Source organism: Marisediminitalea sp., assembly GCF_984433645.1.
Window position 1 is genome coordinate 1 of record NZ_CFIDRX010000011.1, and the last position, 47277, is coordinate 47277.

Sequence of the window (47277 nt, forward strand, 5' to 3'; positions counted from 1 at the left end):
TTATCCGGATTGTATGATGATCTGCATAAAACCAAAGTGTGGGCAGACGTTTATTACCTGAAAGCTGAAGACGTACCTGACCTGGGTTCAACAGCAGTAGACGGCGTAATATTTGAAGATATTCCGGTGTATGCGCAAAAAGGCGACTTTCTGACTTCTGAGGCACTGTCGGGCACAGTGCGCGTTGAATACGAAATCAACGACGACTGGAAAATCTACAACATTACCCGATACGGTAAAACCGACAACGGTTATCTGGCTACCAGTGCTGGCGGGACAACCGGCTATGCCACTGAGGACGATGCCACCAACGGAACCAATGGTTACACCACTTTCACGTTTGGCACACATTCTAACTGGCAGGACGTCGAACACTTTGCCACCCAGTTAAACCTGTTCGGTAATGTCACCACTGGTGATATTGAGCACAAGCTGTTATTCAGCGCCGAATACGCCGATTACTCTGTACTGAACGGCCGCTATGCCGATACTGGTTCAGCGTCGGTCGCAAACTGTTGGGCTTCTGGCCGCGGCGGTGTTAGTAATACGTTCTGTGGCCTTGATGCCAGCGGTAATGCGGTGGCTGGTCTGAATACTGTTATCGACCGCTCAGCAGCCTACGAAGGCGACTTTACCGCAGACTACAGCTACGAAGTCAGTGCTGTGTCAGTCATGGATACCATCCAGTTAACCGAAGCGTTAATGGTGTTCGCTGGTATTCGTATCGACTCCTATGACTACAGCAACAACACGAATGGCCGCAACGGCGAAGCGCTATATGCCTTCGACGACACTCTGGTTAACGGCCACTTAGGTGTTGTGTATGAAGTCGTCGATGACATCAACCTTTACGCATCATACGGTACCGCGTCGAACATCAATGGCGGTGAGTCAGATGTGGGCGGTAACTGTGGTTACGGTGGTGTATGTACCGATTCAGACGGCAACGCAGCTGCGGATCCTGAAAATGTACAAAACATCGAAATCGGTACAAAGATGTCACTGATCGATGAGTCGTTGTTCGTTCAGATTGCGGCATTCAAGCTGACTAAAGATGACGTTATGGAAGGTTCAGGCCGCGGCTACGACGTAACCGGTGCACTGAACACAGGTAAGAACGAAGTGACCGGTGTTGAGGTAGCGGTAAATGGTCAGGTAACAGAAAACCTGAGCATCCAGATCAACGGTGCTGTAATGGATTCTGAAATTTTAGAATCTGCGTCCAGTCCGGACAGCGTAGGTTTGCCGCTGGCCTTGTTCGCCAACAAGAGCTTCTACGCTCAGGCCCGTTATCAGTTGACTGAAGACTTCGCCTTCGGTGGTGACTTCACTTACAAAGACAAAATGACCGGCGGCCAGCCTGACACAGGTTCAAACGGCCCGGAAGTCCCGTCTTACAGCCTGGTTAACCTGTTTGCGCTGTACAACATGACAGAAGACCTGACGGTTCGTGTAAACCTTGGCAACGTATTCGACAAAGAATACTATACCTCCACTTACCGAGCGCCGAAGTTTATGTACATCGGTGACCGTCAGTCACTGCGCGCCAACGTTACTTACCAATTCTAAGGATTACCACATGGTCTTGATCGAGAAACTGCTAACCAAAGATGAAGTTAACGCTTTTCGTCAGCATCTCGATCAAGTACCGTGGCTGGACGGTAAGGGCACGGCCATGGGTATGTCTGCCAGTGTTAAGGACAACGCCCAGGCCGATGCCAACGACGACACAGTGAAACAACTAGCCAATGCGTTATTGGCCAAATACGGCGAGACACCCAAGCTGGTGTCTGCGGTATTACCGCAAAAAATCTTTCCCCCCTGTTTTAACCGCTACACCAACGGCGAAACCTATGGGTTTCACGTAGACGGTGCCATTATGCGTATCCCCAATTCCCCGGAAGTATTGCGTTCAGACATGTCGATGACATTGTTCTTGTCAGAACCCAATGAATACGAAGGTGGCGAACTGGTTATTCAAACTGAGTTTGGCGAGCAGCGCGTAAAGCCTCAGGCTGGCGATGCGGTAACCTATCCGTCGAGTAGCTTACATAAAGTTACACCGGTCACCAGCGGTGTTCGTATTGCGGCAATTACCTGGATGCAAAGTCTGGTGTCAGACACCCATATCCGGGAAATCCTGTACGAGCTGGACCAGAACATTCAGCAATTGGCAAACAACGACAGCGTAGCAAGGGCACAGTTGGACAGTTTGCATCACGTCTACCACAACCTGATCCGCAAGCACGCACAGCTGTAAAGTCCCAGCCAGGCCTATTCACCTTTAGTCATGTTGTGCACCGCTATTCTGGTATCGCAGCATAATATTGATTATGCTTGGTAAATTACCCATTTACTTCAGCTTTTCAGTATCTGACTTTGCCCATGGAAGCGTTGATCCCGTCGTTATCTACCTTAATTGAAATTGCCGTTGCCCCGGTGTTTTTACTGGCGGGTATAGCCGGTTTTCTGAATGTGATGTCAGGGCGTCTGGGACGCATTACTGACCGGGTGCGTTCGGCAGAAAAAGAAATTGTCACAATATCCTCGGAACAGGAAAGCGGACGACTCAAGTCTGAAATCATTTTGCTGTGGAAGCGGGTGAAGTTAATCAACTGGGCAATTGGCTTTTGTACCGCCTCTGCATTTATGGTGTGTAGCGTGATCGTGAGCCTGTTTGCCGGTGAGTTATGGCAGGTAAAGCTCAATGTGTTGGTCATCACCTTATTTATTCTGGCAATGTTGCTACTTATCTTTGCACTGCTACTCTTCTTACTGGAAGTAAAATTAGCCACAGCCACTATTCGCGTGATCCGAACCGTGCGGTAGAAACAACATGAGGGAATGCCGGGTGCCCACCAACAGACTTATTGCCTTTTTCATTGCGGTGTTCACCCTGACGTGCAGTATGTCACTGCAAGCGCAACAAGACTGCCCTGATTCCTCAGTATTCACTCCAAACACATTCTACACTGCGGTTTACACCCACGAGCTGCAGCAACTTCAGCAAGCGCTACCGGCTACCGAATGTGTGACCAGAATGGTCCCGGAAGAAATGCAGCACTACGATGCCTTGCGTATTTACCTGTATTTGCAGGACGTTACCCTTTCCGCCCCCGCCGAATCTGCACAGCGGCTGCTAACCCAGCTATCGGTAAATGACAATATTGCGCAACTGGCCCTATACACCCAGTTGTTAGCCAAGTACGCCCTGCGCACCGACGATGTTAAGCAAGCGCTGGCACTCACACACCTGCTGACCAGTGAACTCCTTCCTCAGTTATCGGGTAAACCGCTGGCCGACGCCCAACTCGCGGTCGCCGACATTCATTTTAGAATAGGCTTCTTTCAGTCGGTGCGCGACCTGCTCACTCCGTTACTGATTCACGATGACAACAACCTGGCGCTTCAAGCCGCGGTCCACTTATGGCATACCCCTCGAGATGAAGCACAGCTGAGCGAAGTGCTGGCGCTGTTACGCAGCCCAAAAAGGCAATCGGTGAGCCATTCCGTTCAGGCCCGGGCCACCTTTGTGTTGGCGAAACAGGCCACCGAAGAAAACCAGATTCAGGTTGCTACAGACTATGCAGAGCAAGCCGTCGCCCATGCCGAACAGGCTGGCAATAATGCGCTTATACTCTCACTGCAACTCTATCTCGCTCAGCACGGCACGAATGCACAACGTGAATCAGCAATGACATGGTTAAGCACGTTACCAATCAACGCGATGGCCAGCGCCGATCAGCTAACGCTGACCACGTTAAACGCCAATCGCGCAAATGAAAATGGCGACTGGCAGGCAGCGTCAGCGTTTTACGAACAGGCGCAGGCCCTGAATCAAACGGTGTCACGTAACAAAGCGCTGGCACGGGAATATGCCAGCTTCCAATTAATTGAACAGGCCAAAGCACTTGAGTCGGCAAGACAACAAACGGCACTGCAAAACCTCAAGGTTGAAAAACAGTCGCAGCAGCAGCTTATTTATTTGCTGGCACTGGTATGTTCGTTACTCTGTCTGGCCATTCTGGTCCTGCTGTTTGTGCGTAAACACAAAGACGCAAAGCGCTTCGAACACCTGGCAAACACCGACGGCCTCACCCAGGTGTTGAACCGCCGTGCCGTTCAGGATTACGCCGAGCAGGTACGTAACGAATTTGCTCAAACCAATAAGCCCTTTGTACTGGCACTGGCCGATATTGACCATTTCAAATCGGTGAATGACACCTACGGCCATGATGCCGGTGATATTGTGCTTACCACCTTTGCTGAGCGCGCTAAATTACTGATACGTCAGCACGACGCAGTAGGCCGGTGGGGCGGTGAAGAGTGGCTGTTCGTGTTGCCCTCAACCGAACTCTCCGCCACCAACGGCTTGTTCGAACGACTGCGAAAGGCCGTCGCTGAAATCGACATTGGCACTCAAACCCTCAACGTCACGTTTAGTATGGGTGCGGTGCAGGCAGACGGGCAAACCGACGTGGCCAGCCTGATAAATCAAGCCGATGAACTGCTTTACAAAGCCAAGCGCAACGGCCGCGATCAGTTATGCACTAACGCCAGTTAACGCGTTCTTTTTCATGTTCTGTTAATGTTACTTAAAAGCTTTTTTCACAGTGCGTGACATAAGATGATCCCGAACGTTGAGATTGGAGACATCATTATGAAACGCATGGCTTGTTCACTTTCATTCGTAACACTGGCACTAACAGCGGCCAACGCTAGCGCAAATCAAATAACAGAAGACATGATCACTGACGCGCAGTCGCGCTGGGCTCAGGGCATTGTGTCCATTGGTGAGGCAAAACTGTCTAATCAAGACTACGCGGCCTACGCTAAGAAAATGATCAGCGAATTGTACGACTACGAAAAGTACGGCGTACTGTTTAAGCCAACCAAAGCAAAATCAGACCAGTTTCATGAAACTTTTGAGGAAGCCCATTCGTATTTCGTTACAGGCGTAGTAAATGAAGATAATGGCTTTGCCATTAATCCCTGGACCAATGTGCGTTTTGATAACCACGATATTCTGGTAATGGATGACATTGCTCTGGCTATGGGTAACTACTTTTTTACTACAATCAATAATGAAGAAGTGAAGGTTGAGTACACCTTTGGGTACCGACTGGACGAATCGGGCGATGTGAAGATAGTGCTGCATCACTCATCACTCCCTTTTAACGGGTAGCATTCAAACTGGCAGGCGCGGCGGCTTTTCAATGCCGTCGCCAGAATACCAAGTATGTATAAGAAAAAGCTTACGATATTCGCCATGGTCATGGCAACGCTGTTAGTTGCCACTTCAGCGCTGGTAGCCATATCGTCGTACACTACCCGCGCAAATCTGACACAAAATGCCATTGCGCAGTCTCTGCTTCAGGAGCACTTGTTGCTGTCCAGCGTGTCCTACCGTTTGTTTAAGCAACTCACCGATGAGCTTATTTTTGGCAAAGGCGCTAATCAGGCGGAAGTCCGCAATAAACGGAAAATCATCGAGTCCTCGCTACTGAAAATAAAAACGCTGGAAGCGCAACAACGCCAGGCGCTGGGTGAGCAGGTAACCAAAGGTTCGGTGGAAGATACCGAAGCCCTGGAGCAATTGCTCGACAGCATCATCAGCGATTTTCGTGTCATTATTGCCCAGTACAGCCAGGGCGACCTGAGCAAAGAGAGCCGAATTCAGTATTTACTCGAAGTCACCATAGACAACCAGTTTCGCGAGGCAATCAATGCAGCGGTGAATCGTCAGTCAAAGGTCGTCACCTATCTGGAGGCCAGGATTGATGCGACAAACCAATCTATTCTGGGTTACTCCATTCTGTTAGCTACGTTGTCTGTGCCCGTGGTCATTTACGGCTGTTACTGGCTGCTCGGTATTTTATACCAACCTCTGCAATCGATTCGGCTGGGGGCAGAAGCTGTGGCGAAGGGCAACTACGATTATCGCATTCCCCGCGGCTTCGACCAGGAGTTTGACGATATCGCCAGTGCGTTTAACACCATGGCCGACGCCTTAAATAACCAACAGCAACAAGAAAAGCAGTATCAGCAACAGTTGGAGTATGAAGTGGGGCAGCGCACCACGGCGTTAACCGAGGCGAACAATCAGCTTCGTCAAAACGAGTCTGCACGACGGGAGTTTCTGGCCGATATCAGCCATGAATTACGTACTCCCATTACCATTATTCGCGGAGAATCGCAGGTCACATTGCGGCAGAAGGCCGACAATGACACACTGCGGGAAACGCTGAGCATAGTGCTGGAGCAGTCGTTGGCGCTCAGTAAGCTGGTAGACGACTTACTGTTTATTGCGCGCACCGAAGCCGGTAAGTTGCGTATTGCGCCTGCCGCGCAAGACTTATCAACGTTTGTCTCCGATGTTGAGAAACGTGCCAGCAGCATGGTGACGGGGAAACCTGTCTATCTGACTGTAAGTGCAGAATTACAAGCGGAAACCGCGGTGTTTGACGATGAGCGAATTCGTCAGGTCCTGCTCATTTTACTCGACAATGCCATTGGACATTCACCAGACAAAGGTGAAATCGTCTTGTCAGTTTACGCAAACCCAGCAGCAATTCGTTTTACGGTGACTGATCAGGGCACCGGCATGGACGAGCAACACATCAAGCGCGTGTTTGAGCGATATTTCAGTGCGTCGGATTCACGTTCCGGCCAGGGTAACGGATTAGGATTAGCAATCGCCAAGGCGATTACCGATGCCCATCAGGGAACAATCAGCGCTCACAATGTCGAGCCTTCTGGCTGTTGTTTTACCGTCGAATTACCCAATACGAGGTCGTAAATGGCTACGCTGTTAATATTGGAAGATGAGCCTCAACTGGCCAGTTTTTTAACCCGTGGTTTAAATGCTGAGGGGCACCAGTGCCACCATGCCGCCACCCTAACTGAGATGGCCGACAAATTAAAATCGGTGTCACCGGATCTAGCTATCATCGACCGCATGATAGGCGCCGATGACAGCTTGTACAGCTTACCAACGTGGCGTAAACGCCACCCTGACTTGCTATTTCTGATGTTAACGGCGTTGGGCGATACCGAAGAGCGAATTGAAGGTCTGCGACACGGGGCCGATGACTATCTTGCCAAGCCGTTTGACTTCGACGAGCTGCTTGCCCGCATTGATGCGTTATTGAGAAGACGGCCTTCCAGTCAGTCCCAGACCGACAAAGTGCAATATCACCAGCTAACACTTGAGCCCGCAAAACAACGGGTGTGGTTACAAGCACAAGAACTTCAGCTCACCACACTGGAATTCCTGTTGCTTAAATTTTTTATAGAGCGCCCGGAAACCGTTTTGTCGCGAGAGCGGATCCTGAGTCAGGTATGGAGCACACAAAACGACCCGTTAACCAATGTTGTGGATGTCTATATCAATCGATTGCGCAAGAAGCTTGCTGAAAACGCCTCTCCCTCATCGCCCACAAAAACACCAGTCATTGAGACTATCCGCGGCAGGGGCTACCGTCTTATCCAACCCGCTGAATAGCGGCGGTCTACTTCGGCCGCCCCATAAAAAAGCCATTTTCGGCGCTAATTGAAAAGTAGTCACCCGGCCCGCCGGCACGCATGATCGGTTGTGCTTCTACCAGTTGAAACGCGCCGTCTTTTAGATGTGAATGGGCGATATGCACCGCAACCACTTGCCCGAATACAACCCAGGTATCCAACGACTGTTGTGCGGTATCGGTAAGCTGCACAATTTGTGTTAACTTGCATTCCATCGACACCGGACTGGCCTCCACGAAGGGCACGTTAACCTGGTGAGGTGCACCCTGATCAAGTCCTGCTAACTCAAACTCGCTGACATCTTCTGCTACCGGCTTACTGGTATTATTCATGGCTTCTGCCAGCGGCTGTGTCGCCATACTCCAGCAAAATTCGCCGGTTTCCTCGATGTTCTTCACGCTGTCTTTATAGCCCACGCTGGCGAAGCCGATGATAGGCGGTGCGTTGTTGAATGCATTGAAAAAACTGTAGGGCGCCAGGTTTGCTACACCGTTTAGGCTCTTAGAGGCTATCCAACCAATTGGGCGCGGCGCAATAATGGCTTTAAACGGGTCGTGAGGAAGTCCGTGCCCATTCGCCACCTGATAAGAATAAAACCGGTCTGACATCGTGTTTTCCTTAAGGGATTAGTGAACCCAGCCGTCGATGCAGTTGGTAGGCTCACCCAATTCGTTAATCTCGATAATGAAGTCGTCAATGAATTCAGCTTGCTCAGGGTTGGTGTCTTTGGCTTGTTGAAGCCAGAACAGGGCATCGGGTTTATTACCCTGACACCCTAAATAGTTACCATACCAGCGCTGGGCTTCAAATAACCCTTCTTCGGCCGCTTGCTTAAACAACGGCACACTCGCATCGCGATCCACTCTGGCTTTACCCTGTGCCAGCGCGAAGAGATTCTCAGCACTGGCTTCCTGTTGGTAAGCGAACTCATACAGCGTAACCGCCTTTTGATGATCTACCTGAATGTTGGGTAGATACACCATTTTCGCGTAATGGTAGCCGCCGGTACTTAAACCACGAGCCAGACCAACAATCTCAGCGACACTCAGGGTTTTGTAAGCTAACACCTGAGACCGAAAGAATGCCACGGCCTCCTGCTCGCTCACTGAACGGGCGCGCAAACCAAAAACCAAAGGCAGTGAAGTGAGTTCATCGACTGAAGGACCGACCAGATTTTGCTGCATGCCCGCAAACCACTGCTGTAAACCTTCCGGGTTACATTCACCGATATCGCGAAGCGTGTCATTCATCACCTGCTCAACCATGGCGTTTGACTGTTCAGCATCACCGAATTGCGCCTGCCATTGGTTAAACGTCATGCCGGTATGAATTCTTAGGTGGTAGTCGATAGCGGAATATTGTTGCGTGGTGTACGCAAAATCCACATCACAGCGCAGAGACATTTCACTGAACAACGACTCAGTAAGCGCAAGACGCCCCACCAGCGCAGCGTATTTCCGGGCAACGGCATGTTGTTCCGATTCCGCTATCGCCCGTATTGGCACTAACAACGCAGCAATCAGTATTAAGGCAACGACGCCGTTGCATATGCTGCACGTTAACCGACTCTCACTGTTATTCATTAATTGGCCTTGGCTAATTCATCCATCACTGCAAAGAGTACGTTTGCACCGACGCGAGAGACTTCTTTGTCATAAATATGTTCAACATTCACGCCTTCCTGACCACCGGCCAGATCGCTGATTGCGCGAATGATCACCCAGTCGACATCGTTGACGGTACACACCTGGCCAATTGCTGCTGACTCCATTTCAGTGACCTCAGCGTTGAATACCTCGCGGGTCCATTTGCGATATTCACGGTTATCTAAAAAGACTGAACCGGTTACGCCGTTGCCGCCTACATGTAATTTGGCTTGGCGCTGTTCAAGAATCATCTGTGCAGGCATGGCATTCATTGCTTTTTCCGCCGCGTCCAGCAGTCTGGCGCTGGCAGAGAAATACGCTGTATCCTGCGGTTTATCCATCCCGTCTTTTATGATCAACACTTCGTCAGGGTGAATAAAGGCAAACGGCTTGTAGTTCGGGTAATGTGGGTCTGCGGCCTTGCGTGCAGGCTGTTCCTGCATGAACTTCGCGTAGTATTCTGGTAATACTGACTGACCGGGATTAGCCGGGTCCGGATTGGCATACACACTTTCATCGTGATAGTACCAACGTGCCGGTACAATCACATCACCCGGTTGCCAGGCTGGATTAACTGCACCCGCAATGCCCATATACACCACTTGTTTCACCGGGAAATAATCCAGCGCCATCTGCATAGTCATCGACGCATTGGCAATGCTCATCCCGGTGGCAAACACTAAAATTGGCTGCTCATGATATTGCCCTAAGCGGTATTTAACGCCTTTGTAAGTCACCGTTGAGGTAATACTGGCATTCGGGTCTGCCTCAATGCGGCCTAATATACCTTCCATTTCTGGTGCATAGGCCACAACAACTGCTGTAAAGCCGTTTTCAGTATCTGTCACGTCAGCAAACTGCGGGCCATAAACAGGCGCGGTTGTTGACTGACACGCCGATATAACGAATACCATCACGCCCAGCCAAAGCACGCGTAAAGAACGGGAAGTTACTGCAACCATAAATGTCTCTTTCTAATTTAATTTTTGAGGAATGTGAAAAAGCGAACGGTTCTTTCTTTGCCACCTTAGAACCGTTATTGAGCCTAGCTTAACAGGTATACACAGAGCCTGTGAATTAGCATTACTCGTGACTCAATGTGCACTGGTCGAAAAAAATTTTCACTTTTTTACTTGAAAAGCCGTTGGCCGGTCACATATAGGAATTATCGGTGCTTAACAGTAAGGCCGATACAACCGCCGCCGAATTCGGGGCATAACTTTTTACATATTGCTTTATACAAGGATATGACTATGCGTACTATCGATCTATCTCCTCTTTACCGTTCATTCATTGGTTCTGACCACCTTGCATCATTAGTTGATGCTGCCAGCCGCGCGGAAAAACAAAGTTCTTATCCGCCCTACAACATTGAGTTGCTGGCTGAAGACAAATACCGAATTACTATGGCTATCGCCGGTTTTAGCAAAGATGACATCAACATTGTGGTGGAAGACAACACCCTGGTCATCAACAGCAACAAAACCGTCGATGCGAAAGACGCTCAGGAGCGTAAATTCCTGCACAAAGGCATCTCTGAGCGCAACTTTGAACGCAAATTCCAGTTGGGCGACCATGTAAAAGTACTTACTGCCGACCTGAAAAACGGCTTACTTCACGTCGACCTGGAAAGAGTGATCCCAGAAGCGAAGAAGCCTCGTAAAATAGAAATAGGCAGTCGATTATTCGATAACGAATAATCTACGACTCCCTGGTTTTCATGTGTTTCTCTCTTTAACGGCGCTTTACGCGCCGTTTTTTTTTGTGCCTGTCTTAAGGCTTGATTTGAGACGCTGGCGCTCCAGCGTCTCAGCTCGCTTTATTTAGCCATTAACTTTTCAGTCAGGTAGGTAAATTCCAGCGCAACCCGGCGTGCCGTTTCCTGCTGGTTTGCGGCCGCGGAGTGTCCGCCATCAATGTTTTCGTAGTACAGGAAAGGCTTCCCTGACGCTTCAAACAGTTTAGCCATTTTACGCGCATGGCCAGGGTGCACCCTGTCATCTTTAGTTGAAGTCACAAAGAAGGGCTCCGGGTACGCGGTTCCGGCATCGAAATTGTGGTATGGCGACATTGCTTCCAGCCATTCACGCTCTTCAGGCACATCAGGAGAGCCGTACTCGCCTACCCAGCTTGCGCCCGCTAGCAATAAATGGAAGCGCAGCATGTCCAGCAGGGGTACCTGTACAATTACCGCATTCCAGAGATCAGGACGCTGCGTCAGCATTACACCCATCAACAAGCCGCCGTTTGATCCGCCTTGTATGCCCAGATGCTCAGGCGACGTAAGTTTGTGGTCAATCAGCCATTCGCCCACAGCAATAAAGTCATCGTAGATAACCTGGCGTTTTGTTTTCAGGCCTGCCTGGTGCCACTTGGGTCCGAATTCACCGCCACCGCGAATATTGGCAAGCACAAATGCACCGCCTCGCTCCAGCCAGAGTTTGCCACGTAAACCGCTGTAGTTAGGACGCATAGAAATTTGGAAACCGCCGTAGCCGTACAATAAAGTCGGCGTTTTACCGTCGTGTTTGATGCCTTTCTTATGAATCACAAAGAAAGGGATCATAGTGCCGTCTTTGGATTCCACCTGCTTTTGCTCAACAACCAGATCATCGGCATCAAACCAGCTGGGCAGGCTTTTAAGCGTAGTCACCTTGCCGGTCGAGGCTGAGTAGCTCATTAGCGAGTCGGGCGTTAAAAACCCTTCATAATTAACGAACACGGTATCTTCATCGGGGTCGGCAAAAGACACCGACAGAGTGCCGTTTGCGGGCAGGTCCAGCTGCTTCGAGACCCAACCGCTTTGCCCTTTGGTAATGGCAAAGATTTTACCCACCACATTATCACTAAGGGTCATGAGAATTTGGCCCTTGGTCATAGAAACACCTTCAATGGCCTGGCGCGCATTCGGCTCAAACACCACTTCCGGTAACGTAGCCTGAGTAATCTCGCTGCTCACAACAAAAGGCATGGCTAACAGACTGCCGGTATTGTAGGTGGTGTCCACCCCATCTACCGTTACGGTCCAATCCTGTTTTACGGTAAAGAATAGCTGTTCTTCATACAAACCGACCAAATCAGACTGCGCTGGCAAAGGCAGCTGAACAACATCTGCGCCGGAAAAAATATAGTATTCACGAGTAAAGAAAGTGGGTGCGACTACCACCCCCTCGACCTTTGTGCCATCGTCCCTGTCCAGAGTAAAAGGAAAAGCGCCGACATCGGTTTTATTCGCAGAGAACAGAGTTTCAGCCTCTTCCAGTGGCGTACCGCGGGTCCAACGCTTTACTACCGACGGGTAACGGGATTCAGTGAGCGTGGAGCCGTCACCGCCCCAATCGGTTGTAACCAGCAACGTATTATAATCTATCCACTCCGCGCCGGATTTAGCTTCCGGCAGCATGAAGCCGTCATCCAGAAACTGCTTGGAGGACAGGTCAAACTCTCGCACGGTCACGGCATCTTTACCGCCATCAGACAAACTAACTAAACACTTGTAGTTCGCAATGTCTTTTGCGGTGTAACAATCTGCACCTTTGTACACCCAGTTTTTACCTTCCGCTTTAGCAAAGGCATCAAAATCGACAATAGTTTCCCACTCGGGTTGATCAGTGCCGTAACTTTCGAGTGTGGTTCTTCGCCACAAACCACGCACATTCGTCGCGTCCTGCCAGAAATTGTACACCTTGCCATTTCGAATACTGCCGTAGGGAATACGCTCTGATGCATTCACAATATCAAGCGCTTTTGCCTCCAAATCAGCGTAAACAGGATCAGCCTGCAGTTGTGCCAAAGTGCGGCTGTTTTGCCCTTTCACCCACGCCAGTGCCTGTTCGCCCTCAACCTCTTCCAACCAAAGGTAAGGGTCATCGGCTACTGCCTGACGCACCTCAGCAACGGGCTGTGTGGCTGGCGCTGTGTTAACGCTGGCATCTTGTGACGTGCAACCCAGTAAAGTCAGCAACACTATCGATGTTATCGACGACTTCCTTTTAAATTCCATTGTGTATTTCCTCATCCAGTGCGTTTAACCGCATCCTGTTATTCTTAACAAGCCGGTAGGCAGCCTGTTTATCTGTCGTATTTACCCCAACAAAAGCATACTACGTAATATTCGGTATGTACCTGTTTTACTAAAATAAGCCTGTGGGGTTGTAAAGTTCGCTGTGCATAAATAGAACGGAAGATTAGTCGCACCAGCCAGTCACTCAACACCGTAAACTGGTGCCTCTTCACAAAGGCTCTTATACTGCCCGATTTGCGACTTCACTGTTAAGGTTTGTTTCATGCCCGCATTCTTTCGAATCCTGCTTGGCACAATGTGCCTGCTCATTGTTTGCCTGGTATCGTCCACCACCAATGCCAGCACACCAGCTTATGCCCAGCCAGAAAAAGAACTCATGGTGCCGGTTGAAGGCGGGAAGGTCTATGTCAGACTCAATGGCTTGCAACACAAAGACGCCGTGCCTGTGATCTTCGTTCACGGCGGACCGGGCGGCACACACAATGGCTTTGCCGGTATGACTGAACTGGCTGATGACCGCATGGTCATCATGTACGACCAACTCGACAGTGGTAAGTCTGAACAACCCAATGACCCGGCAAACTGGCGGGTTGAACGGTTTGTGGAATCACTGGAAACCATTCGGCAGCACCTGAACATTGGCAAATGGCATGTTGTTGGACACAGTTGGGGCTCCGCACTGGCGCTGGAATACACTGCGAAATACCCGCAGCATACGGTGTCGACTGTGTTGGGCGGTACTTTTATCTCCACACCCCATTGGATTATGGACGCCAACCTGCTGGTAAAAGCAGCGCCCCAATCGGTTCAGGACACCCTTAGATTGTGCGAGTCTTCTGAGCCGCCAGAAGGCGACGTCTGCAGCGCGGCATACACCAAGCTCTATTCCGCTTATTACACCCGGGGCACACCGAGCAAAGCCAGGCTCGACTACTTCGAAAACGTGGGCGGCAATGGCTTTAATCCGGTTATTTACAATGCCATGTGGGGCCCGAGTGAATTTTCCTCCACCGGTGTATTAAAAGCCTATGATGCGACCCACTTACTGGCCGGGATCAACCCGCTAACAACGCTGTTTATGGTAGGTCAGTACGATTCAGCCCGCATCGATACCGTACAGGATTATCTGGCTTTAGCGCCTGGCGCAGAACTGGCGGTGGTGCCCGGCGGAGCCCATGGATTCTATGGCGATCGCCCGTTAATTACACTGGCTATTTTACGCAGTTGGCTAACCAGGAAAGACCCAACTACAGATTAACCTTTGAGCTGGTTTACTTTTCTGCGGGCAAAAAAAAGCAGGCTAGTGGATGAGAGCCTGCTGAAAGAGTCCTAGTAGAGTTAAGAGACTTCTATTAAGAACTACGTACAGGCTCAATGTACCCCAACCTCAAACCATTTGCAAATAATAATTATTATCATTTGCAAATAAATGAAGCATTTCTACTGTAATGCCTCGACCAATGCATCGATAACCAATCGAACTTTGGGCGAAAGGTGCCGAGTAGACGGATAAATCGCCCAGATGCCTTCATCGGCAATCTGGTAGCCCGGCATGACCTCAACCAATTCGCCAGAGTCCAGGTAAGGATTAACGTAATAGTCTGGCAGTTGCGCAATACCCAGGCCCTTTAACGCCGCATCAATAACAGCCACCCCACTGTTACAGCGCATTCTCGCCTTAACACGTACCAGTTCTGGTTTGCCCTGACGGGAAAACTTCCAGCTGTCCGACGTACCTAAAATACACTGATGCTTCGCTAGCTCAGAGATACTGTGTGGCGTACCAAATCTGGCTAAATAGTCCGGCGACGCCGCCATGTGCCAGGCCCGGCTGCTCAGTCGCCTTGCTATATAGGAAGAATCTTCCAACGTCCCCAGGCGAATGGCCAGGTCATAGCCATCGTGAATTAAATCCACCAGCTGATTGGTAAGGTGCAGATGAATTTCCAGTTCGGGATGCGCCTTGGCGATGTCGTTGATCACTGGTGCGATTATCCGTTCCCCGTAGGTAACCGGCGCCGTCATCATGAGTTTACCCGTGGGCTTTGCCTGTAAATCAGTGATCACGCGCTCGGCGGCGTTGAGCTCTTCCAGAATAGGCTGACAATGCCGGTAAAACGTCTCACCAGTGTCCGTTAACGCCACAACTCGCGTAGTGCGGTTTAGTAGCTTACTCCCCAGCCGGTTTTCCAGCTTCACTACCTGCCGGGAGACCTGTGCGGTCGACAAACCCAGGCGTTTTGCCGCCGCCGAAAAGCTCTGCAATTCAGCCACAGCAACAAATTCGTTGATACCTTCCCAATTCGCCATGCCAGCATTATTACCATGTAGTAAAAGTGATTTACTAAATATACCTATTGTTACTCAAAATAACACAACTACACTATTAGGTGTTATTTGTTAAACCACTTTTACCAAGGAATAAATTTGCATGTCTGACGTGATCACTTGTAAAGCCGCGGTTGCCTGGGAAGCCGGCAAGCCTCTAACGATAGAAGACGTACAGGTAGCGCCGCCTAAAGCAGGCGAAGTACGCGTAAAGCTGTTTGCAACCGGTGTATGTCACACCGATGCGTTTACCTTGTCAGGTGAAGACCCAGAAGGCATTTTCCCTGCCATTCTTGGCCACGAAGGCGGCGGCGTGGTGGAGTCTGTGGGTGAAGGCGTAACGTCACTTCAAGTTGGCGATCACGTGATCCCTCTTTATACCCCTGAGTGTGGCGAGTGTAAGTTCTGTAAATCTGGTAAAACCAACCTGTGCCAAAAAATTCGTGCAACCCAAGGCAAGGGCCTGATGCCAGATGGCACAACGCGCTTTTCAGTAAACGGCCAACCTATCTATCATTACATGGGCACCTCAACCTTTGCTGAATACACAGTATTGCCTGAAATCGCCGTAGCCAAAGTCAACAAAGACGCGCCGCTTGAGAAAATCTGCTTGTTGGGTTGTGGTGTTACCACCGGTATGGGTGCCGTGCAAAACACCGCAAAAGTAGAAGCGGGCAGTACCGTTGCTATTTTTGGACTGGGTGGCATTGGTCTGGCAGCCGTGATTGGTGCGCAGATGGCGGGGGCATCTCGCATTATCGGTGTTGACCTGAACACGGACAAATTCGAACTGGCTAAAAAGTTTGGTGCCACCGACTGTATTAACCCGAAAGATTTCGACAAGCCTATTCAGGACGTCATTGTTGAACTGACAGACGGTGGTGTTGATTACTCGTTCGAGTGTATCGGCAACGTCAATGTGATGCGTTCTGCTCTGGAATGCTGCCATAAAGGCTGGGGTGAGTCAGTTATCATCGGTGTAGCTGGAGCGGGTCAGGAAATCTCCACCCGTCCATTCCAACTGGTTACCGGTCGCGTATGGCGCGGCACTGCCTTTGGTGGCGTAAAAGGCCGTTCAGACTTACCACAGATTGTTGAAGACTACCTGGCAGGTAAATTCGAACTGGATGACTTCATTACCCACACCATGCCGCTTGAAAGCATCAATGAGGCGTTTGACCTGATGCATGAAGGCAAAAGCATTCGCAGCGTAATTCACTACAACAGTTAGTACTATGCGCCGCTATCACATTGACCCACACCCGATAGCGGCGTGTTTTTCCTGGAACTTGTTTATATGACCATAGAACACGTTAGCAGTAATAAGAGTTTTGGTGGATGGCACAAGCAATACTCCCATGCTTCCACGACGACGCATTGTGATATGCGTTTTGCCATTTACCTACCGCCGCAGTGCAGTAGTGGCGCCAAAGTCCCGGTTTTATACTGGCTGTCCGGCCTCACCTGCACAGACGAAAATTTCATGCAAAAAGCCGGCGCTCAGCGTATCGCTGCAGAGCTAGGGATTGCCATTGTAGCGCCTGACACCTCACCACGAGGAGAGAACGTTGCCAATGATGACGGCTACGATCTGGGACAAGGTGCAGGCTTCTACCTGAACGCGACACAGGCCCCTTGGTCTGCGCATTTCCACATGTATGATTATGTGGTGAATGAACTTCCGGCGTTAATTGAAGCCCACTTTCCGGTTACCCAACAACGCGCCATTAGCGGCCATTCCATGGGGGGCCACGGCGCACTGACTATTGCACTGAAAAACCCGCAGCTGTTCGCCAGCGCCAGTGCGTTCAGCCCGATTTGTCACCCCACCCAATGCCCGTGGGGGCGAAAAGCGTTTACCGCTTACCTCGGAGAAGACCAGAGCACCTGGCTGCAATACGACACCGTACACCTCATCTCACAAAACCGTGAGTCTGTACCTATGCTGGTAGATCAAGGTCTTGATGATAATTTCCTGAAAGAGCAGCTCATGCCGTCTGCGTTAGCTGAAGCTGTGAAACAGACAGATTATCCGCTGGTGCTTCGCCAACACGAAGGCTACGATCACAGCTATTATTTCATTGCTTCCTTCATAGAAGACCATCTTCGTTTCCACGCCAAACAACTGGCTGAATAATACACTGTACACGTAGCGCGCTGATTGTGCGTTACGTGGACGGTTCCCCCGAATTTATCGGGTAATTCCTACTCTCCACCGAAACCTGCATCCACGCGCCTGAGTTAAGCGTATTATATGCAGTCCGATAAAATGAATGATCAAAGTAATGAATAACACACATACTGCCCTTTTTAGCCTGATTGTCCTTTCTTCGCCTTCTGTTTTTGCGGATGGCCCCGACTTCGAGCGCATGGTGGTATATGGCCGTCAAAGTGATTTGATTGGTGATTCTATTTCTGCGTCAGAAGGCGTCATTGGCTACGGCGACATAGAAATCCGCCCTATTGCCCGGGCTGGCGAAATTCTCGAATTTGTGCCCGGCATGGTAGTCACGCAACACAGTGGCTCAGGCAAAGCGAACCAGTACTTTCTGCGGGGGTTTAATTTAGACCACGGCACTGATTTCAGTATTCTGGTAGACGGCATGCCGGTTAACATGCGCAGCCATGGGCATGGACAGGGCTACAGCGACCTGAATTTTATTACGCCGGAGTTTATTCAGCGTATCGATTATCAAAAGGGGCCGTACCGGGCTATTCAGGGCGATTTTTCATTGGCCGGTAGTGCTAACTTCGCGCTGACCTCCAAATTCGAACAACCGTTTGTAAAATTTGAACTGGGTGAATACGGCTACCAACGCGCCGTGGCGGCCACCAATTTTACCCAAGACAACAGTAACCTGGCTGTTGGCGCAGAGTGGCAGGGTTATGACGGTCCCTGGACGGATATCAACGAGGATATCAACAAAAAGAATCTGCTTGTTCGCTATCAGCACAGTAATGACGACAGCCTGCTGCGCGTTACTTTCATGGGCTACGACAACAGCTGGAATTCTGCAGACCAAATTCCTGCCCGCGCGGTAGCATCAGGCCTCATTGACGAATTTGGTTCGCTGGATAACGGCCTGGGCGGCGACTCGTCCCGCTACAGCCTGTCAATGAACTGGCAGAACAGCCAATGGGTGGTGAACGCCTACAGCATTAAAAGTCAGTTAAACCTGTTCTCAAACTTTACCTACCTACTGGACAACCCCGAACAGGGAGACCAGTTTGAACAACTCGACGAGCGCATTCTCAGCGGCGGCTCGGTCACCTATATCCAGTCGACTAAAATCGGTAATCTGCACGCACACCATATGGCCGGCGTTGAATACCGACAGGATGACATCAGTGATATTGGTCTGTTCAACACCGCAAATCGCGAACGAATTGGTACGGTGCGCCGGGACGATATTAACGAACAGTCTGTAGCCGCGTATTACGAGCTCAACCTGGACATTACCGACAACCTGCCTGTCCATATAGGTGTGCGACACGACACGCTGTGGGCAGACGTAAACAGCGACCTCGCGGCCAACAGTGGCTCAGAACGGGATAGTCTGCTAAGTGTAAAAGGTGGCCTGAGCTACATTATTAACGATGCATGGCAGGTCTATGCCAATGCCGGACAATCCTTTCATTCCAATGACGCAAGAGGCGCTGTAATCAGTGTCGACCCGGTCACCCTGGAGCCGGCCACGCCGGTTGATTTACTGGTTCGCGGCGTGGGCAGTGAAATCGGTATCCGGGTAGCCAAATACCGGTACTACAACGCCTCTTTGGCCGTTTGGCAGTTGCGTAACGATTCCGAGCTGGTCTTTGTAGGAGATGCGGGAAATACCGAGGCAAGTCGGGCGTCAAAACGGTGGGGCGCGGAATTCTCTGGTTACTACTGGTTTAACAGCAATCTGACTGCCGATGTTGAACTTGCCTGGACGCAAGGCCGGTTCACTCAGGACGAAGAGGGAGAAGGCAACTACATCGACGGTAGCGTGCCGTTCGTTGCCAGCCTGGGCCTGAACTGGCAGGCTACAGACACCATCAGAACCGGTCTCCGTGTGCGTCATTTCGGAAAGCGTACATTAGACAGCACGAAATCCCGCCAATCAGACACGTTCACGGTCGTAAACGCTAATCTGGCCTACGAACTGGACAACTGGAAGGCTGAACTCACCTTATTAAACCTGTTCGACAGCCGCGATCACGACATTGATTACTGGTACGCCAGTCGTTTATCTGGCGAACCTGAGGATGGCGTTGAAGACAACCATTACCACCCCATTGAACCCCGTGCCGTTCGCGCCGGGATCACTTACCGGTTTTAATGCAGCTAAAAATGTCGCTAGCCATACTGGCTAGCGACACAGCGACATAAAAACACTGGAGGTTGTGGGTCGTTCTTGCTGCCAGTTATTTCTCTTTATATCGCTGAAAACAACACATCAATGCCAACAAGCAACCCGACACCAATGAGAAAACAATATAAATTTGGATCTGTAAGTAAGCCTTTCACACGGAATTCGCTAGCGTGCTTAGTAAACACGGGTTTATGTGTAACCATGCTCTTCTCCATGACCTGTCAATGTTAACAATCTGTTACAATTCCATACTAGCCACGCTAAAATCGCACGCCAATTAGTCAATAGTTTAAATAGTCCATTGCGAGCCAACCAAAGAGAAAACGCTAGTTACCGCGCTAAATAACTGACATATCGCCTAAAACTATTAAAGTCGGAGAAAAGAAGAAGCCCTATTGCCGAAGTAACCTGTGAAAATGAAAGTGATTTTGACTTAGCATATTCTGCTGCTGCCGACCCAGCGTCGCAATTTTCCGCTGCCAGAGCGCGTTTTTTCGACGCATTTACAGTGTGCCGACTCACTTATACTGATTGTGGAAGGAATATCCAGCATCAATACAACATAAGTGTGGCAACAAAATAAATAACACCAGCCACCGGATAACCCCTTTTGCCGTCGATTTGAGAACAATTGGAGATAGCACAAGATGAAGAACCGTATTTTTATGAAAACTGCGCTTACGGCGGCAGTTTCTATTGCGTTGGCAAACAGTGCCAGCGCGATTGCCCAGGAAACCCCGGAAGAGATGGAACAAATTGAGGTGGTGAAACAGCGCCAGCCTTACCGTGGTGATGTGCCTTTAAAGTCACTGCCGCAAAATATTGATGTGGTAAGCGCCGAATTATTAAAAGATGTCGGCGTAAATGACTTTCAGAATGCGCTGGACTTTGCCAGCGGTGTCGCTCGCCAGAACAGCTTCGGCGGCCTGTGGGACAGCTTTGCGATTCGCGGTTTCGCCGGCGATGAAAACCTGCCGTCAGGTTATGTAGTCAACGGCTTTAGTGCAGGACGTGGATTCAGTGGTCGTCGCGACACCTCGAACGTTCAGGCCATTGAAGTCTTAAAAGGCCCGGGCTCTGCACTTTACGGCCGCAGCGAGCCAGGCGGTACTATCAACATCATCACCAAAAAGCCGCAATTTACCGAAGAAGGGTATATTCAGGCAACCGCGGGCACCTACAGCCTTTACCGCCTTGAAGGTGATTACACCAATGCAATCAACGACGATTTAGCCTTCCGCGTGAATGGCGCATACGAAGATGCAGGTAGCTTCCGCAATACTGTGGAAAGCAATAAGCTAGCGTTTACCCCTTCACTTACTTATCAAATTACCGATGACACGTCACTGACCTATGAGCTGGAAGTGCTTGATCAGGAAGCCCCCTTTGACCGTGGTATCGTAGTGGTAGACTATCAATTTGGGACCGTGCCAATCGATACTTTTTATGGTGAGCCTAACGATGGCCCCATGAGTATCGAAGCTTTGGGCCACCAGCTTACTTTACAACACGGTCTGAACAGTGACTGGAGCGTCATGGTAGGCCTGAGCTACCGCGAGTCGTCATTCGAAGGTTACTCGAGTGAAGTTGAGCTATCTGGCGGTCGTCAGTTACTTTACACCGACGGTGAAACGGTCTCGCGTCAGCGCCGTTACCGGGACTACGATGCCGAGGACTTATCAGGTCGTATTGAGCTGAGCGGTACCGTTGAAACCGGCGACATTGTTCACCACATTCTGATTGGTGCGGACGCCTACGACTACCAACTTGATCAAATTCAACAGCGCTGGAGAACCGCTTGGGGTGCAGGGGATACCACTTATTCGGTTTCTCTGATTAACCCGGAATACGGTCAGGCTCAGCCAGAGACCGGTGCTTTGTGGGACCGCCGTGAAGACCAGTCTACGGTCGGCCTGTATGTGCAGGACCAGATTGACTTAACTGACTCGTTAAAGGTTCTGGCCGGTTTCCGTTTCGACGACTATTCACGTGATTTCTACAATTACCTGGCGGATTCTGAATCCAGTCAGTCTCAGACTGCGACAAGCCCACGTATCGGTCTGGTCTACGAGCCTTCTAACCTTTACACCCTGTATTTGAGTTATTCTGAAGGCTTCCGCCCGAACTCCGGCACCGATGCCGATGGCGAGGCGTTTGACCCGGAAGAAAGTAAGTCCTACGAAGCCGGTGTGAAATTCGCAAACAGTGACGAAAGCCTGACCGGTACGGTTGCTATATTCCGTGCTGAAAAGTCTAACGTACTGAGCGCGGACCCGGTTAACTCTGGCTACTCTGCTGCCCTGGGTGAAGCGGAAAGTCAGGGTATCGAAGTCGACCTGAATGATGTGATTGCCGACGACACGACAGTCACCGTCGCCTATGCGTATGTAGATGCAGAAACGTCAAACGACATTGTTAACTTTGACTGGGGCGTTAATATCCCAGCGGGAAGCCGTTTGATTAACATTCCGGAACACAAGCTGAATGTCACCGCCATGCACTTCATGGACATTGCAGGTAAAGAATCAAAAGTGGGCGCCAGTGTAACCTATGTTGGCGATCGTCTGGGTGAAACCATTGACCCGGATTACATCCTTCCCAGCTACACCACCGTTCGCTTATTTGGCTCGGTAAACCTGTCTGACAATGTTGTTATCAATGCCGACATCGACAACCTGTTCGACAAGGAATACTACGCCAGCTCTTACTCTGCGCTGTGGACCATGCCAGGAACACCTCGTACTGCTAAGATCAGCGTGAAATACGCATTCTAAATGTACTGCCGGGCCATCGCGCCCGGCCTGTTTTCTTAGCTCTTGAATTAGCAGCTCTGAATAAGCTGCTCTGAACAAACAGTTGCGCTGGTTTAGCCATTAGCGATACTGTGTCGGAATCAAGCAGTACATGAGGAACACCATTGTGGCAGGTATTAAATTAGACAGAATCGACATAAACATTCTGGCCGAACTGCAAAAAAACGGGCGCATCACTAACACTGATCTCGCCGATGCCGTTGCATTATCTCCCAGCCCTTGCCTGGCGAGGGTAAAGCGACTGGAAAAAGCCGGTTACATTACCAGCTACAACGCGAAAATTGCGTTGGAAAAACTGGGTGAAACCGCAACCGTATTTACTGAGGTCACGTTAAGCGACCACCACATGGAAGACTTTGCGAAATTTGAGCGTAACATTCGTACCATTGACGAAGTCATTGAATGCCACCTGATCAGTGGCGGCTACGACTACCTGCTCAAATTTGTAACCCGCGGTATTACCCACTACCAGACCCTCATGGAAGAAATTCTGGAAAAAGATTTCGGTATTTCAAAATACTTCAGCTACATCGTGCTGAAATCACCGATTGAGAAACTGCACTATCCACTGACCACGCTGTTTAAGCCGGATAAATAAACATGCCGTTTACCCTGTTATACAAAGGCCCCCAGGCACGCGGCGAAAGCTGGCAACGCGCAGTCGCCATCGCTTTACCCGATGCAACCTGGTGTACCTGGCCTGACATTCCCGCGCCGGAGAACGTCGACGCCATTATTGCCTGGACACTGCCAGACAATGCGCTGGAGACCTATCCCAATGTGAAGGCCATTTTCTCGGTCGGAGCCGGGGTTGACCAATTACAACCCGACAAGATCCCTGACTCGATTAAGCTGGTACGGCTTATCGACCCGTCGCTTACTCAGCAAATGCAAACCTATGTGCTGTCATCGGTGATGATGATCCACCGCGATCACTTTTTGTATCAGGCCCAAAAGGCGCAAAAAACCTGGCAACAACACAAGGTAGCTTTACCCCATGAGTGCACAATCAGTATTCTGGGGTTAGGCGAATTGGGTAAAGCAGTCGCCAGTCAGCTTAGCGCTCTGGGTTTCAACGTGAATGGCTGGAGCCGCAGCGCCAAACAACTCGACGGCATATCCACATTTCATGGTCAGCAAGGCTTGCAAGATATGCTAGCACTCACTGACATTCTGGTTAGTCTGTTACCGCTGACCGACGAAACGAAAGGCATGATCAATGCCGATACACTGGCACAGCTGCCGCAGGGCGCATCCGTGATCAATGCGGGTCGCGGCGAGCAAATTGTAGACGAAGACCTACTCGTTTCACTCGACAGTGATCATATCAAGTATGCGATTCTGGACGTGTTTAAACACGAGCCTTTGTCTGAGTCTCATCCTTATTGGACGCATCCCAGAGTGCATATTACGCCTCATATCGCGTCCATAACGCGAAACGACACAGCCGGAGATCGCCTGGCAGAAAACCTGTTACGCTGGCATCAGGGTGAGCCAATGATGGGTGAGGTAGATAAACAGCGCGGGTATTAATCCATACCGCGCAGCCATTCACAGCAGTACAAATTTCGTTCAATTTAGTATATTATCCGACCACAAAGACTGAACGAGCACGTAATCAGCTCAAATAGGAATGTCAGTCTGCTTATTAAGGATAATAACAATGAAATACCTGCTTTTATGTTGCCTGTTGTGCCTTTCAACTGCCTCATTCGCTGCCCAGGACAGTGATTTAATTCGTGCAAAAGCCCTGGTAAAACAAGTCGAGAACGGCTTGAAGCACATCAAACGCAACGATGTGAATACCATCAACAAGCTCACCGATAAACTGAAAAACGCCAAAGACTTACTCACCAGTACCGGTTCAAAAGACGACCCGGCTTTTGCTGAAACAGTGGAAAAATGGAAAGGCGCAAGAACCACCTTACTGGCCACTTTTGAGGAGTGGAAGCAACCAGAAGCGCAAGCGCAAAAACCATCTGGTTTGTCTGGTCAGGCACTCTATAACTCGCTGATCGCGAAATATCAGAAAAACAACCGTCCAGTGCTGGGTGACAACCCCACCCCAGCGCAAGCGGAAACCTGGGCGACGGCAATGCTGTCATTGATTAAAGAACAGCGAATGGCCGACCAGCAAACCGTAAACCAGGCTTATAGCGAAGGACGACTAAGCAAAGCCGAATACGATCGGTTTGATCACTGGGTGAACACCATGTGGTTTAATCAGATTATCGAGCAATTTCAACAGGCCTATGCCCAGACCGAGGGGCGTATCGCTACCGCGACAGCCACGGCCATGCAAGTACTGTATGTGCAGCCCAATGACATGACCGGTGTGGTGAATATTACCAATAAGACTCATCAGGATGCCGGGCAAGTGCTGGCAATGGGACTGCAAAGTGTCGAAGTTGCCGCCACGTTTGACCGTATTAGCCAAATAGACAACAGCGCTACTCGCACGCAACAACGCGAACAGTTTACCAATGCCATTGCTCACTATGATGCCTTACTTGCCAAATTGCCTGAGCATCAAAATGCGCTGTCTAAAATACCTAAGAAGGTTAAAAAGCTGAACCCAGAGAGCCTGCACATGTTTGTGAATGGCAATAACTTTTGCGAGATCACCAAAAAAGGCGAAGTCTGGTTTGGCGGTACCTCTGGCGGCTGGGTCGAGGACGATGGCGACATTTATCTGAAATCGGACTTTATTGGTTCTTTTGAGGAAGACGGTCAGGTGTGGAGTTACGGCAAAACCCTGGGCTCCCTCGAGGAAAACGGCGATGTATGGGTGAGAGGTCGCAAAGTCGCCACCTTCAAAACCAATGGCGATATTATTATGGGCGGCTCAGACTCCGGCCGCCTTGAAGGCAACGGCGACTGGCGCAAAGCTGCCGTCGTATACTTTTTTGGTATCTACGACGGCGTGCAGAAGTATTAGGTCAGATCATATTTAGCGGCAATAGCTATTCAGGTACTGCTGATGTAACGGCAAACGCGCGACTGTCTGGTGAATGTTATGCTTTATATGACCCAGAAAGTCCGCCAGTTCCCGCTCCGTCATGGTATCTGCAATAGGATGGTAACCTTTGGGCACCATCCCTTGCCCAATCATCACCTGCTGCCAGGAGTCGTCAAACAGTTCATTGTTTTCCCGGTGAATTTGCCCGGTCTTTTCGAATAGGGCCAGGCGCTGAGCCAGAGAATCAGGCACGTCCATTTGCTTGCAGTGCTGCCAGAACGGGCTATCCGTTCGCTCGGTCACTTTGTAATGTAAAATAATAAAATCGCGAATGCGCTCCATTTCAAACACGGTTTGCTTGTTGTACTCGTCTACTACTGCCTGCTCAATACCCTCATGAGGGAACATGCGCAGCAATCTCACTATGCCCTGCTGGATTAAGTGAATACTGGTGGACTCCAGCGGCTCAATAAAGCCACTGGATAAGCCAATGGCCACACAGTTTCGATTCCATTGTTTTAGTCGGCGACCCGGCCTGAATTTAATCACCCTTGGGCTGTTTAGCGGGTTACCGTTAATGTTTTGCTGCAGTATTTCCGTTGCGCGCTCGTCTGACAGGTAGTTGCTGCAATACACCAGTCCATTTCCCACTCTGCTCTGCAGCGGAATACGCCATTGCCAGCCCGCCTCCCTGGCAATGCATCGCGTATAAGGCAACGGCGCTTCGACACTTTCTGTTTGCATCGCCACTGCGCTGTCACATAACAACCACTGCGACCAGTCTTCGTAACCGGTATGCAGTGCCTTTTCAATCAACAATCCCCGAAAACCGGTGCAGTCGATGAACAGATCGCCAGAAAGTGTCTGGCCATTATCTAGCGTCAGGCTTTCAATAAAGCCATCCTGCTCGCGCACGTTTACCCGCTCAATGGTTGCGTCAATACGCGTTACGCCAGCCTGCCCTGCTAACTCCCGCAGAAACCCAGCATATCGCGTAGCATCAATATGAAACGCATAATTGAGGCCATTACCTGGCAAATGGGCAAACTTCTCCGCTTCGGCAGCTACACGTTCCAGGCAGTACTGGCCAAAGTCTTCACTTAACCCAAGGTCCAACCCACGGCGCCAGAAGTGCTGAAATCCCGCCGCCCAACAATCTTTACCGGTCGCGCCAAACGCGTGCAAATAGGCGTGGTTCAGCGAACGCCAGTTTTCAAAGTTAATCCCCAGTTTAAACGTGGCATTAGTGGCTGCCATAAAGGCTTGTTCATCAATCTTCAGCAACTTGTGAAAGAACAGCAAAGTCGGAATTGTAGCTTCTCCTACTCCCACCGTGCCGATGTCGCTGCTCTCCACCAAAGTCACTTCAACCCGGCCGTGCAAAAGCCTGGAAATCGCAGCGGCAGCCATCCAACCAGCGGTGCCGCCACCCGCTATTACGACGCGTTGTTTATCTGGCTGATTCATGAATATTCCTTATTGATATTGTGAGCACCGGTGAGGTGATTGAGCAGTGCGCGATTCGTTGGCAAACCATTCAATTGCATGTGCACATTCTGCTGATGCTGCTGCAAGCGTTGACGTACTTTGGATAAGTCAGCTGCGGCATTCTTCTCTCCGCCAGAGAGCGCTGGTGTAAATCCCATACCCTGCAATACATAGAGGTAACTAGCCGTGGGAAAGATCTCTTCCCGCAAGTTAAAGTCGAGGGGGTCAGGACTTCGGTTGCGCCACATACTCAACCAGTCCTGAAGCTGCTCAGAACCGCTGTCCGGGTTGCGCATATACCGCCAGTACGCGCTGTCATCGCGCTTGCTCAACACATAGTGCAACTTTAAAAAGTCCACCACCCGCGACCAGCGCTGACTGAAGATGCGATTAAACTGCCTCGCTGCAGGCCCCAACTGTTCGGTAGTAAACGGCATATGCCGGGCCAGATGAGACGCCGCCAATTCAACCATTACCAGCGCAGACGCCTCTAGCGGCTCCAGGAACCCCATTGATGTGCCAATCGCGACACAATTAGCCTGCCAGGGAGATTCGCGGTAGCCGGGTTTGAAACTGAAAAAACGGGCCGACGCTTTATCAACATCAGCGATAATCGGATCGTCATTTAAATACTTCAGTAACGTGTCCAAAGCCGTATCGTCGTCACAATAGTCGCTACAGAACACGTAGCCAGTGCCCTTGCGCTCTGGCAGCGCAATGTCCCAAATCCAACCGTTTTTCTGTGCGGTGGAGCGAGTCACTGATGCAATAGGTGTATCGGGCGACTTGTAGCGTGCCTGAATAGCCACAGCCCGGTTATTAACGAGCTGCTCACCACAGGATATAAGTGGCTGGTTGTAGTGTTGACCAATGAGTCGCGCAGAAAAACCGCTGCAATCAACGAACAGATCACCGTGAATTGCGCCGTATTGCTTCCCCACGATGGCTCGTATTGCCTCGCCGGGAGCACCGTCGACCGATTCAACATGGTCTACAATGTGTTTTACGCCAAGCCGGGAAGTTGCATGCTGTTTCAGTAAAGCCGCAAATTTGTAGGCGTCCAGGTGATAGCCGTAATTGGTCACACCGGCAAAAGCAGGCGTTTGTATCTGTTTAGGGGCCAGATGATTGTCGCATAACCAGGGTTGGGTGCTGACTTCGTGGGCGAAAGACGGGCCCTCGCCCAATGATCGTAGCCAGGCATATAAGTCGCCGTCTCCATACCCAACGGGCAGACTAAAGGGGTGATAATACTGGTCGCTGGCCTGATTGTGTTGCCATTGCTTAAACAAGGTACCTTGCTTAAAAGCACCATCGCATTGGGCCAGAAACGCCGCTTCGTCTATACCCAGCGTTTGTAAGGTACCGCGCATGGTAGGCCAGGTGCCTTCACCGACGCCTAAAATACCAACATCCGGAGATTCAACCAAGGTGACCGCACAGGGCTGTGCTGCCGTCGCCGCCAGAATACCTGCCGTTAACCACCCCGCTGCACCACCACCGACTACAATGACCTGAGTGATAGCGTTTGATTGTTGCATTTGACTCTCCGGCTGTTTGCAAAAGCCGGAGATCCTTTAGTCAGGACAGACCGGCTTGTGTCTGTTGCTTGGCCAGCTTTTGTTTTACATCGTTGCGATACTGGCTGGGTGTTTTATTAAACTTCTTCTTAAACAGCGTGTTGTACACTGATTTGCTGTTAAATCCGGCATCGTAAAAAATGTCGGTAATACTCTTTTCAAAACAAGCCGGGTCTTCCAGTAGCCGCTTGGCTTCCTGAATGCGGTAGTTGTTGATGAACTCGTAAAAATTCACCTCATAGTGCCGGTTAATCGCGTTCGATAGCTCCTTCACAGGAATGTCGAGCTTTTCTGCCAAGCGCTCAAACGACAAATTCTGATTCAGGTACGGCCGCTCCCGTTCCATGGTGGTTTCCAGCTGCTCAAGCAACGCCTGACTAACCGGCTCCCTTTCTACTGCTTTGGGCTTAGCTGGCTGCGCGCGCAAAAAATGCGACGCCGACATAAAAATCACCGTATTAAACAACGCAAACTGCATGTAGTACGACGCCAGCCCGATAAACTCGACCACGTCGTAATACGGAAAGACATACAGAGAATGATAGACTTTGATCATGCTCAGCATGGTTTCCCAGGCTAACACTGCAGTGAGTAACATCAGTACTTTCGGCAGCCATTCCGGTACATTAAATGTCGCTTTAGTTTGCTCGCTACCTCGCAGAATCAACAGAGTGGCATAGACGCTGAATACCACCCTGATAGCCTTCGCCAGCAAGTCCATAAACACGTAGTCAAAGTCTGCAAAACTGTAGTCTTTAACCAGCGTAACCTTGGCGTCGTGAGGCAACGCGTAAAAATGCTGAAAAATAAACACTGCAAACAGCGCTACCGGCACCAACAATAAGGCATGCCATCGCTGCAGCTTAAAATGCTGCTGCGTTACCGAACAGGCAAACAAAAATAGCAGCGGACCGTCCAGCCAGTACGCAAAATTTAAAACAAAGAAATAGTTCGGCGAGGCGTCCAATACCCAGTAACGAAATGTACTGCCCCATAGCACCAACTCATGAAGAGCGATGCCCGCGTGAACGGCTAGAAACGCAATGAGTAAACTGGTAGGTAAGCTGGCTTTTGCCCGATTAAGACCCAGATAAAAAGCCACAGCCAGACATTCAAAAGCAATGATAAGGAGAACCAGGTCATGTAAGTTGAAGAGGGTTTTATCCATGATCCTCTGCGCACGTTTGTTGTAATTATGATGTTAACGAATCACCAGGATGTTAAACACTCGCTACAACGAAATCAATTGCTTAAACCTAAAAATGGCGCTTAGCCGAACGTTCTCTTATACGCCATTTTGACTTTTAGCCTATTACCAGTTGTTCAAAACACTGTTCGCCGGAACTAAATTCCAAACCAATAACAATATAAATTTCATTGAGTTACAAGTTCTTTCCGGGAAACGAACGTTCGAGTTGCGCCTTTTACTAACCTGAACACGGGTGAATTAGGGGGCCCAATTGTGCTAAGTCACTCATTTTTCGCATGTTATAAAATTGAAAACACCACCCGTGCCAGACCTCATCAAATCACAACGAATAAAGAGGGAATCAAAGTAAGCATCGAGTAACAGATCCGGTAAAGCCACTTTTTGCACACCCATATTCATTCCAAACGGTCATTGTAGACGCTGTTCAGAGTGTCGATGCCCACACCTGTAGTGCATTTGTTAACAACATATAGGTTCATGGCTCGCTGATTCGACGTCTTACACTGAATAAATTCCGCCAAACAGCCCTATAGTGCCGGTTGAACTTGGTGATCACCAGGGGTTAATCCGGCCAAATCAGCCATGGCGCATAAAATCATAACAAACTGATTTTAATAACAATATAAATACAACCACGTTCTATTCCTGCACTCGAACGTTCGAGTGGGCGGTTTTTTCAGCAGTAAAACGACTTCTCTGATGACGCGGCGTAGGCTTGCCCTGCTTTTCCTATTTGTTAATGAAAAGTAGACCAAATGCGTGCAACACGAGCACAACACATAAAGTTATCGCAAGGGAGAAAATAATGAAAACTCGCCCCTTTAAAAAAAGCCAGATAGCCCTGTCGGTTTCTCTGGTGGTAGGTTCGGCGATGCTCACCAGCGCACACGCACAGGAAGCAAACACAGACGACGTGGTAGAGATCATTGAAGTCAGTGGTATTCGTGGCAGTATGATTCGCGCCATGGACATGAAGCGTTCTGGCGACGGTGTGGTAGAAGCCATCTCAGCAGAAGACATCGGTAAGTTCCCCGACACCAACCTGGCGGAATCACTTCAGCGGATTACAGGCGTATCCATTGACCGTTCAGACGGCGAAGGCAGCCGCGTTACTATTCGTGGGTTTGGCTCAGACCGCAACCTGGTGCTGCTGAATGGCCGTCAAATGCCCACACCAACACGTTCATTTGATTTTGCCGACCTGGCATCAGAAGGCGTAAGCGCTGTTGAAGTATATAAAACCGGCCGAGCGTCTATTGCGACGGGTGGCTTAGGTGGCACAGTTAACATTATTACTCCGCGTCCACTGGCGACACCGGGTCGCAAGGCCACAGTGGGTTTTAAAGCCGTACATGATGACTCCACACAGCGCGGTGACACCTGGACGCCGGAACTGTCTGGTCTGTATTCAGAGACCTTCCTTGACGACAAATTTGGTGTGTCGCTAACCGGCAGCTACCAAAAACGCGACAGCGGCAACAGCAATGCGTCGGTGGGTTCAGGCTGGCGCTCGTTTATATCCGGTCAGGATGAAGGCAGCTGGGGTAACCTGCCCAGTGAAGACCCGGACAACTCCTACCTGAACAAGCCGGCCGACGGCGTGACTTATGCCGTACCGCAAAACCTGATTTATCAGTTCAACGAAGCGTACCGGACCCGTGTAAACGGCCAGCTCACGCTGGAATATCAGGCCACAGACAAACTGAAAGCGCGTCTGGATTACACATATTCAGAAAACAGTATAGACCGTGAACTGACTGATATGTCGACCTGGTTCTCGTTTAACTACAACAACTCAACCATGGTATGGTCGGAGCCTAACAGCGAAGGCATCGCGTATCCCATTCAGTATCAGGATACCGATAACTACAGCCCTGACACCATGCGCGGTGAGGGAACCGGGATTAACTCGGGTCGTGGTTTCTCGGCCACGAAAAACACCAATCAGTCATTGGGCCTGAACCTGGAATACGCGGTAAACGACAATCTGTTGTTAGAACTGGACTATCATACTGCAGGTGCCAAACACGCTCCCAACAGCCCATACGGCAGCTGGGGTTCACTGGCAATGATATCTGCCAACCGTATCCGCACAACCGTGGATTTCTCACAGGTCCTCCCGGTACTTAGCATTGAATACCCGGACGGTGTTGACGGCTTCGAGCCAGCCGACATGATTGGCGCAGGCAGCAACTTTGGTAACAACCGCGAACGTTCGGACCTGGAACAAATCCAGGCCAAGGGTAAATACACCTTTGATGCAGGCATTGTAGAAAGTATCGATTTTGGTATCTCACAAACCGAAGTCAATAACCACTCGAAATACGCCAGCGCCACACGCGGAACCTGGAGTGGTGTAGGCGAACCGGAGGACTGGGAAGACAGCTGGTTTACTCAGCGTTCACTGCCAAATATGTTCGACAACATACCTGGCCATGCCGACCCGGATCTTGAGCCGTATTTCATCGACTGGGACTTTGTGCAAATTGCCGAATTCACCGCGGCCAATTTCTACAATGAAAACGCGGTTGAATGGCCGTGTGGTCCACGCTTCTGTGGTGGCACCAACTACACCACCGACCGCTACACCGACGAAAAAATGCTGTCGGCCTATGTGCAGGCGAACCTGGTGTTTGATATTGGTGATATGCCCGCCACAGTCGTTACCGGTTTGCGCTATGAAGAAACCGAAACCCATGCCGCCGCACTGGTTCCCAGCTACGACGGTATTCACTGGAGCAGCACCAACGAACTGGTGTTACAACCTACCGGCGACTCGGTCTTTACCGACGAATCCGGTGAGTATGACAACCTGTTACCCAGCATCGACTTTAAAGTGGATTTAACTGACGATCTGGTTGGCCGTGCGTCATACAGCAAAACCATTTCCCGCCCCAGTTACGGCGACATGCAAGGGGGGAAAACCCTGGGCAGTCAAATCACAACCATTCAGGGTTCAGGTTCACGTGGTAACCCGGCACTCTTGCCGCTGGAGTCGACCAACTACGACCTGTCGCTGGAATGGTATTACGACGAGGCCAGCTACGCCGCCATTGGCTGGTTTAACAAAGACGTGAAGAACTTTGTTGGCCGTCAAACCATTACCGAAAACGCGTTTGATTTGCGTAACCCGGCACAAGGCCCTCGCGCTGACGCGGCGCGGGCAGCAGGTTTTACCGGTAATGCCGAGATTCGTCAGTACATTCTTGAAAACTACTTGGACAGCGATCCCAACGTCTATCTAAACGAACACGGAGACGTCGTCATTGTCGCCAGCCCGCAAGATGAACTCGCGGTATTCGAGATCACCATTCCATTCAACCAGCGCGACAACAATGTACATGGCTGGGAAATGGCCGTTCAGCACATGTTCTGGGACAGTGGATTTGGTATTAACGTGAACGGTACGCTGGTCGACGGAGATCTGTATTACGACAACGCGTCTCTGGCACCACAGTATGCGTTAACCGGCCTGAGTGATTCCGCCAACCTGATCGCTTTCTACGAAAACGACGTGTTCTCAATTCGTATAGCCTACAACTGGCGTGACAAGTTCCTGGCCTGGATTGGTGATGGTTCGGGAGACAACCCGGTGTATACCGAAGCCTACGGTCAGTGGGATTTTAATGCCAGCTATGACGTTACCGAGAACCTGACTATTTTCGCCGAAGGTATCAACCTGACCAACGAATATCAGCGTCAACATGGCCGTCATGAGCGCATGCTGATCAACCTGCGTCAGTCGTCGCCTCGTTACAATCTGGGTATGCGCTACACCTTCTGATTGTAACCGGGCTAACGGTGCCTCACTTATCTGCGGGTAAGTGTCGCGCCGTTTTTTGCGTTTTTATACAGGAGCAATTTATGACCAATGCTGTCGTCCTTAACAATGTGACACACAAAGACCTCCGCGTGGTTCGCCACCACTCACCGGCACTCAATGAGCCATTGAATATGACCCTGGCTCTCCCTTTTGAATTTCGAAGCTTACAGCACGAATACCCGTTGGTGTTTATTCGTAATGACAAGACACACACCTATCAGGCGGTTGCGCTACTCGGTTTTGAACAACAGGAAAACCTGTATCTGAATGATAAGGGCTGGGACGCCAGCTACATCCCGCTCATGATCGAACGCCAACCCTTTTTAATCGGCATACAGCCTGCTGCCGACAACAGCGCCGCACACCCGGTATTGCTGATAGACATGGACAGTCCTAAGGTCAGTGAACACGACGGTGAACCTTTGTTTCTACCACATGGCGGCCACAGTGAATATCTGCAACAGGTCACCGATATACTGGCAACCATTCGTGAGCGAGAGAGCGAAACTCAGGTATTTTATGATTTGCTGTCACGCTACGAGTTACTCGAACCTTTTTTCCTTGATGTCACGTTGGACAACCAGACAAAGCATCGCCTGACTGGCTACTACACCATTAACGAAGAGCGGTTAAGCACTCTGCCCAAAGAGGCCATAGCCGAATTACATCAGCAAAACGTATTGCCATTGCTCTATTACGTGCTGGCCAGCCACAGCAATTTTCGTAGCCTTATCGATCGCAAACAGGCGGCGAGCCGTGGTTAATACACTGGATATTCCTGCTTGCCAATCCCTGCAGCTTAACCCCGGCGAGGCGTTACCAGCCGCGCTATTGGAATCGACTGTGCCGGTAAAACTACCCGGCTATATTGCGCACTGGCAAGCAGTGAAGTTAGGCATTGAAAGTAGCGAAGCATTAAGTAAGCAAATGCTCACTTATTACACAGGAGAGACATTAGGATTCTTCTATGGCAAGCCCGAGATCCAAGGCCGATTTTTTTATAACGACACGCTAACCGGTTTTAATTTTGACAAAGTCGCCGCCACACTGGATACCGTGCTGCAGCGTCTGCATCAGGAAGCCAACGTAGCAGAACCTCATTCGCTGTTTATTGGCGGCACTCACTTGCAACACTATCTACCCGGCTTTGAACAACACAACCCGCCGGTGCCGGTACCTCACGCTAAACCGCGCAATTGTTTGTGGATTGGTAACCAAACACGGGTCGCGATTCATCAGGACCTGCCGCTAAACATAGCTTGCTGCGTTGCCGGTTCTCGCCGCTTTACGTTATTTCCCCCCAACCAAACCGCCAATTTATATATAGGTCCTTTGGATGTGACGCCGTCGGGTCAACCCGTCAGCCTGGTCGACCTGCATAATATTGACTACCAGCAATACCCGAAATTTAAAAATGCACTTCAACATGCTCAGGTAGCCGAATTGAAGCCCGGCGACGCACTTTTTATTCCCAGCATGTGGTGGCATGAGGTGTCGGCGCTAGCACCGTTTAACGTATTGGTGAATTACTGGTGGCGCACCACGCCCGACTTCGCCGACGCACCAATTAATGCCCTTAACCACGCGCTGCTGGCAATCGCCCATTTGCCCGGCAACGAAAAGCAGATTTGGCAAGACATGTTCAACCACTATGTTTTTGAATCAACGCCAGAAGCGTATGCCCATATTCCCGATCACGCCAGAGGACCATTAGGGGAAATGAATGATGCCATGGCACGACGACTTCGCAGTGTGTTGCTGCAATCTTTGAACAGATAACGCCGGTCATTTCAGCGTGGTCAACTGCAATTGCACACACTCCTTTCTTTCGCCAATTTGCGCGTACTCCCTGCCAGCCCAGAAAAAACAGACGTTCTGACCTTAATCCGAACGTTCTAATTAGCCATTTTGCTTGCAGTCGGAATCCTCCTGAAAGAAATTTTGGTTAACTGATTGTTGCAAACTTGTTGATTCAAGCACGCCGACAAACCAATGGAGCAACTCGGAGATGACCGGTGAAAACAACCAATAAACAGAATAAGTTTACGCTAACCAAACTGGCACAGCTTTTTGCGTTAGGGGGCCTGGCCCTGAACATGACAGCCTGCAGTTTGGATCAAGCCAGCGATGCAAACAAACACAACGGCGAGACCGTGTATGACTTCGCACCGCCCAAACCTGCCCCCGGCAGTGAGCAATACAGCATGCTGAGCCACGGTCGCGAGCGCTGGATGAATGAGCAGGGCGAAGTCGTCTCATTACGCGGTGTAAACCTGGGCAACTGGTTAATGCTGGAAATGTGGATGTTCGACAACGGCGGCAATCCGGTTGGCGAAGGTATAGAAGACCAATGTACTTTTGAAGGCAAACTGGATGAACGCTTCGGTGCCGATGAACGCGCCCGCCTGATGGATGTATACCGCGACAACTTCATTACCACCCGTGACTGGGACATTATGCAGGAAGCGGGCTTTAACCTGATCCGCCTACCATTTCCTTATCAACTCATCGAAGACGCTAACAACCCAATGACACTACGGGACGATGCCTGGCAATATCTTGACCAAGCCATTGCCGAAGCCAAGTCCCGTAACATGTGGGTGGTGCTGGATTTACACGGCGCTGCTGGTGCACAAGGCTGGGAGCATCACAGCGGCTGTGCGGGTAAAAACGAATACTGGGACGGCGACAACGCCGCCGACAATCAGGCCAGGACCGCCTGGCTATGGCAGCAAATTGCTACACGCTATAAAGATGAACCCGCTGTAGCTGGGTATGGTGTGCTTAATGAACCCTGGGGTACAGACGCTGAAACACTCGCCGAAAACGTAACAGAGCTGTATCACGCCATTCGTGAGGTGGACACAGACCACATTGTTATCTTGCCAGGTCATAACAGCGGTATTGATGCGTACGGCGATCCAAAAGACGCCGGTATGACTAATGTCGCGTTTGAAATGCACTTCTACCCGGGTATTTTTGGCTGGGGTGAAATCGGCTATGACGTCCATCGCGACTGGCTGACATGCGGCCAGAATGGCACTACGGGTGTGTGCGAGTGGGATGAGAAAATACGCGAACTGGACACCCCATTCCTGATTGGTGAAATGCAGCCCTGGACAGGGTTGGGAGAAGAGGGAGGCGCCATTACACGTGCCACCTTCGACCGTTACAACGAATTAAGCTGGGCGGCAACTGCCTGGTCCTACAAAGTAATGACTATCAACGGCGGCCAGGGCAATGGCACCTGGGGTTATGTAACCAACAAAGGAGAGCGCTTGCTCGCGAAAGCCAGCACATGGAGCTGTGCAGGCTGGGATACCACGCTGGCCGATGCATGTGAGACACCGTCAAAAGTTGTCACGCCAACCGACACTGACCAAACTTTCTACCTGATTGTGAAGTCAGGATCTTTGGGTGGTAATCAGGATATCCGTATTGACGACCTCGAGCTGGTCGCGCAGTCCAGCGGCGAAAATGTGTTGCAAAACAGTGCGTTTGATACTGCCAGCGACTGGATTGAATGGAGTGCAACCGACGCGTCGCCGGCTGATGATAATCTGACCCCGGAAGTGGGGTACATGGCTGAAGGCAATGGCATTCTGCGCATCACAGCTAACGGTAATTTTGCCAACGGCGGCGTGTATCAGGCGGTACAACTCACCGGTGGTGAATCTTATTGGCTGTCGGGCTCTTTCGTAGACGTCGGTTCATCAGATACCTGGGCTGAGATTTATCTGCTGCCTGCTGCCCCGGAAAATGGCGCAGATATCAGCGCAGCAGCCATGCCTCGTATTGATCTGAACAACGACTCTTTGGAAGACATTGAAGCCTACTTTGCGAGTATGTCTGCCATTGAATACGAAGTGAATGAGCCGGTGAAATCTGCACTAACAGCCAGCGAACCAGCCGATATTTTTAACTTTCCCAACGCGCCCCGGGACCTTACGCTGGAAAAAACAGCTGAAGGCATGAGCCTGGTCTGGACAGGCGTAAGCGATGCTACCTACAACGTGTATCGCACCACGTCATCTGGCAGCAACTATCAGTTAGTTGCCGAAGGGCTGGAAGCGGAGATGTATCTGGACACGACTACCGCAGAAGGCGTGACGTATTACTACATTGTCACCGCCGACAACGGCGAAGAGAGTTACGCGTCTAACGAAGTTGCCACAGAAATTTTCTACGCCAGTATTCCGGGTTTAATCGAAGCTGAGCACTTCAGTGGTCAGTCAGGCTTCCAGGTGGAAGACACCCAGGACGAGGGCGGCGGTCAGAACCTTGGCTATACCGATCCCGGCGATACACTGACATATAACGTCGAGGTCGCCGAAGCCGGTGAATACACTGTGTCATTGCGTATTGCCAGTTCGGGCGGCTCCGAAGGCATTGCCTTTAGTATGAACGGCACAAATGTTGGCAGTATTTCGGTACCTGACACGGGTGACTGGCAAAACTGGACGACTATTTCAACAACCGTGACCCTAGCAGCCGGTGAACAAGAGCTGCAACTCACCGCACTGGGCGGCGCCTGGAACCTCAACTGGATGCAGTTTGAGCAAAACTAAGCGCGCACGCTAGTGTAACTTGGGCAGCAGATTTATTTCGCTTTTGGTAAGTCTGCTGCTTTTTTATTTGCCTTTGTAAATCACCTATTGAGTCATTTATGATTTTTCGAATTTCCTGCTTACTACTCTGTTTTCTGCCCGGTCTTTCAGCCTGTGCAGCCCCCGATACTTCTTCGAAGGGCCCAAATCCACAGGCCTGGGCATCCACCGAGCTTCACCCCAATGACCAACGCTGGTATTCCTCGCCTTGGCCTGAAAATGACATCAGTCACACACTGAGTCCCATTAAAGTAAATGCAGTTACAGCATTCAACGCACCGGTATTCACCCTACAACCCGAGAAGAGATTTCAGACTATCTTAGGGATAGGCGCTTCACTGGAACACTCTACCGTGTATGCCATTCGCAAGAACAAATCAAAAGCCCAGCAACGGGCTCTGCTAAGCGCCCTTATTGATCCGGTAAACGGCATTGGCATGAACCTGTTTCGAATTAGCATTGGCACATCTGATTTTTCCGACGGTACCAGAGCGAAGACACCCACAAGCCACCCTAATGGCTGGTATAGCTTTCAGGATAGTCCTGACAGCCCGTTCAGTATTCAGCGCAATCGCGAGCTGGGTATTATTGACACCCTGAAAATGGCGCTTGAGGTGGGTGCAGCGAGTAATAACCCGGTGCGGTTTGTGGCCAGCCCCTGGAGCCCGCCCGCCTGGATGCGCGAGCACAACTCAATGGTACAAGGCGGCACCCTGCTGCCAGAATTCTACGCTGCTTATGCTCAGTATTTACGTAACTTCATTGAAGCCTACGCCGATGAAGGCATCCCAGTGTATGCCATTACCCTTCAGAACGAACGGCAGTTTGAGCCACCCGCTTACCCTGGCATGGTGTTAAGCTGGCAACAAGAGCGCGATTTACTGATTGCGGTTTATGAAAACTTCCATAACATCGGCGGCGAGTACGGAAAGGATCTTCCGGTAAAAATCTGGACACTGGATCACAACTTCGACTACTGGCAACAAGCTATCGAGCAGCTCGACTCCTTTACCGAAATAGGTAAAGCCCACTACGTGGACGGTACCGCATTCCACCATTATGGCGGCGATTCGTCAGCCATGGCTGCGGTGCACGCCGCTTACCCAAACAAAGACGTCATTTTTTCTGAAGGCAGCTTGTGGGGGGCCGGCAACGACAACCCGAATCGCGGCTATCAGGCCATTATTCGTCATTTGCGTCACTGGTCTACAGCGTATTTGTCGTGGGTCACCATGCTGCCAGAGCAGGTTGATGAAGCCAATCAGGGGCCCTACAACAAACTGGGCGTGGTGGGACCCACCATGATCATTCAGGAAAAAGGCAGCAGCGCCAATTGGTACAAAACCCCTGAATACTGGCTAATGGGGCAGTTTTCCCGCTTTATTCGCGAAGGGGCAACACGCATTGAAATCACGCCTGAGACGGTAAACCGTATTGAGGCCGTGGCGTTTACCAATCCCAACGGCAGCACAGTGAGTGTCCTGAGTAACCCGCACGACCAGGAACAGGTGATCACCATTGGCGCAAACAAAACCTACTGGCAGCTCACGCTGCCCGCCAACAGCGTGGTCACAGTGAAGTGGTGATAAAGTCGAAACGCAGATTGTTGGACACCCACTAAAAAGGTGGGTGTCCACAAATTCCAATTATGAGCGCTCTTTTCGCACTTTTTCTGGACACCCACTTTTCTTAAAAATTAAATCATTTATTTTCAGCGAGTTAACAGAAAGCACATTATGGACACCCACCTTTTTTCATCAACACAAACTCATTCTCAAGCCGCCATTGCGCCTAACCCCAACGCGCGGCGTCATGTATTGCAAATTGGTGCAGAGAAAACCCGGGTGATCCTGATTGACGATGCCATACAATCCATAAATGCTGTCAGGCAACTAGCCTGCGAACAAACCTACACCACTGAGACACACACCTATTACCCCGGTATACGTGCCCGCTGTCCAGACCGGTTACGCGAGGCCATCATTGCTGCCAGTGCCGATATCATTCGACAGGCGTATCACTTGCCCCCACAGCAAACCTTTAGCAATCAGGGTTCCTGGCTGAGCATTGCCAATACTCCAGCTGAATTCTTAGACCCTTTACAGCAACTTCCGCATTTTGATTCACACTCCCAGCGTGACTTTGCGGTAATGCTGTATACCAATGAACAGGATTTTCAGGGAACCGGGTTCTATCGACATCGCCCCACAGGATACGAAAATATTACCGCTGCACGCTGGCCAACATTTAAAGCATCGCGCGATGCAGCAGACGCCATACATCGCGGCTCTGAATCATTAAGTAAAACAAAATCTACCGGTTACTTTTCGGATTCCACCGATGAATTTGAGCGTTTGGGCAAAATAGATTACCGGGCCAATCGGCTGGTTATCTACCCTGGGACCTTGCTGCACAGCGGGCTGATTGACCCAACCCGGGACTTATCGGCCAATCCTGCAACTGGCCGACTCACCGTAAATGTGTTTATACGCGCCTATTAACCCTAATTGACTACATAACTAACGGACTAATGGACTAAGCCTGGCCTTATAAGCTTTATTCAGCAGTTTCAGCTTATCGCTACGAATATGGGGCACTTGCGTAGCGCTACTGGCCGTAAATACCATCCAGTTTGCGCCACTGGTGTCTACCGGCTCCCACTCAGGCAGGCCTGCCGTGTTGGGATTGCCGTACTTGATAAATTGCAGCCAGTAGCGCTGCATGTGTTGTACACCGAGCAGTGAGGAAGGGTAAAACAAGGCACTCACCTCGGCCCCATGATGCGCACCGGGTTCCCCGCCACGAGTAACGTCAAAGAAATAACGATACCCCTGGCTACGCTTATTTTGCATCGCCTCAGTAGTTACCGAGCCCGCTAGTACATAGCGCATATCACCAAACAGATGTTGGTAAGGTAGCGACTGATACCCATTACCATCGGGAAGTGCGGGAAGCTTATAAATGCCTTTAATACCCGAGGCTTCATTACCAGCCAGTTCAATCATGCGTGCCGCCGGTACGCCAGACCAGGGGTAAACGCTACCGTCGTAGCTGTTTCCTCCGCTCATGTAAGGCACATCGTGCTGACGCCCTTGCATAAACACGACACCCGGTTCATCTGGCAGAATTACCCCGTCAGCCACAGGTAAGTGAAATCCTTCAACTGCCTCTACCCATTGGCTGGCTGATACATTATTCAAGTCTTCCGCTTTCACTGATGAAGCCGCTTTGCTAATCACTCTGGATGCCAGCACTTGCGCATATTCCTGTGCATTCAGGCTCTGTGGTAACGGCTTTAAATTATTGGTTCTGGGTAAGGGCCAGGCACCGTAGCCACTTTGTGAGATAGCACGGTGAAATAACGACTCGCTTTGCGGTGCTACCATCAGCATTTGTACCGCCATGCCACCTGCAGACCCACCAGCAATGGTGACATTATCTGGATCCCCTCCAAATACGCTGATATGGCTTTTCACCCATTTAAGGGCGGCCACCATGTCTAGTACGCTGAAGTTCGCTCCCTCACTCATATCAAGTGCTGGGTGCGCAAAAATGCCGAGTACGCCCAAGCGGTAATTAAAGGACACCACGACTACGTCTTGGGAAAGCCAGTGGGACACGGCGCGCATATCAAGATTGCCGGAACCGCCTACGTAGCCACCACCGTGGATCCACACCAGAACGGGTTTAGGCTCAATAGCTGTGTTGGAATCGTTTTTTGCAGAGGTGAAGACATTGATAAACAAGCAATCTTCACTGGTGATTTGATCGGTGCGCTGCGGACACTGCGCGCCATAGCGGGAAGCATCAATGTCATCCGCATAGTTAACGGGTTGAGGCGCCTTCCATCGGTTTTGGCCTTCTGGAGAGGCGGCGTAGGGTATCCCTTTGAAAGCCCGCACAGAGCCATAAGCTTCACCATGCAGTACTGACTCACCAATACGCACCTCAACCGCACTGGAATTAGCATTGGCGCAGCTTACAAACGCCAACGCTATCGAGAACGCAGCTGAGGCTGTTACGACAAGACGGACAACTTTTGCAATCAATTGCTTCACTTTCTGTTCATCCTACAAAATATGTAAGGCACACCATATCAGTGATTGGTGAGAAAGTGCAGCGCCTGCCTGATTTAGAACGTTCGAATTAGCGACAGAACCCGAAAACCTGCAGGATTACTGTGGGTTATCTAACCCATAAACACACACGTACACTTTTTTATAGGTCTCAATAGTACGCCACTGCCCTTTGTAGCCTGGCTCCATATAAAAGGTATCGCCGGCGTGATACAGCTTGGGTTCACAGCCGTCTTCAGTTAGCTCAATCACCCCTTCAATGAGATAGCAGAACTCAAACACACCGTCTTTGATTGAGCGGTTGGTGCCCGGTTCGCCGCCCATTACGCCAACTTTGATCTTGTCACCGGCAATGCAATCTGGTGCCCATTTTTGTAGCAGTGGATTTCCCGCTAACAAAATAGCTGGGTTAATGTAGCCTTCTTCAGGCGCGGCAGCGGGATGCTGGACAACAGTATTTAGACGAGACATAACGGCTTCCTAATCAGTAAACAGTGTTAGCCAGCCAGTATAGTGAGAATGCCCGGCAAGTTAGGCTGATTCGCCTTGCTTGCCGGGCAGATCCTGTTGAGTCACAGGTGAGGTTTAGTGGAATTCACTGTGAACGGGCATGGCTCACAAATCGCGCATACAACACTGGCAATACAACCAGCGTTAGCAGCGTGCAGGTGACCAAACCGCCTACGATCACCGCCGCGAGTGGCTTCTGGATTTCCGCACCTAAGCCATTCGACATTAGCATAGGCAGTAATCCCAGTGCCGATGTGAGCGCAGTCATAAGCACGGGTCGCAACCGAGAGCGAGCGCCGTCTTTGATGGCATCAATGGCGTTTTGTGTATTGGCTCGAGCCCCTTGATTCGCCAAGCGCTGATTTATACTCTCAACCATCACCACACCGTTGAGTACCGCCACCCCAAACAAAGTGATGAATCCTACCGAGCTGGGCACTGACAAATAGTGACCACTTACATACAGCGAGAATATCCCGCCAACTGCGGCAAGGGGAACATTCACCATAATCAGCATCACCAGTTTCAACTCACCAAATGCGAGGTACAGCAACACAGCAATAAGCGCCAATGACACAGGCACCACCAGCATCAGCCGCTGCATTGCGCGCTGCTGATTTTCAAACTGCCCGCCTATTTGCACGGTGTATCCGGCGGGTAGTTTGACCGAGGTATCAATGGCATCGCGAATATCACTCACTACGCTGCCCATATCCCTGCCGTCCACGTTCGCCTGGATCACCACACGTCGCTGTACATCATCACGGCGAATTTGCGGCGGACCGGACTCAATGGCAATCGTGGCAACATCTTGCAAACGTACCCACGCGCCTTGGGCAGAGCGAAGGCGTAATTCGGCTAATGCTGCAATGTCATTGCGATACTGGGAATCGATGCGCACCAGAATGTCGTAACGCTCGTTGCCCTGAATGATTTGGCCCGCAGCTTGTCCGCCGAGACCTTGCTGCACCAAATTCATCACACCGGCGACATCCAGCCCATACCGGCTTAACTGATTGCGATCGGGCCTTATCACCAATTGCGCTTCACCACTGATTTGCTCCATGGCAACATCGCGGGTACCGCTGATTGTGGCTACTGCAGACGTGATCTGCTGCCCATACTCAGCAAGGGCATTCAGATCCGGTCCGAAGAGTTTTATCGCTAACTCGGCCTTCACTCCAGACAGTAGCTCGTCTACCCGGGTAGCAATGGGTTGGGAGAAGTTGAACAACAGCCCAGGATGCACTTCCAGCGCCTTTTCCATCTCAGTTTGCAGGGCCAGACGATTCGACGCGGTGGTCCATTGATCTACCGGCGTTAAGCCCAGGTAGATTTCAATGTTGTTCACCGGTTCCGGGTCACCGCCAATTTCGGCCCGGCCTATTTTACTTACCGCGTAGGTGACTTCAGGGAATTCCAGCAGGATAGCCTCGAGCTTAGGCGCAACGTCAAGAGCGGTTGTTAAGCTTGACGATGGAGCCAGTGTCACCCTTAAGTTAATAGTGCCCTCCTCAAGTTCTGGTGCGAATTCGGTACCCAACTGCGGAAAGACAATAGCGCTGCCAGCCAATAGCACAGCAATCGAAAACAGCAGGTACTTCGGACGATTCAAACATGCACTAAGCACATTTTGATATTTAGATTCTAAATAGAGTAATGCGCGGTTTTCACGTACTTTCGGCGTGCGCAATCCCAGCACCAACACTGACAGCACTGGCACAAAAATTAGCGCCACGGCTACCGCACACACTAGCGCCAGCATAATGGCAACCGCCATGGGCTGGAAAAGTTTGGCCTCTACCCCTTCAAAACTGAATAACGGCGTGAACACCACCAGAATAATCAGGGTCGCAAAAAACACCGGCTTGGCCACTTCCTGAGTGGCCTGCACAACTAATTCCGAGATCGACGAGTGTTCAGGTTCACGCTGTTGCAGTTTTTGATAGATGTTTTCTACCACCACAACAGAGCCATCCACTAGCATGCCTATTGCTACCGCGATGCCACCTAGCGACATAAGGTTGGCTGAGATGCCCAGCATGCTGAGTACCGACAGCGCTAACCCAATCGACACCGGAATCGACAGCAATACCAGCAAGGTAGCACGGACACTCATTAAAAACAGCGCAAGCACAATGACAATAAACACAAAGGCCAGCAACAGCGCCTGCACCACAGTATTGACCGCTTGTTTTATTAACGCCGCCTGATCGTAGTAGGGTTCAAAATGAACACCTTTAGGCAAGGCCTGCTGGATTAGGTCGATTCGCGCGTTGATACCTTCAATAGTGGCGTTTGTGTTGGCGCCCATGCGTTTAAGTACCACGCCAGACACCACTTCACCCCGGGGTGTGATAGAGCCGTTTTCATCCCGCACTGACATTGTTACCGCGCCCTGACGAATCTCTGCGCCCAGCTCAACGGCGGCGACATCACCAATGGTTACGATGCCACTGCCCTCAGTAGTCAGCGGTATCTGCTTAATCTGCGTGAGTGCTTCTGCACCGGACGCCAGCCAGCCTGCACCGCGGATCACCAGCTGTTCGGGTCCGCGGTCGAGATACCAGCCACCCGCATTGTTATTGTTGCGGGCCAGCGCATCCATCACGTCCTGCTGAGTCAGGTTGTACGACAGCAGTCGATTGGGGTACAGATTGACCTGATACTGCTTAACCTGCCCGCCAAATGAGAGCACATCGGTGATCCCGTCTACCGGCATCAGTAACAACTTAATCAGGTAGTCATTCAGGCTGCGCAATGCCATAGCGTCGTAACCAGAATCCGGTTCGGCGATTAGCAAATACTGATACACCTGGCCAAGGCCGGAGGTATTGGGGCCAATTTCGGGCATGCCGATACCGTCGGGGATCATCTCTGACGCCACTTGCAGGCGCTCGAATACCAGTTGGCGAGCAAAATAGATGTCAGTGCCTTCCTTGAACACCACGGTAATGCCCGATAAACCGGTTTTAGAAATCGAGCGCACTTCTTCAACATCAGGCAGAGCGTACATCACCGCCTCAATGGGATAGGTAATCAGTTGCTCCACTTCTTCAGCGGCCAGGCCTGGTGCTTCGGTGTTGATCGCCACCTGAATGTTAGTCACATCCGGAAATGCGTCCAGGTTGAGTTTCGGGATCATCAATGCGGCAAATACGCCAAGCCCGACCAACACGCAGAGCACCATAAATCGCAGCCGTACGGCGGCTTCAATCAGGTTTGAAAACATAGTTATCTCCTGACCGACAATTAATGGTTATGCGGATCGAATCCGCCTTTGGCAATTTCCGATGCCACAAAAAACGCGCCGCGGCTCACAAACCGCACGTTTGCTTCAACACCGCTGATTTGTTGCCATTTGCCATAGCGATTACCCAGCTGCACAACTTTGGGTACCAGTTCGCCGTCTTCGTCTACAACAAACAACTGCCAATCGCCATCGGCGTCGCGCATCAGGGCGCTTTCCTGCACCGCTAGCACGCGTGACGCCTGTGGACCGCTGAAATACACGTCGGCAAACATACCGGAGTGAAACTTGTGTGCCTCGTTGTTCAGATTCAATCGCACAGTTCGCGTTCTACTTACCGGATCGATAGTGTGGGATTCCTGCGTAACCGTTGCCGTTGCGGCAATATCACCCACAACCACGCTGGCAGTATGCCCAGCGGCCAGGTGCAAATCGTTGTGCGCAGGCAGCCTGGCTTCTACCCAGAGTTGCGATTCATCAGAGACCAGCATGAGTGCCTGTCCCGGTGCGATTTGTTGACCCTGATTGAAATCGTCTGTCATCACCACGCCCGCAGCCTGTGCTACCAGCGTATACTCGCCCAATGGATAATCCGGTGTTTCAGCGATTTCATCGATGGTTTTCAGTGACAATCCAAACGCCTGAAGACGCCGTGACGCCGCCTGATAGTCATTGCGCGCGGTTACGTAACGCTTTTCGCCAACAGCGGCTTGCCCCAATTTGCGGATACGCTGCCATTCAACGGCGGCGGTTTGTAGCTCACTTTGGGCCGTGATCATGTCTTCGCTGAATAGCGACACCAGTGGCTGATCTTGTTTTACCTGCTCACCAAGTGCGGCATGACGCTTCACCACCACCGAGCTTACGCGCGGTGACACTATGTAGCTTTGATAACCGTTGGCTTTGATTTCGCCCGGCGCATACACAGACTCGCTTAGGCTAAGAGGCTCCAGCGTATCCAGATGAATATCAGCCATGGCCACCTGCTCACCGGAAAGACTTACGCCGCCGTGTTCTTCATGTTCTTCGTGTTCTTCGTGTTCTTCGTGTTCTTCGTGTTCTTCGTGTTCTTCGTGTTCTTCGT

Annotated in this window: 34 protein-coding genes; 22 read left to right on the forward strand and 12 right to left on the reverse strand. The window is 50.7% G+C overall.

Translation table 11 applies throughout. The features are described from left to right. The 7 genes from AC4MRN_RS02865 to AC4MRN_RS02895 all read left to right on the forward strand — a co-directional run. Positions 1 to 1569, forward strand: a 1569-nt coding sequence (locus AC4MRN_RS02865; RefSeq protein ID WP_491202457.1) for a TonB-dependent receptor, incomplete at its 5' end; no start/stop codon positions are given. Between the two features lie 10 nt (positions 1570 to 1579). Next, a complete protein-coding gene (locus tag AC4MRN_RS02870; protein ID WP_491202458.1) occupies positions 1580 to 2260 on the forward strand; it encodes a Fe2+-dependent dioxygenase in 681 nt (226 codons plus the stop codon). A 125-nt stretch (positions 2261 to 2385) separates the two neighbouring features. Next, the gene (locus AC4MRN_RS02875; RefSeq protein WP_491202459.1) at positions 2386 to 2829 is read left to right on the forward strand and encodes a DUF2721 domain-containing protein; all 444 of its coding nucleotides are present in this window, start codon (positions 2386 to 2388) and stop codon (positions 2827 to 2829) included. 22 nt (positions 2830 to 2851) lie between these two features. Beyond that, positions 2852 to 4564: a GGDEF domain-containing protein gene (locus AC4MRN_RS02880; RefSeq protein ID WP_491202460.1), complete on the forward strand. Its 1713-nt coding sequence runs from the start codon at positions 2852 to 2854 to the stop codon at positions 4562 to 4564. A 63-nt stretch (positions 4565 to 4627) separates the two neighbouring features. Then, the gene (locus AC4MRN_RS02885; RefSeq protein ID WP_491202461.1) at positions 4628 to 5185 is read left to right on the forward strand and encodes a metal-independent carbonic anhydrase family protein; all 558 of its coding nucleotides are present in this window, start codon (positions 4628 to 4630) and stop codon (positions 5183 to 5185) included. A 54-nt stretch (positions 5186 to 5239) separates the two neighbouring features. Continuing rightward, the gene (locus AC4MRN_RS02890; RefSeq protein WP_490403610.1) at positions 5240 to 6799 is read left to right on the forward strand and encodes a sensor histidine kinase; all 1560 of its coding nucleotides are present in this window, start codon (positions 5240 to 5242) and stop codon (positions 6797 to 6799) included. Continuing rightward, on the forward strand, positions 6800 to 7504 hold the full coding sequence (locus tag AC4MRN_RS02895; RefSeq protein WP_491202462.1) for a response regulator transcription factor: 705 nt from the start codon (positions 6800 to 6802) through the stop codon (positions 7502 to 7504). Positions 7505 to 7511: 7 nt separating this feature from the next. On the opposite strand, the gene AC4MRN_RS02900 is transcribed toward AC4MRN_RS02895, so the two are convergent. Genes AC4MRN_RS02900 through AC4MRN_RS02910 form a run of 3 tightly spaced genes read right to left on the reverse strand, consistent with a single transcriptional unit; the run spans position 7512 to position 10132 of the window. Beyond that, entirely contained in the window at positions 7512 to 8132 is a 621-nt protein-coding gene (locus AC4MRN_RS02900; RefSeq protein ID WP_491202463.1) for a flavin reductase family protein, read from the reverse strand. Positions 8133 to 8150: 18 nt separating this feature from the next. Then, complete coding sequence (locus tag AC4MRN_RS02905) at positions 8151 to 9107, reverse strand: hypothetical protein (protein WP_491202464.1); 957 nt, start codon at positions 9105 to 9107, stop codon at positions 8151 to 8153. Continuing rightward, complete coding sequence (locus AC4MRN_RS02910; protein ID WP_073317559.1) at positions 9107 to 10132, reverse strand: 5'-methylthioadenosine/S-adenosylhomocysteine nucleosidase family protein; 1026 nt, start codon at positions 10130 to 10132, stop codon at positions 9107 to 9109. Before AC4MRN_RS02910 ends, AC4MRN_RS02905 begins: the two co-directional genes overlap by 1 nt. Positions 10133 to 10423: 291 nt before the next feature. Between AC4MRN_RS02910 and AC4MRN_RS02915 the strand changes: the two genes are divergently transcribed. Beyond that, positions 10424 to 10870 carry an Hsp20 family protein gene (locus tag AC4MRN_RS02915; protein WP_491202465.1) on the forward strand — a complete coding sequence of 149 codons (447 nt, stop codon included), beginning with the start codon at positions 10424 to 10426 and terminating at the stop codon, positions 10868 to 10870. Positions 10871 to 10989: 119 nt separating this feature from the next. Here AC4MRN_RS02915 and AC4MRN_RS02920 read toward each other — a convergent pair whose 3' ends face one another. Further along, on the reverse strand, positions 10990 to 13173 hold the full coding sequence (locus tag AC4MRN_RS02920; RefSeq protein WP_491202466.1) for a prolyl oligopeptidase family serine peptidase: 2184 nt from the start codon (positions 13171 to 13173) through the stop codon (positions 10990 to 10992). 283 nt (positions 13174 to 13456) lie between these two features. Here AC4MRN_RS02920 and AC4MRN_RS02925 point away from each other — a divergent pair, with 283 nt between their 5' ends. Beyond that, entirely contained in the window at positions 13457 to 14452 is a 996-nt protein-coding gene (locus AC4MRN_RS02925; RefSeq protein ID WP_491202467.1) for a proline iminopeptidase-family hydrolase, read from the forward strand. Positions 14453 to 14634: 182 nt separating this feature from the next. Here the strand turns inward: AC4MRN_RS02925 and AC4MRN_RS02930 are convergent, their stop codons facing one another. Continuing rightward, a complete protein-coding gene (locus AC4MRN_RS02930) occupies positions 14635 to 15504 on the reverse strand; it encodes a LysR family transcriptional regulator (protein ID WP_073317571.1) in 870 nt (289 codons plus the stop codon). Between the two features lie 121 nt (positions 15505 to 15625). Between AC4MRN_RS02930 and AC4MRN_RS02935 the strand changes: the two genes are divergently transcribed. The 7 genes from AC4MRN_RS02935 to AC4MRN_RS02965 all read left to right on the forward strand — a co-directional run bounded on the left by AC4MRN_RS02935 (position 15626) and on the right by AC4MRN_RS02965 (position 25628). Then, positions 15626 to 16753, forward strand: coding sequence for an S-(hydroxymethyl)glutathione dehydrogenase/class III alcohol dehydrogenase (locus AC4MRN_RS02935; protein WP_073317574.1), 1128 nt, complete (start codon positions 15626 to 15628; stop codon positions 16751 to 16753). Positions 16754 to 16819: 66 nt separating this feature from the next. After that, positions 16820 to 17659, forward strand: a complete 840-nt coding sequence (gene fghA, locus AC4MRN_RS02940; protein WP_490402690.1) for an S-formylglutathione hydrolase — start codon at positions 16820 to 16822, stop codon at positions 17657 to 17659. A gap of 148 nt (positions 17660 to 17807) precedes the next feature. Beyond that, positions 17808 to 19844 carry a TonB-dependent receptor gene (locus AC4MRN_RS02945; RefSeq protein ID WP_491202468.1) on the forward strand — a complete coding sequence of 679 codons (2037 nt, stop codon included), beginning with the start codon at positions 17808 to 17810 and terminating at the stop codon, positions 19842 to 19844. A gap of 680 nt (positions 19845 to 20524) precedes the next feature. Further along, positions 20525 to 22651 carry a TonB-dependent siderophore receptor gene (locus AC4MRN_RS02950; RefSeq protein WP_491202469.1) on the forward strand — a complete coding sequence of 709 codons (2127 nt, stop codon included), beginning with the start codon at positions 20525 to 20527 and terminating at the stop codon, positions 22649 to 22651. Between the two features lie 130 nt (positions 22652 to 22781). After that, positions 22782 to 23288, forward strand: a complete 507-nt coding sequence (locus tag AC4MRN_RS02955) for an Lrp/AsnC family transcriptional regulator (RefSeq protein WP_073317583.1) — start codon at positions 22782 to 22784, stop codon at positions 23286 to 23288. Positions 23289 to 23290: 2 nt separating this feature from the next. Further along, a complete protein-coding gene (locus AC4MRN_RS02960) occupies positions 23291 to 24223 on the forward strand; it encodes a 2-hydroxyacid dehydrogenase (protein ID WP_491202470.1) in 933 nt (310 codons plus the stop codon). Positions 24224 to 24353: 130 nt separating this feature from the next. After that, positions 24354 to 25628, forward strand: a complete 1275-nt coding sequence (locus tag AC4MRN_RS02965) for a hypothetical protein (RefSeq protein WP_491202471.1) — start codon at positions 24354 to 24356, stop codon at positions 25626 to 25628. 12 nt (positions 25629 to 25640) lie between these two features. Here AC4MRN_RS02965 and AC4MRN_RS02970 read toward each other — a convergent pair whose 3' ends face one another. Genes AC4MRN_RS02970 through AC4MRN_RS02980 form a run of 3 tightly spaced genes read right to left on the reverse strand, consistent with a single transcriptional unit; the run spans position 25641 to position 29885 of the window. Then, a complete protein-coding gene (locus AC4MRN_RS02970) occupies positions 25641 to 27116 on the reverse strand; it encodes a tryptophan halogenase family protein (RefSeq protein WP_491202472.1) in 1476 nt (491 codons plus the stop codon). After that, on the reverse strand, positions 27113 to 28678 hold the full coding sequence (locus tag AC4MRN_RS02975; protein WP_491202473.1) for a tryptophan halogenase family protein: 1566 nt from the start codon (positions 28676 to 28678) through the stop codon (positions 27113 to 27115). The genes AC4MRN_RS02970 and AC4MRN_RS02975 overlap by 4 nt, the downstream gene beginning before the upstream one ends. A 40-nt stretch (positions 28679 to 28718) precedes the next feature. Further along, positions 28719 to 29885, reverse strand: coding sequence for a helix-turn-helix domain-containing protein (locus AC4MRN_RS02980; protein WP_491202474.1), 1167 nt, complete (start codon positions 29883 to 29885; stop codon positions 28719 to 28721). A gap of 847 nt (positions 29886 to 30732) precedes the next feature. Here AC4MRN_RS02980 and AC4MRN_RS02985 point away from each other — a divergent pair. The 6 genes from AC4MRN_RS02985 (at position 30733) to AC4MRN_RS03010 (ending at position 40858) form a co-directional block, all read left to right on the forward strand. Continuing rightward, positions 30733 to 33711: a TonB-dependent receptor gene (locus AC4MRN_RS02985; RefSeq protein ID WP_491202475.1), complete on the forward strand. Its 2979-nt coding sequence runs from the start codon at positions 30733 to 30735 to the stop codon at positions 33709 to 33711. A gap of 80 nt (positions 33712 to 33791) precedes the next feature. Next, positions 33792 to 34514 (forward strand): SapC family protein, encoded by a 723-nt coding sequence (locus AC4MRN_RS02990; protein ID WP_491202476.1) that lies wholly within the window; start codon positions 33792 to 33794, stop codon positions 34512 to 34514. Beyond that, positions 34507 to 35529 (forward strand): cupin-like domain-containing protein, encoded by a 1023-nt coding sequence (locus AC4MRN_RS02995; protein WP_491202477.1) that lies wholly within the window; start codon positions 34507 to 34509, stop codon positions 35527 to 35529. The genes AC4MRN_RS02990 and AC4MRN_RS02995 overlap by 8 nt, the downstream gene beginning before the upstream one ends. Before the next feature lie 236 nt (positions 35530 to 35765). Further along, positions 35766 to 38318 (forward strand): carbohydrate-binding protein, encoded by a 2553-nt coding sequence (locus AC4MRN_RS03000; protein WP_491202478.1) that lies wholly within the window; start codon positions 35766 to 35768, stop codon positions 38316 to 38318. Between the two features lie 98 nt (positions 38319 to 38416). Next, positions 38417 to 39943 (forward strand): glycoside hydrolase family 30 protein, encoded by a 1527-nt coding sequence (locus AC4MRN_RS03005; RefSeq protein WP_491202479.1) that lies wholly within the window; start codon positions 38417 to 38419, stop codon positions 39941 to 39943. A gap of 150 nt (positions 39944 to 40093) precedes the next feature. Beyond that, a complete protein-coding gene (locus AC4MRN_RS03010) occupies positions 40094 to 40858 on the forward strand; it encodes a DUF6445 family protein (RefSeq protein ID WP_491202480.1) in 765 nt (254 codons plus the stop codon). A gap of 18 nt (positions 40859 to 40876) precedes the next feature. Here AC4MRN_RS03010 and AC4MRN_RS03015 read toward each other — a convergent pair whose 3' ends face one another. The 4 genes from AC4MRN_RS03015 to AC4MRN_RS03030 form a co-directional block, all read right to left on the reverse strand. Further along, positions 40877 to 42415 (reverse strand): carboxylesterase family protein, encoded by a 1539-nt coding sequence (locus tag AC4MRN_RS03015; RefSeq protein ID WP_491202481.1) that lies wholly within the window; start codon positions 42413 to 42415, stop codon positions 40877 to 40879. A 117-nt stretch (positions 42416 to 42532) separates the two neighbouring features. Further along, positions 42533 to 42904, reverse strand: coding sequence for a cupin domain-containing protein (locus AC4MRN_RS03020; protein ID WP_491202482.1), 372 nt, complete (start codon positions 42902 to 42904; stop codon positions 42533 to 42535). Between the two features lie 124 nt (positions 42905 to 43028). Beyond that, a complete protein-coding gene (locus AC4MRN_RS03025; protein ID WP_491202483.1) occupies positions 43029 to 46175 on the reverse strand; it encodes an efflux RND transporter permease subunit in 3147 nt (1048 codons plus the stop codon). A gap of 20 nt (positions 46176 to 46195) precedes the next feature. Next, positions 46196 to 47277 (reverse strand): efflux RND transporter periplasmic adaptor subunit (locus tag AC4MRN_RS03030; protein ID WP_491202484.1); only part of this gene is annotated, 1082 nt, incomplete at its 5' end.

Excerpts from the sequence above, each read along its gene's own strand:
- AC4MRN_RS02870 (WP_491202458.1), top strand. The coding sequence starts at position 1,580 with ATGGTCTTGATCGAGAAACTGCTAACCAAAGATGAAGTTAACGCTTTT.
- AC4MRN_RS02875 (WP_491202459.1), top strand. The coding sequence starts at position 2,386 with ATGGAAGCGTTGATCCCGTCGTTATCTACCTTAATTGAAATTGCCGTT.
- AC4MRN_RS02885 (WP_491202461.1), top strand. The coding sequence starts at position 4,628 with ATGATCCCGAACGTTGAGATTGGAGACATCATTATGAAACGCATGGCT.
- AC4MRN_RS02890 (WP_490403610.1), top strand. The coding sequence starts at position 5,240 with ATGTATAAGAAAAAGCTTACGATATTCGCCATGGTCATGGCAACGCTG.
- AC4MRN_RS02895 (WP_491202462.1), top strand. The coding sequence starts at position 6,800 with ATGGCTACGCTGTTAATATTGGAAGATGAGCCTCAACTGGCCAGTTTT.
- AC4MRN_RS02900 (WP_491202463.1), bottom strand. The coding sequence starts at position 8,132 with ATGTCAGACCGGTTTTATTCTTATCAGGTGGCGAATGGGCACGGACTT.
- AC4MRN_RS02905 (WP_491202464.1), bottom strand. The coding sequence starts at position 9,107 with ATGAATAACAGTGAGAGTCGGTTAACGTGCAGCATATGCAACGGCGTC.
- AC4MRN_RS02910 (WP_073317559.1), bottom strand. The coding sequence starts at position 10,132 with ATGGTTGCAGTAACTTCCCGTTCTTTACGCGTGCTTTGGCTGGGCGTG.
- AC4MRN_RS02915 (WP_491202465.1), top strand. The coding sequence starts at position 10,424 with ATGCGTACTATCGATCTATCTCCTCTTTACCGTTCATTCATTGGTTCT.
- AC4MRN_RS02920 (WP_491202466.1), bottom strand. The coding sequence starts at position 13,173 with ATGGAATTTAAAAGGAAGTCGTCGATAACATCGATAGTGTTGCTGACT.
- AC4MRN_RS02925 (WP_491202467.1), top strand. The coding sequence starts at position 13,457 with ATGCCCGCATTCTTTCGAATCCTGCTTGGCACAATGTGCCTGCTCATT.
- AC4MRN_RS02930 (WP_073317571.1), bottom strand. The coding sequence starts at position 15,504 with ATGGCGAATTGGGAAGGTATCAACGAATTTGTTGCTGTGGCTGAATTG.
- AC4MRN_RS02935 (WP_073317574.1), top strand. The coding sequence starts at position 15,626 with ATGTCTGACGTGATCACTTGTAAAGCCGCGGTTGCCTGGGAAGCCGGC.
- fghA (WP_490402690.1), top strand. The coding sequence starts at position 16,820 with ATGACCATAGAACACGTTAGCAGTAATAAGAGTTTTGGTGGATGGCAC.
- AC4MRN_RS02945 (WP_491202468.1), top strand. The coding sequence starts at position 17,808 with ATGAATAACACACATACTGCCCTTTTTAGCCTGATTGTCCTTTCTTCG.
- AC4MRN_RS02950 (WP_491202469.1), top strand. The coding sequence starts at position 20,525 with ATGAAGAACCGTATTTTTATGAAAACTGCGCTTACGGCGGCAGTTTCT.
- AC4MRN_RS02955 (WP_073317583.1), top strand. The coding sequence starts at position 22,782 with ATGAGGAACACCATTGTGGCAGGTATTAAATTAGACAGAATCGACATA.
- AC4MRN_RS02960 (WP_491202470.1), top strand. The coding sequence starts at position 23,291 with ATGCCGTTTACCCTGTTATACAAAGGCCCCCAGGCACGCGGCGAAAGC.
- AC4MRN_RS02965 (WP_491202471.1), top strand. The coding sequence starts at position 24,354 with ATGAAATACCTGCTTTTATGTTGCCTGTTGTGCCTTTCAACTGCCTCA.
- AC4MRN_RS02970 (WP_491202472.1), bottom strand. The coding sequence starts at position 27,116 with ATGAATCAGCCAGATAAACAACGCGTCGTAATAGCGGGTGGCGGCACC.
- AC4MRN_RS02975 (WP_491202473.1), bottom strand. The coding sequence starts at position 28,678 with ATGCAACAATCAAACGCTATCACTCAGGTCATTGTAGTCGGTGGTGGT.
- AC4MRN_RS02980 (WP_491202474.1), bottom strand. The coding sequence starts at position 29,885 with ATGGATAAAACCCTCTTCAACTTACATGACCTGGTTCTCCTTATCATT.
- AC4MRN_RS02985 (WP_491202475.1), top strand. The coding sequence starts at position 30,733 with ATGAAAACTCGCCCCTTTAAAAAAAGCCAGATAGCCCTGTCGGTTTCT.
- AC4MRN_RS02990 (WP_491202476.1), top strand. The coding sequence starts at position 33,792 with ATGACCAATGCTGTCGTCCTTAACAATGTGACACACAAAGACCTCCGC.
- AC4MRN_RS03005 (WP_491202479.1), top strand. The coding sequence starts at position 38,417 with ATGATTTTTCGAATTTCCTGCTTACTACTCTGTTTTCTGCCCGGTCTT.
- AC4MRN_RS03010 (WP_491202480.1), top strand. The coding sequence starts at position 40,094 with ATGGACACCCACCTTTTTTCATCAACACAAACTCATTCTCAAGCCGCC.
- AC4MRN_RS03020 (WP_491202482.1), bottom strand. The coding sequence starts at position 42,904 with ATGTCTCGTCTAAATACTGTTGTCCAGCATCCCGCTGCCGCGCCTGAA.
- AC4MRN_RS03025 (WP_491202483.1), bottom strand. The coding sequence starts at position 46,175 with ATGTTTTCAAACCTGATTGAAGCCGCCGTACGGCTGCGATTTATGGTG.